This window comes from Mycobacterium sp. E183 (assembly GCF_001667735.1).
Taxonomy (GTDB): Bacteria; Actinomycetota; Actinomycetes; order Mycobacteriales; family Mycobacteriaceae; genus Mycobacterium.
Genome location: NZ_LZJN01000160.1, coordinates 1 through 57671, shown reverse-complemented (window position 1 = coordinate 57671; position 57671 = coordinate 1). Strand labels below are relative to the sequence as shown.

Below are 57671 nucleotides of genomic sequence, written 5' to 3'. Positions count from 1 at the left end.
GACGTGATGGCCGCGATCACCACCGCGCCGTGGTCGAGCTCGAACTCGCCTCGGTCGTCGGAGCGCACCCGAACCGGGTTGCTCACCCGGCCCTTGGCATGTGCCGCAGCCGATTCGAACTTCGGGGCGTCGTCGGCGTGGCCGTTCTCCAGCGCGCCGGGGTCGCTGGCCGGGAAGGACTCGTCGACGGCCTCGTCGAGCTTGGAGTACTCCTTCTTGTCGGGGTCGTCGCCGACGTAGTCGCCGATCTGTGCGCGGAACGTGGATTTCGCGTCGGACAACGCGATTCGGTCCTGCGGGCGCTTCGGTCCGGCGATCGAGGGCACCACGTCGGACAGGTTGAGTTCGAGGTACTCGGAGAAGGCCGGCTCGTGCTTCGGGTCGTGCCACATGCCCTGCTCTTTGGCGTACGCCTCGACCAGGGCGAGCTGCTCGTCGGAGCGGCCGGTGAACCGCAGATAGGAGATGGTCTCCTCGTCGATCGGGAAAATCGCGGCGGTGGAACCGAATTCGGGGCTCATGTTGCCCAGGGTGGCGCGGTTGGCCAGCGGCACCTCGGCCACCCCCTCGCCGTAGAACTCGACGAACTTGCCGACGACGCCGTGCTTGCGCAGCATCTCGGTGACGGTCAGCACCACGTCGGTGGCGGTGACGCCGGCCTGGATCTCACCGGTCAGCTTGAATCCGACGACTCGCGGGATCAGCATCGACACCGGCTGACCGAGCATCGCGGCCTCGGCCTCGATGCCGCCGACGCCCCAGCCCAGCACGCCCAGGCCGTTGACCATCGTGGTGTGCGAGTCGGTGCCCACGCAGGTGTCGGGGTAGGCGACCCCGTCGCGGTCCATCACCACGCTGGCCAGGTATTCGATGTTGACCTGGTGCACGATGCCGGTGCCCGGCGGCACCACCTTGAAGTCGCGGAAAGCGCCCTGGCCCCAGCGCAAGAACTGGTAACGCTCGCCGTTGCGCTGGTACTCGATCTCGACGTTGCGCTCGAAGGAGTCGGGGGTGCCGAACAGGTCGGCGATCACCGAGTGATCGATCACCAGGTCGGCGGGCGCCAGCGGGTTGACCTTCTCCGCCTTGCCGCCGAGGTCGCCGATCGCCTCGCGCATGGTCGCCAGGTCGACGATGCAGGGCACGCCGGTGAAGTCCTGCATCACGACCCGGGCGGGCGTGTACTGGATCTCAATGCTGGGTTCGGCCTTGGGATCCCAGTTCGCGATGGCCTCGATGTGGTCTTTGGTGATGTTGCTGCCGTCCTCGTTGCGCAGCAGGTTCTCGGCGAGGACTTTGAGGCTGTAGGGGAGTTTCTCGGTGTTGGGTACGGCGTCGAGACGATAGATCTGGTAACTCTTGTCGCCGACCTTGAGGGTGTCGCGCGCTCCGAACGAGTTCACAGAATCTTCTTTACTCACTTCAACTCCCAAGGATTTAGTTCTTCCGCCGACGGGCCGTGCCGGCGGTGCGGTGCTACTTTAACAGTACGCTTGTCCTGCATTACGGCGGGGCGCCCGTAGGTCCAGTCTTGTCGCGTAGGCCGACGGTTTAAACCCCTCGGGGCGGACTCTCTCGGAAGCGCCGTGACCGCGTGCCCGGGCGCGGCGCCGGGCGGATGCTCTCGAAACATAAACCTCGCACACCCTCGCCGGCGTGTCGTGTGCGTGGTTTATGTGTCGTGACCGCAAGGGCGGCGCGGCTTGCGGCGAGGCCGGCCCGCCCGCCGGGCGGGCGATCGCGAACCCGCGTCGCGTACGGTGCCGGTAGCACTAGTCAGGGAGGCGAAATGACCGGGCACGAATCCTTCGTCCTGCCGCTCTACATTCCGCAAGACGTCGACATGGCCGCGATCAAGGCGCAGGTTGCCGCCGACGGCGTCAGCGCGCCGGCCGCGGCGCTGCCCGAGCTGCTCGATGTGGTCAACCAGGCGCGCGCACACGGCATCAACCTCAAGATCGTGCTGCTCGACCACAACCCCCCGAACGACACCCCGCTGCGCGACATCTCGACCGTGGTCGGCGCCGACTACCACGACTCGACCGTCCTGACGCTCAGCCCGAGTTACGTAGGTAGCTACAGCACACAATTCCCGCGGGTCACGCTGGAGGCCGGCGAGGACATCGCCAAGACCGGCAACCCGGTGGTCTCGGCGCAGCATTTCGTGGGCGAGCTCGAGGGCCACGAATTCCCGTGGACGGGCCTCACCATCTTCCTGCTGCTCGCGGTCTTCGCGGCCGCCGTCGGCACCCGCCTCCTGCAGCTGCGCGCCAGGCGATCAGCAACTCCGTCGGATTCGGCGGGGGCGCAGGAAGTGACGCCGACGAACACGGCCTAGCCCCGCTTTCCGGCGCGACAGGTCCCGCCGGCCACTCCCTCATCGGCCGCTGCGGCAAACCCGGCAGGTCACCGTTCGGTCACATTAAACGCACGTCAAGAGTGCGATTTCTGTGGAGCGTTTGCACGCCCAATAGTGTGACGTACGGTGCAAATGATGCTGGTGTTGTCTTTGGCGCCTCTTGAGAGCCCTGTGGCCGGCGCCGCCCGTCGCGTTGAGCCGTAGGAGACCTGAGTCGAATGAGACGCACACGCCGGGGCTCCGCTGCGCAACCGGTCGCGAGGCTCGTCCGGCCGGTCGTGCCATCAGTCGTGAGCGTGGCCCTGCTGCTCTGTACGCCCGGGCTCGCCCAGGGTGACCCCGCCGCCGACAGCCTGGCCGGTCTGATCGCCAACGTCGCGAAGGCGAACCAGCGCCTGGAGAATCTGAGCGCCGAAATCCAGACGGAACAGGAGAGCGTCAACAAAGCCCTGGTGGACGTCGAGACCACCCGGGACAACGTCGCCGCGGCCCAACGCGACCTCGAGACCAGCCAGCAGGCGGTCAAAGACGCCAACACCGCGATCGCCGCGGCGCAACAGCGGTTCGACACGTTCGCCGCCGCCACCTACATGAATGGCCCGTCGAGCAGCTACCTGACCGCCACCAGCCCAGACGAGATCATCGCCACCGAGGCCGCCGCGAAGACCCTGTCCGCGAGCTCCCAAACGGTGATGACCAGGCTGCAGCAGGCGCGAACCGAACAGGTGAACAAGGAATCGGCGGCTCGGCTGGCCAAGCAGAAGGCCGACAAGGCCGCCGCCGACGCCAAAGGCAGCCAGGACGCCGCGGTGGCGGCGCTGACCGATTCCAAGCGCAAGTTCGACGAACAGCGCGAACAGGTCACCCGGCTGGCCGCCGAACGCGACGAGGCGCAGGCGAAACTCGAAGCCGCCCAACGGCAGTGGTCGACCGGCCCGGGCGGTCCCGCCACCCCGAGCTCGGGCGACCGGTGGGAGACCGGCTCGCCCGGGGCGCCGGCGCCGCACACCGGGGCCCGCCGCTGGGACGGCGCCTGGGACCCGACCCTGCCGATGATCCCGAGCGCCAACGTCCCCGGCGACCCGATCGCGGTCATCAACCAGGTGCTGGGGATCTCGGCCACCTCGACGCAGGTCACCGCCGGACTGGGCCGCAACTTCCTGCAGCAGCTCGGCATCCTCAAGCCCGACGACACAGGCATCACCAATGCCGCCCCCGGCGGGACTTCCGGGCGGATCCCGCGGGTGTACGGCCGGCAGGCCACCGAATACGTGATCCGGCGCGGCATGTCGCAGATCGGCGTGCCGTACTCCTGGGGCGGCGGCAACGCCGCCGGGCCCAGCAAGGGCATCGACTCGGGCGCCGGCATCACCGGCTTCGACTGCTCGGGCCTGGTCCTGTACTCGTTCGCCGGGGTGGGCATCAAGCTGCCGCACTACTCGGGCTCGCAGTACAACCTGGGCCGCAAGATCCCGTCCTCGCAGATGCGCCGCGGCGACGTCATCTTCTACGGCCCCGGCGGCAGCCAGCACGTCACGATCTACCTCGGCGACGGGCAAATGCTCGAGGCCCCCGATATCGGGCTGAAGGTCCGCGTCGCGCCGGTGCGCACCAGCGGCATGACGCCCTACGTGGTCCGCTACATCGAGTGGTGAACGAATGAAAATCGAACGGGGAGCCATGCGCCGCAAGCGGATTCGCCTGATCAACCTCGCCTGGATCACCACCGTGGTGACCGGGCTGATGTTGTCGGTCGCCGCCCCGGCGCCCGTCGCCGTGGCCGACCCCGGCGCCTGGGACCCCACCCTGCCGGCGACGATCAGCGCGGGCGCCCCGGGCGACCCGCTCGCCGTCGCCAACGCGTCGCTGCAGGCCACCGCCCAGGCGACCCAAACGACGATGGACCTGGGCAGGCAGTTCCTGGGCGGCCTCGGAATCAACATCCTGGGGGATCCCGCTCCCACTGCGGCAAGCCCCACCAACCCGGGCGGCAAGATCCCGCGGGTCTACGGCCGTCAGGCAATCGAGTACGTCATCAAGCGGATGGGCTCGCAGATGGGCGTGCCCTACTCGTGGGGCGGTGGCTCGCTGGACGGCCCGAGCAAGGGCGTCGGCGACGGCGCGAACATCACCGGTTTCGACTGCTCGGGCCTGATGCGGTACGGCTTCGCCGGCGTCGGCGTCCTGATTCCCCGGTTCTCCGGTGACCAGTACAACGCCGGCCGGCACATCCCACCCGACCAGGCGCGGCGCGGCGACCTGATCTTCTACGGCCCGAACGGCGGCCAGCACGTGACGATGTATCTGGGCAACGGCCAGATGCTGGAGGCGTCCAGCCTCGCCGGTCACGTCACCGTCAGCCCGGTTCGCAAGCCCGGCATGACGCCGTTCCTGACTAGGATCATCGAGTACTGATCCAGGTTCGTTGCTGGGCGGGTCGCCCGGCTGGATGCCGGGGGCGAACCACCAGCGTCGACGGAATCCGGCGGGCCTGGAATAGTTGGACGCGGGCACGTCGCGGCCCCACGACAGTGGTGGTGCAAGCAGTCGTGTCCGAATGAGCTGTGGAGGGTTATTGATGACAGCAGCAGGTGGGCCGCCTCAGGGCGCCAGCGGTTACTCGGGCCCGGGTGGTCCTGCCGGCTCGCCGGCCCATGAGGCGCCGTCGGGCGGTGGTAATGGCCTGGCCGCGGAGGTGCACACGCTGGAGCGGGCCATCTTCGAGGTCAAGCGGATCATCGTCGGCCAGGACCAGCTCGTCGAGCGGATGCTGGTCGGCCTGCTCTCCAAGGGCCACGTGTTGCTCGAAGGTGTCCCAGGTGTGGCCAAGACCCTGGCCGTCGAGACCTTCGCCAAGGTGGTGGGCGGCACGTTCGCCCGCATCCAGTTCACGCCCGACCTGGTGCCCACCGACATCATCGGTACCCGCATCTACCGGCAGGGCAAGGAGGAGTTCGACACCGAGCTCGGCCCGGTGGTGGTGAACTTCCTGCTCGCCGACGAGATCAACCGTGCGCCTGCCAAGGTGCAGTCGGCGTTGCTGGAGGTCATGCAGGAACGCCAAGTGTCGATCGGCGGCAAGAGGTTCCCGCTGCCCAACCCGTTCCTGGTGATGGCCACCCAGAACCCGATCGAGCACGAGGGCGTGTACCCGCTCCCCGAGGCCCAGCGGGACCGCTTCCTGTTCAAGATCAACGTCGGCTACCCGTCGCCCGAAGAAGAGCGGGAGATCATCTACCGGATGGGTGTGCGGCCGCCCGAGCCCAAGCAGATCCTCAACACCGGCGACTTGTTGCGGCTGCAGGACATCGCGGCTAACGGCTTCGTGCACCACGCGCTGGTCGACTACGTGGTGCGCGTCGTGACCGCCACCCGCCATCCCGAGCAGCTTGGCATGAACGACGTCAAGACGTGGATCTCGTTCGGTGCGTCCCCGCGCGCCTCGCTGGGCATCATCGCCGCGTCCCGCTCGCTGGCGCTGGTGCGTGGCCGCGACTACGTGATTCCGCAGGATGTCGTCGATGTCATTCCCGACGTGCTGCGGCACCGCCTGGTGCTCACCTACGACGCGCTCGCCGACGAGATCTCGTCGGAGATCGTCATCAACCGGATCCTGCAGACGGTCGCCCTGCCTCAGGTCAACGCCGTTCCGCAGCAGGGGCAGTCGGTGCCCCCTGTGATGCAGCCCGCCGGCGCGGCTAGCGGTCGGTGACCGACCCCAAGCAGCCGGCGGTGCCACACCCGCCCTCGATGCAGCGCGGGCAGATCGTCGACCCGAAGCTGGCGGCGGCGCTGCGGCAACTCGAGCTGACGGTCAAGCGCAAGCTCGACGGCGTCCTGCACGGTGACCATCTCGGGCTGATCCCGGGACCGGGCTCCGAGCCGGGCGAATCGCGCGAGTACCAGCCCGGTGACGACGTCCGGAGGATGGACTGGGCCGTCACGGCGCGCACCACGCACCCCCACGTCCGGCAGATGATCGCCGACCGTGAGCTGGAGACGTGGCTGGTGGTCGACATGTCGGCCAGCCTCGACTTCGGCACCGTGGGCTGCGAGAAGCGCGACCTGGCCGTGGCGGCAGCTGCCGCGATCACGTTCCTCAACAGCGGCGGCGGCAACCGGCTCGGGGCGCTGATCTCCAACGGCCAGACCACGACTCGGGTTCCGGCGCGCTCCGGGCGGCAGCACGAACAGACGCTGCTGCGCACCATCGCCACCACCCCGAGGGCGCCGGTCGGCGTGCGCGGGGATCTGGCGACGACCATCGACGCGCTGCGCCGTCCGGAACGCCGCCGCGGCATGGCGGTGATCATCAGCGACTTCCTGGGGCCGATCAACTGGATGCGCCCGCTGCGGGCGATCGCGGCCCGCCACGAGGTGCTGGCCGTCGAGGTGCTCGACCCCCGCGACGTCGAGCTGCCCGACATCGGCGACGTCGTGCTGCAGGACGCCGAATCCGGGGTCACCCGCGAGTTCACCATCGATCCCCAGCTGCGCGACGATTTTGCCAAGGCTGCCGCCGCGCACCGCGCCGAGGTGGCGCGCACCGTGCGCAGCTGCGGGGCGCCGATACTGACCCTGCGCACCGACCGCGATTGGATCGCCGACATCGTCCGCTTCGTCGAGTCCCGCCGGCGCGGGGCGATGGCGGGACGGCAGTGACGGGCACTTTGACCGAGGCGCACAGACACACCAAGACGGTTTTATGACACTGCCATTGCTCGGGCCGATATCGCTGTCCGGCTTCGCACACTCCTGGTTCTTCCTGTTCCTGTTGGTCGTGTTCGGGCTGGCCGCGATGTACATCCTCATGCAGCTGGCGCGGCAGCGAAGGATGCTGCGCTTCGCCAACATGGAGCTGCTGGAAAGCGTTGCGCCCCAACGTCCTTCGCGCTGGCGGCACGTGCCGGCGATCCTGCTGGTGGCGTCGCTGGTGCTGTTCACCATCGCGATGGCGGGGCCGACCAACGACGTCCGCATTCCCCGCAACCGGGCGGTGGTGATGCTGGTGATCGACGTGTCGCAGTCGATGCGCGCCACCGATGTGCAGCCCAACCGGATGGCGGCCGCGCAGGAGGCGGCCAAGCAGTTCGCCGACGAGCTGACCCCGGGCATCAACCTGGGGCTGATCGAGTACGCGGGCACAGCCACCGTGCTGGTGTCGCCGACGACCAACCGCGACGCGACGAAGAACGCGCTGGACAAGTTGCAGTTCGCCGACCGCACCGCCACCGGGGAGGGCATCTTCACCGCGTTGCAGGCGATCGCGACGGTCGGCGCGGTGATCGGCGGCGGCGACAAGCCGCCACCGGCGCGCATCGTGCTGTTCTCCGACGGCAAGGAGACGATGCCGACCAATCCGGACAACCCGAAGGGCGCCTTCACCGCCGCCCGCACCGCCAAGGACCAGGGCGTGCCCATCTCGACGATCTCGTTCGGCACCCCGTACGGCTTCGTCGAGATCAACGACCAGCGCCAGCCCGTTCCCGTCGACGACACGACGATGAAGAAGGTCGCCGAGCTCTCCGGCGGCAGTTGGTACAACGCCGCGAGCCTGGCGGAGCTGAAGGCGGTCTACGCGACGCTGCAGCAGCAGATCGGCTACGAGACCATCAAGGGCGACGCCAGCGTGGGCTGGGTTCGGCTCGGGGCGCTGGTGTTGGCGCTCGCCGCACTCGCGGCCCTGCTCATCAACCGCCGCCTGCCGACGTAATTAGGGTTCCAGCCCGCGAGCGTAAGCTGGCTGCGATTGCCGGCCCGGATTTTCGCAGTGTGGTTACATTCGCGAAGCGCGCCTCGCTGACCCGGCGGATTATTTCGTCGCGGTGATGTTCGGCGATGACTCTGACGACAATCCACCCGTGACGCTCGAGCATCTCCAGCCGGCGGACGTCCTTGACGTATTGATAGCGACTCGAGCGATGCTGATCGCCGTCATACTCGACAGCGACCTTGCTGTCGTCCCAGCCCATGTCCAAATACGCCACGACGCAGCCCCATTCGTTGAGCACAGGGATCTGTGTCTGCGGAGCCGGAAACCCGGCCACAATCAACAGCAGCCGCAACCAGGTCTCCTTGGGCGATTGCGCCCCACCGTCGACGAGTCCGAGGGCGAGGCGAGCAGCTTTCATTCCCCGGCGCCCCCGATACCGCTCGAGTAGGGGCTCGACGTCGGCCAGCTTCAGGTCGGTCGCCTGCACGAGGGCATCGATGGCGGCGACCGCGGTTTCCTTCGGATGGCGCTTCGCCAGGTCAAGGGCCGTACGGGCCGGCGTAGTGACACGCATCCCGTCGACGACCGTGATCTCGTCGGCTCCGACGCGCTCTTCCCAGACCCGCACTCCCGCGGCCCGTCGGCGGTTGCAATCGATGATCTCGGCAGGTCGCGCCGGGTCGATCCAGCGAGCACCATGGAGCGCGGCGGCCGAGAAGCCTGCCAGGATGCCTCGTCGCCGCGATCGCAGCCAGGACGCCTTGGCGCGCAACACAGCGGTCAATTCCGTATCTCTGGGCATGTAGACGTCCCGGTGCAGCGCAATGTACCGAGTTCGGAGCTCATGGCGAGTCACCAGCCGCGCGGCGCGGGCTTCACTGCCCACGAAAGGATCCGTCATGGCGAAAGTGTGCTGAGTCACACCGACAAGTCGAGGCGGTCGTAACGTGGTGGCGGATTTTCGTTCGATATCTCGCCACAGCGTTACGACCGCGGCCTGGTAGGAGGGACATTTCAGCCCGGGGCGATTTCGGGGCGACCACGGCAAGGCGCTAGGTTGGCGGGGTGACTGACACGGCCACCGAGAACACCACCGAAAGTGCCGCCACCGGCGGCAAACCCGCATTCGTATCCCGCTCAGTCCTGGTGACGGGCGGAAACCGGGGCATCGGACTGGCGATCGCGCAGCGGCTGGCCGCCGATGGCCACAAGGTGGCCGTCACCCACCGCGGATCCGGGGCGCCCGAGGGGTTGTTCGGCGTGGTGTGTGACGTGACCGACAACGAGGCCGTCGACCGGGCGTTCAAAGAGGTCGAGGAGCACCAGGGGCCCGTCGAGGTGCTGGTGTCCAATGCCGGCATCTCCAAAGACGCCTTCCTGATCCGGATGACCGAGGAGCGCTTCACCGAGGTCATCAACGCGAACCTCACCGGGGCGTTCCGGGTGGCCCAGCGGGCGTCGCGGAGCATGCAGCGCAAGCGGTTCGGCCGCATCATCTTCATCGGGTCGGTGTCGGGCATGTGGGGCATCGGAAACCAGGCCAACTACGCGGCCGCCAAGGCCGGCCTGATCGGCATGGCGCGTTCGATTTCCCGCGAGCTGTCCAAGGCCGGGGTGACCGCCAACGTGGTCGCCCCCGGCTACATCGACACCGAGATGACCCGCGCGCTCGACGAGCGGATCCAGGCGGGCGCACTGGAATTCATCCCGGCCAAGCGGGTCGGCACCGCCGAGGACGTCGCGGGGGCGGTCAGCTTCCTGGCGTCCGAGGATGCGGGCTACATCGCCGGCGCGGTCATCCCGGTTGACGGCGGCATGGGCATGGGCCACTGAATTCGGCCCCGACACATCGACATTAAGGACGGACATGGCAGGACTGCTCGAGGGCAAACGGGTTCTGGTCAGCGGGATCATCACCGACTCGTCGATCGCGTTTCACATCGCGAAGGTCGCCCAGGAGGCGGGGGCGCAGTTGGTGCTCACCGGGTTCGACCGGCTGCGGCTGATCCAGCGCATCGCGGACCGGTTGCCGGAGAAGGCCCCGCTGATCGAACTCGACGTGCAGAACGAGAAGCACCTGGACACGCTCGCCGAGCGGGTCACCGCCGAGATCGGTGAGGGCAACAAGCTCGACGGCGTGGTGCACTCGATCGGCTTCATGCCGCAGACCGGGATGGGCATCAACCCGTTCTTCGACGCGCCCTACGAGGACGTCTCCAAAGGCATCCACATCTCCGCCTACTCGTATGCCTCCCTGGCCAAGGCGCTGCTGCCGATCATGAACCCCGGCGGGTCCATCGTCGGCATGGACTTCGACCCGAGCCGGGCCATGCCGGCCTACAACTGGATGACGGTGGCCAAGAGCGCGCTCGAATCGGTCAACCGGTTCGTGGCCCGCGAGGCCGGCAAGTTCGGTGTTCGCTCGAATCTGGTTGCGGCGGGGCCGATCCGGACCCTGGCGATGTCCGCCATCGTCGGCGGTGCGCTGGGCGAGGAGGCGGGCGCCCAGATGCAGCTACTGGAAGAGGGCTGGGACCAGCGGGCGCCGATCGGCTGGAACATGAAGGACCCCACGCCCGTGGCGAAGACGGTGTGCGCCCTGCTTTCGGACTGGCTGCCGGCCACCACCGGCACCATCATCTTCGCCGACGGCGGCGCCAGCACCCAACTGCTTTAATCGCCAATGGAATTCGACGCCGTCCTGCTGCTGTCCTTCGGCGGGCCGGAGGGCCCCGAGCAGGTACGGCCGTTCCTGGAAAACGTCACCCGCGGCCGCAACGTGCCGCCCGAACGCCTCGACGACGTCGCCCAGCACTACCTGCATTTCGGCGGGGTGTCACCGATCAACGGCATCAACCGCGCCCTGATCGGCGAGCTGCGGGCGGAACTGGACCTGCCCATTTACTTCGGCAACCGCAACTGGGAACCCTACGTCGAAGACACCGTTGCGACCATGCGGGACAACGGGGTTCGCCGTGCCGCGGTGTTCACCACGTCGGCGTGGAGCGGCTACTCCAGCTGCACGCAGTACACCGAGGACATCGCCCGGGCGCGGCGGGCCGCCGGGCCGGACGCGCCCGAGCTGGTCAAGCTGCGCCCGTACTTCGACCACCCGCTGTTCGTCGAGATGTTCGCCGGCACCGTCGCGGCCGCAGCGCGGACGGTGCCCGAGGGCGCCCGCCTGGCGTTCACCGCGCATTCGGTGCCGGTGGCCGCCGACCAGCGCCTCGGCCCCAGGCTCTACAGTCGCCAAGTCGCCTACGCCGCAAGGCTGGTCGCCGCCGCGGCCAACTACGCCGACTTCGATCTCGCGTGGCAATCGCGGTCCGGGCCGCCGCAGGTGCCGTGGCTGGAGCCCAGCGTCGAGGACCATCTCGCGGCGCTGGCCGCCTCGGGCACGACGGCCGTCGTCGTCTGCCCGATCGGGTTCGTCGCCGACCACATCGAGGTGGTTTGGGATCTCGACGAGGAATTGCGATCCCAGGCCGAGGCGGCGGGTCTGGCGTTCGCCCGGGCCGCCACACCCAACGCAGATCGCCGATTCGCCCGGCTCGCAGCCGATTTGATCGACGAGCTGCGCACCGGCCGCGCCCCCACCAGGGTGACCGGCCCCGACCCGGTGCCCGGTTGTCTCGCCAGCGTCGACGGCGCGCCGTGCCGTCCGCCGCACTGCGCCGCGGCCGAAGCCGGCTAGTCAGCCCACGCGGAGTGCAGGATCGCGGTGACGGCGGCCATTCGCGCCGACCGCACGACGGCGGTCAACGGCCGCAGCGCGTCACTGGCGATGCGTGCCTCCGAAGACGATTGCGTGCCGAACGGTTCCGGAACGGCGACCACCGGCGCGGTGAACCGATCCGGCGAGTCGGGGGAGCGGCTCAGTCCGGCGCTGACCGCGATGATGGCGTCAACGTGGGCGGCGTTCTCCAGCACCCGCAACGCGCGGGACGGCGCATGGTCGGGAATCCGGTGTTGCCGTGCGGATTCCAGCAACTGCTCGACGAGTCCGCGCGGATCCTCGACGTCGGCCGCGGCCGATCCGAGGCCGATCGCGCCGAGCGCGTCGGCGGCCGATCGGACCGCGGACCGCAGCGTGTATTCGGCGTCCCCGAGCTCGTGGTGGTCGAGCACCGGCGCACCGGGCAGCGAGTACACGGTCCAGGACAGCGCGCACAATTCCGGGAAGTCCGCCGCGTCTTCGTCGTAGGAGAACTCGGGGACCAGCCCGACGGCGGTGGCGGAATCGTTGGGATTGGCGACGATGATCGCTTCGCCGGCGGCCAGGGCGTCGCGCTCGAACTGCGTCCCCGGGGCAAGCCCGCGCACATCGCCGGGCACGGGCAAAAGCACATTGATGGTTCCGAGCAGCCGCCCCGCGCCGTCCGCGGAGGGTGTCGATCGGCCGACCGCGGCGCGCAGCGTCTGCAGCAGCGTCACCGTCCCGGCGTCGTTCACATCCGGCCACGGCAGCCCGGTGTGGCCGGCGGCGACCGCATCATACGCGGTGACCGATTGCTTTGGAGCCCATACCGATAACGCGTCCAACACGTCGTCGGGCGCGGCCTTGCCCGCGAGCCAGGCATTGGCCCACAGGGACAGCGAGACACTGGGACACCACACGATTCCGCAGTGTAGTTGTTTTGCCCGGCAAAGGCGGATCACGCGTATTCTGACCGCATGCACGCTGCGGTGCTTTGGCTAATATTCGCGCTGGTGCTTGCCGGTGCGGAGGCGCTCACCGGCCATATGTTTTTGGTGATGCTCGGCGGCGGGGCGCTGGCGGCGGCAATCACAAGTTGGCTGACGGACTGGCCCGGCTGGGCGAACGGCACGGTGTTCCTCATCGTCTCCGTCCTGCTGTTGGTGCTGGTGCGCCCTGCGCTGCGGCGGCGGCTGACACCGGCGCACGCGCCGCGGCTGGGTATCGAGGCGCTGGAGGGCAAGAAGGCCCTGGTGCTCGAGCGGATCGGCCGCGACGAGGGTCAGGTGAAGCTCGACGGCGAGGTGTGGACGGCGCGTCCGCTCAACGAGGGCGATGTCTACGAACCGGGGGAGTCGGTGACCGTCCTGCAGATCGATGGCGCCACGGCGGTCGTCTTCAGGAGCAATCCATAACGGATGCGAGAGACGCTGTGAGAGAGAGGAACTCCCGTGCAAGGTGCGGTTGCTGGTTTGGTGTTGTTAGCCGTCCTGGTGATATTCGCCATAATCGTGGTGGCCAAGTCGGTCGCCCTGATACCGCAGGCCGAGGCCGCGGTGATCGAGCGGCTGGGGCGATATAGCCGGACGGTCAGCGGTCAGCTGACGCTGTTGGTCCCGTTCATCGACCGGGTGCGCGCCCGGGTGGACCTGCGTGAGCGGGTGGTGTCGTTCCCGCCGCAGCCGGTCATCACCGAGGACAACCTGACGCTGAACATCGACACCGTGGTCTACTTCCAGGTCACCGTCCCGCAGGCCGCCGTCTACGAGATCAGCAACTACATCGTCGGCGTCGAGCAGCTCACCACCACCACCCTGCGCAACGTGGTCGGCGGGATGACGCTCGAGCAGACGCTTACCTCCCGCGACATGATCAACGGCCAGCTGCGCGGCGTCCTCGACGAGGCGACCGGCCGCTGGGGCCTGCGGGTCGCGCGGGTCGAGCTGCGCAGCATCGACCCGCCGCCGTCGATCCAGGCCTCGATGGAAAAGCAGATGAAGGCCGACCGTGAGAAGCGGGCGATGATCCTGACCGCCGAAGGGAACCGGCAGGCCGCGATCACACAGGCCGAGGGCGCCAAGCAGGCGCAGATCCTGGCGGCTGAGGGCGCCAAACAGGCCGCGATCCTGGCCGCCGAGGCCGACCGGCAGTCCCGGATGCTGCGGGCCCAGGGTGAGCGCGCCGCGGCTTACCTGCGGGCGCAGGGGCAGGCCAAGGCCATCGAGAAGACCTTCGCCGCGATCAAGGCCGGCAGGCCCACCCCGGAGATGCTGGCCTACCAGTACCTGCAGACGCTGCCGGAGATGGCGCGCGGTGACGCCAACAAGGTCTGGGTGGTGCCCAGCGACTTCAGCGCGGCGTTGCAGGGATTCACCAAACTCCTGGGTACCCCCGGCGAGGACGGCGTGTTCAGATTCCAGCCGTCACCGGTCGAGGACGCACCCAAGCACAGCGCCGACGATGACGCCGACGTCGCCGACTGGTTCTCCACCGAAACCGATCCCGCGATCGCGCAGGCGGTGGCCAAGGCCGAGGCGAGCGCCCGCCAGCCGGTGGATGGCACTATGCCGGGGGCACCGCCGCAATTGACCCAATAGGATTGCTCCATGAGCGTTTTCACGTCGCCGAAGACGTACGTCGCGCTAGGCGCGTTCCATGCAGTCGACGCGGTGTTGTGCGGCGTCCAGGTGGCCCCGATCAAAAAGGTTCTGGATGACGTCGGGCTGCCGGAAAACGTTCGGCCCGTGCTGCCGGTGGTGAAGGCGGCCGCCGCGGTGGGCTTGCTGTCGGTCACCCGTTTCCCCGCGCTGGCGAGGCTAACCACCGCGATGTTGACGCTCTATTTCGTCTTGGCGCTCGGCGCGCACATCCGGGTCCGGGACAAGGTCGCCAACGCGCTTCCGGCGGCGGCGTTCCTGGTGACCTTCGCCGTGATGACGGCGAAGGGTCCCGACCGCGCCTAGTCGAGGCGCAGCTCGACCAACGGCAGCGGGGCGCCGGTGTCGGTGATCGACGCGCCGAGCGTGTCCTCCAGCACGGGCCGCATCCGCTCCCACGCTTTCGGGTGACGGCTGCGGTAGGCGGCCAGGGCGCGGTCCACCTCGTCCTGGGCCATCACGCGTGCCGTGGCTCGTCTTGGGGCACGACTGCCGGTGTAGACCCGCACCCGCGGATTGGCTTCAATGTTGCGGAACCACTGCGCTTTTCGGCCGAAGCCGGAGGCCACCACGTAGGAGCCCGGGGCGGGGTGGTCGACGACTTCGAGGACGGCGTAGCGCCGCGCGCCCGAGGTGCGACCGGTGTGTTCGAGCATCAGCATGCGGGAGCCGAACAGCGCGCCCGCGCGGGCCTTGAAGAGCCAGATCGGCGCGCGCACCAGTCGGTGCGACCGAAGCAGGCGTCCGGCGAGCTCGGAAAGTGAGGGCACCGCTACGCGTGGGGCGCCGGCGGCAACGGCGGCGCGGGGACGACGGCCGGCGCGGACGTCGGCAATGGCGGTGAGGTGTAGATGCACCCGCCTCCGCCCGCCGACTGTGACGACAGCGGCGGCGGGTATGGCGGCGGGGGAAGCTGAACCCGGACCGTCCACACCAACCCGGTGATCGCGAGGGTGGCGAGGACGCCGAGTACCAGGCCGGCCAGCCCGGCGACGATGGCGACGCCGGCGGGAAAGCGGCGGGTTCCGATGCTGTCCGAGGTCATGCGGCTCCCCACGGTCGTCGGATGTCGGTGACTTCAGACGCTACTGGCGAGACGGCTGCCGCCGCCACGATTCGCCGGATCGCGACGGCGGCAGGCCGGTCAGCTGTGCGGGGCAGCGGAGGGCGGCGGCGGTGGCGGGAAGGCCTCGCCCGGCGGCGGGACCAAGCCTCGCGGCGGCCCGGGCGGCGCGGGTGGCGGCGCGAACCCGAAACCCCCGGGCATGGGCCCACCCATCGGCGGCGGCGGTGGACCCTGATGCAGTCCCATCATCGGCGGCGGACCCGGCAGCGGCGGCGGACCGGGCGGGCCCGCGCTGATGATCCAGGCGAAGGCGATGGCCGCGATGGTGCCGACCGCGCCGATCAGCGCGCCCGCCACCCCGGCGCCGACCACGACACCGGTGGCGTAGCGGCGGGGTTCACGTGGTTGCCGGGGCGGCGGCGGATTGGTGTCGATCTCCTCGTTTGTGGTCATGGCTTCGGACGGTAGGGGCCGCATCTGAAGTGGACCTGAAGAAACTGCGGTCCCGTCCGTCACTCCTGTCACCAGCGAAGGGCAGCGGCGTTGTGCCCGCCTCGCAGCGACAAACGCGAAATGGCCCTGCCGAGGGCGGATTGTCGCTCAGAGGCGGGCACCTGGTCACATCCCGGCGTTCCTGATAAATCTGGGACTGCCGGGACGGAAGGGGCACCGCGGCGGCTTCAGGTTGGTTTCAGCACCGGCGCTCACAATGGAGTCATGACGAACTGCCCGCGCCCGGCCGCCGGCCACTTCAGCGTCGGCACGCCGCGGATTCTGGTGGTCGAGGACTCCGAGACGATCCGGGAGATGGTCAGCGAAGCGCTGACCGACATCGGCTATCACACCGAGGGTCGTTGTGACGGTGACGGTTTGGAGGAGGTGCTCGACGGGCTGCGGCCGGACCTGGTGGTGCTCGACGTCATGCTGCCGGGACGCGACGGATTCGACCTGATCGACGTCATCCGCGGCTGGGGCGACGTGGGGATCGTCTTGATCACGGCGCGGGACGGCCTGCAGGATCGGCTGCGCGGGTTGGACGGTGGGGCCGACGACTACGTGATCAAACCGTTCGAGCTGGCCGAACTGGTGTCGCGCGTCGGGGCGGTGTTGCGCCGGCGCGGACGGCTGCCGCAGGTTGTCCAGGTCGGGGATCTGATGCTGGACGCCGACGCCGGCGTGGCCGCGCGCGGTGGTAGCCGCCTCGACCTGACCGCAACCGAACTGCGGCTGTTGGCCTTCCTGGTGGAACAGCGCGGCCGCATCGTCAGCGCCGGCCAGATCCTGAACGGGGTCTGGGGGTACGACGCCTACGATCCGAACCTGGTGCAGGTGCATATCAGTGGATTGCGGCGCAAGCTCGAAGCCCACGGGCCGCGGATCCTGCACACCGTGCGCGGCATCGGCTACCGGTTGCAGCCGCGGCGATCATGACGGCCGCGTCCACGACTCGGACCCCGTCCCTGCAGCGCCGGGTGACGCTGGTGGTGGTGGCGTTGCTCGCCCTGCTGCTGGTGGTGCTCGGCGTGACCGTCGACCTCAGCCTGGGCGTCCTCGCCCGCAGAAACCTGCACGACCGGCTCCTCGCCGCGGCATCCCGGGCCGAGGCGCTGGACGTCGCACACACGTCACCCGACCTGCTGGCCGCCGAACTCAACGGCGGCGGCGTACGGGCACTGCTGGTCACCGCCGACGGCGCAACGTACGGCGACCGCGGCATCAGCCCCGATACCGTCGCGGGTCCCGTTGTCCCGCCGCCCTTTCCGCCCCCGCCGCCGTTCGCTCCGCCACCGCCGTTCGCGCCCGGCCCGAACTTCCCGCCGCCCGGCATTGCACCCTGGCCGCCGCCGCCCCCGCCGCCCCCGCCGGATGCCACCGCGACGGCCGTCGTGCGCCCGCTGCCGGATGGCTCCCGGGTGATCCTGGTCGCCGACACGACGCAAACCACCCAGGTGACGCACCAGCTGCGCCTGCTGATGATCGGGGCCGGCGTGGTGACGCTCCTGACCGCGGCGCTGTTGTTGGTGGCGGTCAGTCGGGTGGCGTTGCGCCCGTTGGACCGGCTGACGGCGCTGGCGAACGACATCAGGACGGGCGATCGCGGGCGACGGCTGCGCCCGGACCGGGCCGATACCGAATTGGGGCGCGCCGCAACCGCTTTCGACGGGATGCTGGACGCGTTGGAGGCTTCCGAAAACCGGGCCCAGCGGGCCGCGGACGCCGCCCAGCGGGCCGAGACCGCGACCCGGCGCTTCCTCGTCGACGCCGCCCACGAGTTGCGGACCCCGATCGCCGGGATTCAGGTCGCCGCCGAACAGCTCGTCAACAACGCCTCCGCCGCGGATCAGGGCGACGACGCGGCGCAGGGTCAGTACCGCCGGGCCAGCCTGTTGCTGTCCGACGCCCGCCGCGCCGGCCGGCTCGTCTCGGACATGCTCGATCTGAGCCGCATCGACGCGGGCCTGCCGTTGGACACCCGCGAGGTCGACCTGGCCGCGATCGCGGACGCCGAAGCCGACCGGGCCGCGATGCTCGCGCCGCAACTCGCGATCAGCCGCACCGGCGGGGCCGACCTCGCCGTCAACGCGGACCCCACCCGGCTCGCGCAGATCCTGTCCAATCTGCTCGACAACGCACGCCGCTACACACCGGCCGGAGGCGCCATCACGATCGACGTCCGGCGCGACGACGGCGCCGCCGCGGTGACTGTCACCGACAGCGGCCCAGGGATTCCCGACGAGGAGCGCGAGCGGATCTTCGAGCGCCTGGTGCGCCTGGACGCCGGCCGCGCCCGAGATCACGGCGGCGCAGGGCTCGGGCTGCCGATCGCCCGGGCGCTGGCCCGAGCCCACGGCGGAGAGCTGGTGTGCGTGCCGCGCGACGGCGGTGCCGAGTTCCGCCTCACCCTGCCGGTCGTCGCTGCCGTCGACCCGAGCGCCGAGCGGTGACCACCCCGGGTCGAGGCGGCCACCGCTCGGTGCCGCTAGCGCACGCCCGGCACTAGAACCCCGGCGGTGGCGGGCGGAAGGGGCCACCCGGAGCCCCCGGCGCCGGCGGTCCGCCCGGTGGTCCGGGCGGCGGCGGTGGTCCACCGGGCCCACCCGGTCCCGGCCCCCAGGGTTGTCCCGGCGGCGGGGGCGGGGGCGGATCCGCGCTGGCCACCGCGGCGCCGAAGCCGGCCGCGGTCGCCCCAAGGACGCCCGCCAGCAGTGAACCGGCGATGAGTTGTTTGATCTTCACTGGGCCCATCCTCTCCCTTTCTGTCGGCGATCGATCCCCGTCGGGTGCGCAATAGCGTCCCGCGCACCGCGACGTCCGCGACATTAGAAAGCGAGCCTGAAGCCAGCCTGAAGATCCTTGCGGTGGGCGAACTTTCAGCCGGCCGCGGACGACACCGCGGTCACGGTGGTCAGCCGCCACTTGTCCAGCCAGGGCTGGACGAGCTCGGCCACCGAGAACCTCGCCGGGGCCGAACATCCCGGCTTCGGCGGGTCGGGGACACCCCCGCGGATGAGGATGCCGACGGCGCGCACGGCGCCGTCGCCGTCGTTGAGGTAGACCGGCCCGCCGGAGTCGCCGCATTGGCCGGGCGCCAAGAACACGACCTTGCTCTTGGTGACTTCCGTGATCGGGCCGCAGGTGGCCTCGCCGGAACCCATGCCGAACTTGCAGAGTTCCTGGCCGATCTGCAGGTTGGTGGCGACGCCCGCGACCGGCAGGGAGGCCCCGATGGCCGCGCTCTGCGGGACGCTTTCGCCGTTGAGCAGGACCAGGCCGATGTCGTGCTGCTCCTTGTGCACACCCTCGTTGACCGTCTGGCTGAACGTGCCGACCGTCGCGTAGGGGAGGACGCCGCCCAGGTTCATCGTCACCTTGCCGGGCCCGCCCGGGCGGTTGCAGTGACCGGCCGTCAGCACCCCGGTCTCGCCGGCGGCGGTGTGCACCAAAAATCCCGCGGTGCAACCCATTCCGCCCGACCCGTCGGCGTACTCGACGAAGATGCCCGCGCCGGGGCCGATAGCGCTCGATGCGGGCAGGTCGATCGGTGCCAGGGCGGGCGGTGGGGCGAGGGAGCGGGCGCCGTCGTTCCTGGACAGCTGGGACACCGCGGCGACGAAGGCCATGGCGCAGAACAACGCCGCGATCGCCAGCAACGCGGAATGCATCCTGGAGCGTTGTGGCAGCGGATATTGCACGTGGGTTCCGGCCAACACCCCCCCTTGAGCGCGCGATGCCGGTAGGTCTCTGAGGCCCCAGCTTGCCAGCTTCGGCCCAGCGGCCGTGGCGATTAGCGAGATCTGGTCAGCGAACGGTGGCCGGCTGGGGGGAGGGCTCGTCGTCGACGGGACTGTCTGCCCGGCGATGGTGCCGGCGGAAATGGCGGATCTCGATGATCAAGCCCGTCAAACCCAGCGTCGCCGTGCACAGCGAGACGAGGTACAGCAGCGAGTTGGGGTGTCCGGCGAGGGCGTCTCCGAGGATCACCACGGCGGCGGTGCCGGGCAGCAGGCCGCCCAGCGTCGCCAGCGTGTACGGCAGCAGGCGCACCGTCGACGCACCGGCGGCGTAGTTGATCGCGGAGAACGGCACGGCGGGAATCAGCCGCAGCGACAGGATGGCCAGCCAACCCCGTTGGCGCAGGCGTTCGTCGACCGTGTCGATCGACCGGTGGCGCACCAGGCGGTTCAACCGCCACCCGGCCGCCCGCACCAGCAGCATCGCGATCACCGCGCTCGCGGTGCTGGCCCCGACGGCCAGCGCCACACCGAGCAGCGGGCCGAACAGCAGGCCGGCGGCCAGGGTGAAGGCCGTGCGGGGGACCGGTACCACGGTCGCCACGATGTGCGCGGCCAGGAACGCCAGCGGAAACCAGGGGCCGACCGACTGTGCCCAGTCGCGCATCTGCACGGGCGTGGGCAGCGGGAGCCACGACGCGGCGGCGATCAGCAGTGTGATACCGACCACTGTGGCGATTGCCCGGGGCCGCGACAGCAGACGCGCGGTTGCGCCCAGCGCGCCGGCGAGGTCGCGCAGAGTCCGGTTGATTCTGCAGGTGGCGGAAGCCGTCACGCCTGTAAAGGTTACGGGGCCCAGGTGAATAACTCGTTTCCCGAGGCTGGCGTTTCATCGGCGCGCCGCCGCGTTCGTCGCGCCGCGCGGTTTTCTGCCCACAGGCCCGATCAACTAGCCTCATTAGTAAGTCGCAGGCCCCATTTGCTGGGAAAAAGGGAGCAATCGGTGTCCATTGATGTACCCGAGCTCGCCGAACTAGAACAGGTTCGCGGGCGTTGGCGCAGCGCGGTCGCCGGCGTGCTATCGAAAAGCACCCGGAAGGACCCCGAGGAGCTCGGGGACCAGCCCGAGCGGCTGCTGGAAACCCCGACCTATGACGGCATCGCCATCCGGGCGCTGTACACCGCGCTGGACGAGCTGCCGGAACCGCCGCTGCCGGGCGAGTGGCCGTACCTGCGGGGCGCCGACGCGCTGCACGACGTCAAGTCCGGCTGGAAGGTGGCCGAGGCGTTCCCGGCCGACCGAGTCGCCGGGGTGGCGGCCAAGGACGTCAACGCGGCGGTGCTGGAGGCGCTGGGCAACGGGGCGAGCGCGCTGGTGCTGCGGGTGGGGGAGTCCGGCGTGACCGCCGACCAGCTCGAGGAAAGCCTGGCCGGGGTGTACCTGAGCATGGCGCCGGTCATCATCGATGCGGGCGCCGACTACTCGACCGCCGCCGACGCGATGTTGGCGTTGGCGGCCCGCGTGGAGGGGGATCAGCGCGGACTCCTGTCGATCGACCTGGGCGGCGACCCGCTCACCGCGGCGCTGAGTGACCGTCCCGCGCCGGCGCTCGACGAGGTCGTCACGGTCGCCAAGCGGGCGGCCCGAGAGCGCGGCGTGCGTGCGATCACCGTCGACGGTCCGGCCTTCCACAACCTGGGCGCCAACGCGACCTGGGAGCTGGCCGGCACCGTGGCCGCCGGGGTGGACTACCTGCGGCGGCTCACCGAATCGGGCGTGCCGATCGGCGAGGCGTTGCGGCAGATCAGCTTCCGGCTGGCCGCCGACGACGACCAGTTCGTCACGCTCGCCAAGATGCGGGCGGTGCGCCGCCTGTGGGCGCGGGTCGCCGAGGTCGTCGGCGACCCGGACGGCGGCGCCGTCACCGTGCACGCCGAGACGTCGCTGCCGATGATGACCCAGCGCGACCCGTGGGTGAACATGCTGCGCTGCACGCTGGCCGCGTTCGGCGCGGGCGTCGGCGGCGCCGACACCGTGCTGGTGCTGCCGTTCGACGTGGCGATCCCGGGCGGCTTCCCGGGCACGGCGAGAAGCTTCGCGCGCCGGATCGCCCGCAACACCCAGTTGCTGCTCCTGGAGGAGTCGCACGTCGGCCGGGTGCTGGACCCCGCCGGCGGGTCCTGGTTCGTCGAAGACCTCACCGCGCGGCTCGCCGAGCGGGCCTGGGAGCACTTCCAGGCCATCGAGGCCCACGGCGGTTTCGTCGACGCGCGCGACTACGTCGCCGGCCAGATCGCCGAAGTGGCCGCGCGACGCGCCGACGACATCGCGCATCGGCGCACCGCGATCACCGGTGTCAACGAGTTCCCGAATCTGACGGAGCCGGCTCTGCCGCAAGAAGATTCGCCAGGTTCGCCGCTGGCCGCCGGCAACCTGCGGCGGTATGCCGCCGCGTTCGAGGCGCTACGCGATCGCTCCGATGCGTTCCTGGCCCGCACCGGAGCGCGACCGCGGGTGCTGCTGCTGCCGCTGGGTCCGCTGGCCGAGCACAACATCCGCGCCACCTTCGCCGCCAACCTGCTGGCGTCGGGCGGCATCGAAGCCGTCAACCCCGGAACCGTCGACGCCACGGGCGTCGCAAAGGCCGTCGCCGACGCCGGGTCGCCCGGCGCGGCCGTTATCTGCGGCACCGACAAGCGCTACGGGGAGGGGGCCGCGGCGATCGTCGAGGCGGCGCGGGCCGCCGGGGTGGCGCGGGTCTACCTGGCCGGACCCGAAAAGGCCCTGGGCGACGCCGAGCACCGGCCCGACGAGTTCCTGACCGCGAAAATCAATGCGGTCGAAGCCCTTTCGAACCTGCTCACTCGACTGGGAGCGTAGCCGCAATGACCACAACCGCACCTGTGATCGGCAACTTCGCCGAAATCCCGCTGGACGGCGACCGGCCGGTGCCGCCGCCCACCGAGGCCGCCGTGCGCGAGCACGTCGCCGCAACGGCGGCCGCGCACTGGTACACGCCCGATCAGCTCGAATGGCACACGCCCGAAGACATCGCCGTCAAACCGGTGTACATCGGCGCCGACCGCGCCGCCGTCGTGGCGAGCGGATACCCGCTGAACAGCTTCCCGGGCGAACCGCCGTTCCTGCGCGGCCCGTACCCCACGATGTACGTCAATCAGCCGTGGACCATCCGCCAGTACGCGGGGTTCTCCACCGCGGCGGAGTCGAATGCGTTCTACCGCCGCAACCTGGCCGCCGGCCAGAAGGGCCTGTCGGTGGCCTTCGACCTGGCCACCCACCGCGGATACGACTCGGACCATCCCCGCGTCCAGGGCGACGTCGGAATGGCCGGCGTGGCAATCGATTCCATTCTCGACATGCGCCAGCTGTTCGACGGCATCGACCTGTCGATGGTGTCCGTGTCGATGACGATGAACGGTGCGGTGTTGCCGATCCTGGCGCTGTACGTGGTGGCGGCCGAGGAGCAGGGCGTGCCGCCGGAGAAGCTGGCCGGCACCATTCAGAACGACATCCTCAAAGAATTCATGGTGCGCAACACCTACATCTATCCGCCCAAGCCGTCGATGCGCATCATCTCCGACATCTTCGGCTACACCAGTGCCAAGATGCCGAAGTTCAACTCCATCTCGATCTCCGGCTACCACATCCAAGAGGCCGGCGCCACAGCCGATTTGGAACTCGCCTACACCCTGGCCGACGGCGTCGACTACATCAAGGCGGGCCTGGACGCCGACCTGGACATCGACAAGTTCGCGCCGCGCCTGTCGTTCTTCTGGGGCATCGGCATGAACTTCTTCATGGAGGTCGCCAAGCTGCGGGCCGGCCGGCTGCTGTGGAGCGAGCTGGTCGCCCAGTTCAACCCGAAGAACGCGAAATCGCTTTCGCTGCGCACGCATTCGCAGACGTCCGGCTGGTCGCTGACCGCACAGGACGCCTTCAACAACGTGGCGCGCACCTGCATCGAGGCGATGGCCGCCACCCAGGGCCACACCCAGTCCCTGCACACCAACGCCCTCGACGAGGCGCTGGCGCTGCCCACCGACTTCTCGGCGCGGATCGCGCGCAACACCCAGCTGCTGCTGCAGCAGGAGTCGGGCACCACGCGGCCCATCGACCCCTGGGGCGGTTCGTATTACGTGGAGTGGCTGACCCATCAGCTCGCGCAGAAGGCCCGCGCCCACATCGCCGAGGTCGCCGAGCACGGCGGCATGGCCCAGGCCATCAGCGACGGCATCCCGAAGCTGCGCATCGAGGAGGCGGCCGCGCGCACCCAGGCCCGCATCGACTCCGGGATGCAGCCGGTGATCGGCGTCAACAAATATCAGGTCGAGGAGGACCAGGAGGTCGAGGTCCTCAAGGTCGAGAACAGCCGCGTGCGCGCCGAGCAGCTGGCCAAGCTCAAGGAGCTGCGGGCCAGCCGCGACCAATCCGCCGTCGAGGCCGCGCTGGCCGACCTGTCCCGGGCGGCCGCGGCACACGGCCGCGCCGGCGAGGACGGGCTGGGTAATAATCTGCTGGCGCTGGCGATCAACGCCGCCCGGGCCAAGGCGACGGTCGGGGAGATCTCCGACGCGCTGGAAAAGGTATACGGCCGGCACCAGGCGGAGATCCGCACGATCGCCGGTGTTTACCGCGACGAAGCCGGAAAGGCCCCCAACATCGCAACCGCCACGGAACTGGTCGAGAAGTTCGCCGAGGCCGACGGCCGACGGCCGAGAATTCTCGTGGCGAAGATGGGTCAGGACGGTCACGACCGCGGTCAGAAGGTGATCGCGACGGCCTTTGCCGACCTGGGCTTCGACGTCGACGTCGGCTCGCTGTTCTCCACGCCCGAGGAGGTGGCCCGGCAGGCCGCCGACAACGACGTGCACGTCGTCGGTGTCTCGTCGCTGGCCGCCGGCCACCTGACGCTGGTGCCGGCGCTGCGCGACGCGCTCGCCGAGGTGGGACGGCCCGACATCATGATCGTGGTCGGTGGCGTCATCCCGCCCGGTGACTTCGACGAGCTGTACCAGGCCGGGGCCGCTGCCATCTTCCCGCCCGGGACGGTGATCGCCGACGCCGCGATCGGTCTGCTGCACAAGCTGGCCGAGCGGCTGGGTTACCCGCTCGACTAGATGGCCGGCCGCAAGAGCGATTCCGTCGACGACCTGGCCGACGCCGTTCGCCGTGGCGACAGGGCGGCGCTGCCACGGGCCATCACGCTGCTGGAGTCCACCCGCGCCGATCATCACGAGAAGGCGCAGCGGCTGCTGCTGGAGCTGACGCCCGACGCGGGCAACGCACATCGCGTCGGCATCACCGGAACACCCGGGGTGGGCAAGTCGACCACCATCGAGGCCCTCGGCATGCACCTGATCGAGCACGGCCACCGGGTGGCGGTATTGGCCGTCGACCCGTCGTCGACGCGCAGCGGCGGATCGATCCTCGGCGACAAGACCCGGATGGCGCGCCTGGCCGTGCACCCGGACGCGTACGTCCGCCCGTCGCCGACGTCCGGCACGCTGGGCGGCGTAGCAAAGGCCACCCGCGAGACGGTGGTGTTGTTGGAGGCCGCCGGTTTCGACGTGATCATCATCGAGACCGTCGGCGTCGGTCAGTCCGAGGTGACGGTGGCCAACATGGTCGACACGTTCGTCCTGCTGACACTGGCGCGCGGCGGCGATGAGCTGCAGGGCATCAAGAAGGGCGTGCTCGAGCTGGCCGACATCGTGGTGGTGAACAAGGCCGACGGCGAACACCTCGCCGAGGCGCGGGTGGCCGCCCGGGAACTGTCCTCGGCCATCAGGCTGATACACCCGCGCGAAACACTTTGGCGGCCACCGGTTCTCACCATGAGCGCGATGGAGGGGACCGGTCTGACGGAGCTGTGGGACACCATCGAACGCCATCGGCAGGTGCTCACCGAGGCCGGCGAGTTCGAGGCGCGCCGGCGCGCCCAGCAGGTCGACTGGACATGGCAGATGGTGCGCGACACCGTCTTGGACCGGGTGCTGGCCAACCCCAAGGTGCGCAAGATGCGCGCCGATGTCGAGCGCCAGGTCAAGGCGGGAGAACTGACCCCCGCGCTGGCCGCCGAGCAAATATTGACGGCAGCGTCAGACTAACGGATAGGTAAACAATCTAGATTTCGCTCCGGGAAGGTGTGAAATCCAAGTAAATTTGACATTGTGACGGTGGAAAACCGAGTCGATCGCCGCGCGGTCCCTGTCCACGATGACCTTGACGCAGGTCACCGTGTGTCCGGCGCGGCGGACTCACACTTCGGATGCGTCGTTCGCAGCTTTTCCACGATGTTTCCCGCCCGCCGGTTCGGCGGCGGCGCGCTGGCCGTGTACCTCGACGGTCAACCCGTCGTCGACGTGTGGACCGGCTGGTCCGATCGCGGTGGCCACCGGCCGTGGTCGGCCGACAGCGCACCGATGGTGTTCTCGGCGACCAAAGGCATGGCCGCCACCGTCATCCACCGCCTCGCCGACCGCGGGCTGATCGACTACGAGGCCCCCGTCGCCGAGTACTGGCCGGAGTTCGGCGCCAACGGCAAGGGCAACCTCACCGTGCGCGACGTGATGCGGCACGCCGCCGGCTTGTCGGGACTGCGGGGCGCCAGCAGTGAAGACTTGCTCGACCACGTCGTGATGGAGGAACGGCTGGCCGCGGCGTCGCCGGGGCGGCTGCTGGGCAAGTCGGCGTACCACGCGCTGACCTTCGGCTGGCTGATGTCCGGCCTCGCCCGGGGCGTGACCGGAAAGGGCATGCGAGCCCTGATCCGCGAGGAGCTCGCCGAGCCACTGGGTACCGACGGGTTGTACCTGGGTCGCCCGCCGGCCGGGGCGCCGACGCGGGTGGCCGAGATCATCGCGCCGCAGAACCTGGTGCGGAACCCGGTCCTCAGCTTTGTGACGCGCAAGGTCGCCAACGAGCTGTCCGGCGGCTTCCGGTCCATGTACTTCCCGGGCATGGTCGCCGCGGTCCAGGGCGACACCCCCTTGCTGGACGCGGAGATCCCCGCGGCCAACGGGGTGGCGACGGCCCGCGGGCTGGCACGGATGTACGGCGCCATCGCGAACGGCGGCGAGGTCGACGGCATCCGGTTCCTGTCCCGCGAGTTGGTCGCCGGCCTGACCGGTCGGCGGAGCCTGCGTCCGGACCGAAACCTGTTCATGCCGCTGGCTTTCCACTTGGGCTACCACAGCCTGCCCATCGGCAACGTGATGCCCGGCTTCGGCCACGTCGGGCTGGGCGGTTCGCTCGGCTGGACCGACCCGTCGAGCGGCGTGGCCTTCTCGCTGGTGCACAACCGGCTGCTGACCCCGTTCGTGGCGACCGACCACGCCGCGTTCGTCGGCATCTATGCGCTGATCCGCAAGGCCGCCGAAAGGGCGCGCAAGCGCGGGTTCACGCCGGTGACCGAATACGGTGCGCCTTTCTTCGAGCCGGGAGCCGTCGCGGGCTGAGCGGGTGCCCGCCGTGCGGGCTATGTCATTTCTACGTGTTCCGGGGAGGGTATGACTCCCCTTGGGCTTCAAGGATTCCCGCGACCACGCGCCGCACCCGGCGCGGCCACGGGGCGAGAGTTCGGCGGCGATGGGTCGAAGGCGGCCCGAAGCCCTGAGGAAGCCGGAATAATGGGCGATGCCCTGATGCCGCCTGCGCGCACCCCGCCGAAAGGTTCGATCCACGATGAAAATCGACACCACGTCACAAGCATGACCGAAGCCCTCGGGATCGCGATGGTGAAGAACGAGGCCGATGTTATCGAGGCTTTCGTCCGACACAATTTGTGCTTCATGGATGCGCTGGCCATCGTCGACAACGATTCGGTCGACGACACCCGCCAAATCCTCGTCGAGCTGCAACGAGAGGGATTGCCCATAATTCTGTTCGACGATCCGATTGTGGGTCATTTCCAGGCGGAAATCGTCACCGGGGTGTACCGCAGGGTAGTGCCTAAATTCAGGCCCCTTTTTGTGTTCCTATTGGACGCCGACGAATTCATCGTCGCACCATCGCGGGATGCGCTATACGGGCAATTGCGCGCGATGCGCCCCGGTACTCAGGCCCAATATCGCTGGCGCACCTATATTCCGGCTCCTTCGGGTCCGGACGGCAATGCCTCGGATCCCCTAAGGAGTATCACTTACCGGAGGGCGGAGGAGCGCGCGTGGTGGAAACCGATCATCGTCACCAAGCCGAAAATGGATAAGAAGTTACGGATCAAGCAAGGCAACCACGGCGCCACCTACCGCGGTCGGTCGCTGCGCAAGGTGAAGTTGACCGACGTCACGATCGCCCACTTCCCGGTCCGCAGCGTCGACCAGTTCACCAGCAAGATCTTGGTCGGCTGGATCGCCAATCTGGAGCGGAATCGGTATCGGCTGGATTTCGCGCATGGGATTCACTGGAAGGTGGTATACGACCGCATCATTCGCGGACCATCGTTCAGCGCGGAGGATTTGACCCGCGAAGCGCTCAATTACGCGGACTTCTCCGGCACAGAATTGGCGTGGCCGGACGATGTCGTCTGCGACCCCGTTACCCCGGGTTACCAGGCATTGACGGCGCAACCGGCCATCAATTGCACGCCGCTGCAAAAGGTCGTGAGGTCGATTGACCGAATATTCAACCCGGCGGCCGACGTCTCCGGTTTGGCGTCCGACCTGAAGTTCCTGGACGGCCCGCGCGAGACAAAATCTGCCCGACGGCGCGTGAAGCGCCCGTCGGGGAAGGGTCGGCGGTCGAAGACCGCGTTATATGCGGATATACCGCCTTTTCGTTATCTGGCAGAGCGCTATTGCCCCGTATCGGTCCTGGCGATCGGTCGGGAGTCCGGGGCGTACTTGAAGTATTTCGCTTCTCATGGAGCGGAACGGATCACGGGCGTGGATGCCAGTGACCGGCCACCGGCCCACCTCGGAGCCGATGAGTATGTGCGAGCCAATGTGATGGAGCCGGTGGACCTGGGGGCGACTTTCGATCTGGTGATGTGTGTGCAGCCTTCGCAGCGACTTTCAGAGGCGTCGGAGTCAGCGTTCTTCGGGAACATCGTTCGGCATGCGAGTGGGCGCATTGTCTTCTCGGGCGCCGCGGGCCGGTCGGGGGTGGGCTACTTCAACGGGCGGCCGATGTCACACTGGCTCGACTTGTTCGCTTCGGCCGGATGGTACCCGTGTCTCTTCGATTCCTTGGCGATGCAATCGCTTTCGACCTTTCCCTGGTTTCGCAGCGGCCTCGTGGTACTCACGCGCGACAGCGCGGACGTCGACCTGGCACGCGAACGCCTCACCGAGCTCGAGCGGGAATCGCCGAAGCGAACGAAGGAACGACCGGCCGTGATCGCCCACTCTTTTTCAAAGGAAGAGGGTAAGTTGTTGGCTCACCGGGATTCTCGGGCCGTCGCCGCCGCTAACGTCTGGCTCCGCGCATTGATCTCGCGGATGTGGGGATGACTCGACCGTGTGTTGGGCGCCGGGGCCGTGCATTCGGCCGGCGGATACGTCGGGACCGCCCATAGTGTGAACGTGCCGCGACCCACCATGAAATACTCCGAGGGTGAGCCCACTGGCGATTGAGGTTGTTGGCCTCACGAAGACATTCGAGGGCAATGCCCCCGCACTGGACGGCCTGAATTTCTCCGTTCCGGCTGGGACGGTGTGCGGGCTGCTCGGTCACAACGGCGCAGGCAAGACGACCACGATCAACATCCTGTCGACGTTGATCCGCCCCACTTCGGGAAGGGCCCTCGTCAGCGGGTACGACGTCGTTCGCCAGGCGGGCCAAGTGCGTGCCAGCATCGGGATGGCCGGTCAGTTCACCGGGATGGATCCGTACCTGACGGGACGGGAGAACCTGGTGCTGTTCGGCAGGCTGCGCGGCCTGCGCCGCCAGCAAGCGAAGGCCCGCGCGGACGAGCTTCTCGACCAATTCGACCTCGTCGGGGCCGCCGATCGGCGGGTATCCACCTATTCGGGCGGAATGTGGCGGCGCGTCGACCTCGCGAGTGCACTGGTGGTCTTGCCCAAAGTGCTGTTTCTCGACGAACCCACCACCGGACTGGACCCCCGCAGCCGCCGTGCCATGTGGTCGTTGGTGAGTTCCTTGGCGCTGCAAGGCGTGACCGTGCTGCTGACCACGCAGTATCTGGAAGAGGCCGACGTGCTGAGCGATTCCATCGTGGTGATCGACCACGGGAAGGTGATCGCCAGCGGCACCGCGGAGGACCTCAAGCGCAGGGTGGGCGCCAGCTACTGCCAGGTGACCCCCGCGAATCCGACGGACCTGCCGAAGGTCGCCGCAGCTTTGGCGGGGCTCGAGGGGATCGACGTCGACACCGACATGAATTTCGTGTCGGTCCCCGCGCCCGAGGGGGTCGCAACACTGGGTGAGGTGTTTCGACGGGTCGATGCGATCGGCGTCGAACTCATCGACATTTCGCTGCGCAAGCCTTCGCTGGACGAGGCCTTTATGCGCCTCACCGAGCGGCCCGTCGCCCGACCATGACAGCGATGGGTGCCCTGACCGAACGCGCTCTGCTCGCCGCCGCGCGAGACGGCGGCCTGATGTTCGAGATTTTTTCACCCGTCGGCTATCTGGCCGGCTTTTCGCTGGCCCTGCACGGCCTGGTCGACACTGGGCACGTCAGCTATTCGCAGTACCTGGTCCCCGCGGTCGCCATTCAGGCAGTGGTCTTGGTTGCCATGCTCACCGCTGACCGAGCAGCTCGCGATCACCTCCACGGGCTGGGGGAGCGGTTGAAGACCTTGCCGATCGCTGCGGCAGTTCCGGTGAGTGCCCGCATAGTGGCGACCCTGGTCCGGGCCGCGCTTGCCCTTGCGGTCGCCATCGCCGCGGGCTACGCATTCGGATTCCGGATGACCGGCGGACTCCTGTACGCGGTGGTCTTCGTCGTCATCGCGCTGCTGCTGGGCCTGGCCGTGGCACTCGGCGCCGATGCGCTCGGATCAATGACAAGCAGCCCCCAAGGGACTAGCCACGTGCTGTTTGTCCCCCAGCTCCTGTTGTTCATGCTGTCCACCGGGATCGCCCCCGAGAGCACGTTCCCTGGGTGGCTGCGCCCGTTTGTACGCAATCAGCCGCTGTCAGTGGTCGCCGAGACGTTGCGCGGGCTGGGCTCGGGTTACGTGACGCTCAGTAATTTGGCGGCCAGCCTGGCTTGGTGCATGGGGATGGTCCTGGTCTTCGGCGCGATCACGCTGCGGCTGCAGAGGCGGAGCTGATGATGACCGAAGCCCGGCTGCCAACCTCGCTGGTCACCCAGAGCTGGGTCCAAGCCGGTCGCCTTCTCACCGAGTGGAGGCGTGAGCGCGCGGTGCTGGTGGGGTCTCTGATCGTCCCGGTCTGCCTGTTACTCGTCTACGTCGTGGTGCTGGACGAGCGCGTGCACAAACTCACCGGGGTCGAGAGCGTTTACGCTTTGGTCCCGGTGTGTTCGGTGCTGTCCGGGGTGTTCGGCGCCCTCAGCACTTCGCTCGGAATTGCGATGGAGCGCGATTCTGGACTGCTGAGCCGGATGTGGGTGCTGCCGGTACACCGGGCAAGCGCACTCACCGGACGGTTGACGGCCGAGGCGGCGCGTGCCCTGATCGGAACCGCATTGATCACGGCGCTTGGAGTCGCGATGGGACTGCGGTTCACACACGGCTGGGCCACCGTCCTCGTGTACGTCCTGATTCCCCCTATCGTGGTGGTCGGGTTCACGACGCTGGTTATGGCAATTGCGATCCGCACCAACGGCGTCTCCCTCATGACGTGGCTGGCGGCCGGGACCCTCGCGCTGGCGTTCCTCAACCCAGGGACTACGCCAATCGCGTTGTACCCGGACTGGCTTCGGCCGTTTGTTCGCATGCAACCGATGTCGCCGCCGATCGAGGCGATGTGGGGACTGGCACACGGCGGTCCGCTGCTGTGGCCCCTCGCGTTGACTGCCATGTGGGCGATCGGACTGTTCGCGGTCTTTATCCCGGTCGCAGTCCGCGGTTACCGCAGCGCCGCCGAGTCGAGTGCTTAAGCTGTTCGCTTGACGCTCAATGCGCCAGGCCTCGGCTGAGGCGCGGGCCTCGCTGCTGTGTAGACCCTCGTCGCCCGCATTAGACGACGTTGGCATTTTTGCGCCGGCCTTCGTCCGTCCGGTGGTGGTCACCTCGGTGGGATTCGAGACCGACGATTGGGTGTCCAGGCATCGACTCAGCCATACGCGGCAGGGCCCGCTTCGCTATCGACATCTCGAGGACCGGGCAGGTGGCTACCACACCAAGGCGAAAGCGTGATTGTGTTCTCGGAGTAGCAGTCGAGTTCGTCTCTCTGGGACGGCGGGGCGAGCATGTAACCCCTCGAGACTGATAATCGCGGCAGCCAGGACCGGCCTTTCCTGCTTTCCGGACGGTGTCATCGAGATTTTCGAGCTGCAGGCTGTTCCCCTGTCTGAGCACGCATCAAGCTCTGGGCTCGTGATGCCGAAAGCGACTGCAAGGCCTGCAAGTAACGTACTATCGCCCTACCACCTCGTCATGGAGACGATCGTGATTCAAGCACCATGTGACGGGTAGTGATCTGCACGCGAGGCAAAGGGGAGCCCTTTATGCATGCGCCGCCAACTGCGACGATGGAATGCCGATTGTGCGGCGAGCCCGCCGCGATTGAGTTCCTCAATCTGGGTGAGCAGCCGCTCGCAAACAAATATCCCACCGCGGCCGAGTTTGCTGCAGAAGATTTTTTCCCCTTGCAGGTCTTTTTCTGTCCATCGTGCAAGAACGTCCAACTCGGCCGCGGTGGGATATTTGTTTGCGAGCGGCTGCTCACCCAGATTGAGGAACTCAATCGCGGCGGGCTCGCCGCACAATCGGCATTCCATCGTCGCAATTGGCGTCGGCCCGTTTTGTCGTTGACGTGGGCTCAAACGACGGAATTCTTCTCAGACCGCTGCAGCAGCTGGGGGTCAAAGCGCTCGGCGTCGAGCCTTCTATCAACGTATCGAAGATCGCTAATGATCAGGGCTTGGAGACACTTACGTCCTTCTTCGACCTTCCGACCGCCGAGCGGATCGAAGAGTCGTACGGGAGAGCGGATGTCATCGTCGCCAGCAGCGTCTTCACCCACCTCGAGAATCCGGCCGGGTTCATCGAGGCGGTGAAACGACTCTTGACGGAAGACGGCACCTTCATCGTCGAGGTTGAATATATTGGCGCTATTCTCACTACTACGCAATTCGAGCGTTTCTATTTGGATCGAATTTTCTATTATTCTCTCACATCGCTCGCGAAGTTGTTCGCCGGGCACGACATGTTTATCTCCGACGTGCGAGAGATAGCGCCGCACGGCGGCTCTTTGCAAGTATTCGTGCAACGAGCGGGCCAGCAATCCTCCTCCGACGCGACACGCCAGCTCCTTGCGCGTGAGGAAAAGGATCTGACGATCGACACCCTGCGTGAGTTCCGGCGCAATGTCGATCTTCAAGTATCCGCTTTCAAGGCTCGACTGGAGGAGTACAGACAAGCCGGTTTGCGAGTTGCCGGTTACGGTTCGCCAGCGCGCGTGGCAACGATATGCAACTACGGTCGAATCGGCCCCAGTGAAATACCGTTCACGGTCGATGACAGCCCGTTGAAGCAGAACAAATTCACCCCCGGCACACATATCCCGATCGTTCCCAAAAGCTATCTGGATGAACACAAGCCTGATGTGCTGGTTGTCTTCGCATATGAGTATTTCGACGACATCAAGAAGAAGACTGACGGAGCCTACCGCTACCTGAAGCCCATTCCGCCCACAGAGCTGGTGTAACAGAAAGATATTTCGCATGGCCGAACATTTCATTCTCCGCCGCGATACCGAGGCGATCGTCCGGGGGATTGGGGACGATGCTCATATGCTTTCGGGAAAGACTGTCCTGTTGAGTGGAGGCGCGGGCTTCCTTGGCAAGCACTTTCTGAGAGTATTCAAACGGCTCAACGACACGATCTTGGAACGGCCCGTCCGGGTCCTCTCAGTCGATAACTTCATCACGGGCGATCCGAGCACCTCGGAACGGGACGAGAATATCGCCGAGGTGTGGGCAGACGTGACTTATCCGCTGCCCGTGCGCGAAGACATCCACTACATCATGCATGCGGCTGGGCTGGCATCGCCCGTCTATTACATGAAGTATCCGCTGGAAACCATCGAAAGCGCGGTCTCGGGCATCAAGAACCTCCTGGAGCTGGGTCGTCGTAACCCGTCTCTGGAGGGCTTCTTGTTTTTTAGTTCCAGCGAAATCTACGGCGACCCCGATCCGCGATTTGTCCCAACTCCCGAGACTTACCACGGCCACGTATCAAGCGTTGGCCCCCGGGCATGCTATGACGAGTCGAAACGATTGGCGGAAACGATCGCCACGATCTACCACCAGAAGTATGACTTGCCGGTAACAATCGTGCGGCCGTTCAACGTGTTTGGTCCCGGGATGAAGCACAACGATCGGCGCGTCGTCCCTATGTTCACTTATCGGGCCCTGACCGGGGAGCCGATTCCCGTGCACGGAGACGGGCTTCAGACACGAACATTTTGCTACACGACGGACGCGATCACCGGATTCTTGAAGGTGCTTCTGAGGGGCCGCGCCGGTGAGCCCTACAACATCGGGAATTCCGCAAACGAAATCTCCATGCTCGAACTGGCCGAGTTATACGCAAAACTCGTTCCGGGTGCGACATTTCAACATATCGACTATCCGGACACCTACCCGGCGGGAGAACCCCAGCGGCGCTGCCCGGATCTCTCCAAGGCGACCGAGGAGCTCGAGTATCAGCCCGAGGTCGACGTTCAGGACGGGCTGGCACGGTTCATCGACTGGGCCAAAGACCAGGAGTCTTACCGGAAGGGTGTATGCGACTCGCTGTAATCGGTCGGGGAAAGTGGGGCATCAACCTTGTCCGCACATTGTCGACGATGCGCGATGTCCAGCTTATCGATGAATCGAAGGACTTTGACATCATCGTTAGCCAACGACCGGTCGGAGTCCTGATCGCGACACCCTCCTCGACACATGCGGAGGTTGCGATCCCGTTTATCGAAGCGGGCGTGCCAACGTTCATCGAAAAACCATTGGCGACAACGGTGAACGATGCCGTCCGCGTCCGCGAAGCGGCGTTAGCTTCTGATGTGCCCGTTGTAGTTGGGCACGTGCAGCTGTACAACCCGGCTTTTCAGGCTGCGAAAAATCTCCTGGCTGATGTCGGACCAATCCAGGCGGTGTCCTGGGAGGGGATGAATGATCATCCACGAACCGATTCGTCGGTGCTTTGGGACTGGCTTCCTCACGGTATCTCGATGGCCCGGTCGCTCTTCGGTGCTAATCCGGGTTTCGTCCAGGCTCGAGGCATCGGCGCAGCGCCGGGGTTCCAGGCCGTAATCGCAAGATTTGAGATCTCGGGCGTCCCGTTCGTTGCTAGCGCCAGTTGGATGTCGCCGCGCAAGCGTCATCGCATGACGATTCTTGGCAAAGAGGGCTCGCTAACCTTCGACGACACTGCGGTGCGCAAGCTTTGGGTCAGTGCCTGCGGGCGTACGTCGTTCCCCGAATATGGTGGAGAACTTCCGTTGACGCGCGAGCTCGGAGCGTTCATCGACGCACTGCGCGCCGGGAAGCCGGATGCAGCTCAGCTCGAAACTGAAGTCGCGATCGTGCGGGCGATCGCCGCCGCCGAAGAATCTGCTTGCAATGCTGGTCAGTTGGTCGCGATCGACGACTTTCGGTCGTAATTGTCATGCGGACATCCCTGGGATAGTGGGCTGAGAACATCTTGTGAACTTTTCGAGAGATGAGTGCAAACAGGAGCGTCTAGGAATCACTTGGCATTCCGACGCGCGAATCGCGTATGAACCTCAAGCGCATACGGCAATATGGGCCTCGACGGTTCAGCGCATGGAGGGGGGCGATGGTGAAGATTTCGGTATTTGGGTCGGGCTACGTCGGCCTCGTCACGGGGGCCTGCCTTGCAGACAGCGGCAACGATGTCCTCTGCGTCGATATCGATAAGGCCAAGATCGACCTGCTCCTCGCCGGAGGAGTACCGATCTATGAGCCTGGCTTAGAGGAGCTGATCGCCGGGGACCGAGAGAACGGGTTCATTGACTTCACCACCGACAAGCGACGCGGCGTCGAGCACGGAGACGTTATTTTCATCGCCGTCCCCACTCCGATGTCCGAGAGCGGTGCTGCCGACCTAACCCACGTCTACTCTGTCGCTGCGGACATCGGGACGCACATGGACCGCTATAAGGTTGTCATCGACAAGTCGACAGTTCCGGTCGGCACCGCCGACGTGGTTCGATCGATCATCAGCAAGAAGACCGAGCATGATTTCGACGTTGTCTCCAACCCGGAATTCTTGAAGCAGGGCAAGGCGATTGCTGACTTTATGCACCCCGACCGGATCGTGGTGGGAACGGACTCGCAGCGAGCGCTCGACATCATGCGTGAGCTTTATGGGCCCTTCTTACGCACCTTTCACCCGCTGATCGCCATCGACGTCAGAAGCGCCGAGATGTCGAAATACGCGGCGAACTGCTTCCTCGCGACGAAGATTTCCTTCATCAACGAGATCTCGAACCTTTGCGATAAGGCCGGCGCGGACATTTCGGCGGTGCGCGAGGCCATCGGGGCAGACAACCGCATCGGCTACGAATTCTTGTTCCCCGGGATCGGTTACGGCGGGTCCTGTTTACCCAAAGATGTTCGTGCTCTGCTCAATACCGCCAACCTCTTGGGCTCGTACATGCACCTGCTGAACGCTGTCGAGCACGTAAACGAAGAACAGAAGTCCGTGCTCGTGTCCAAGATCGTCACCCGTTTTGCGGCCGAGTCGCCGACAAGGGATTTGCAAGGTCTGCGAATCGCGTTGTGGGGTCTCAGCTTCAAACCGCAAACGGACGACGTGCGTGCCGCTCCCTCCCTGGTCGTCGCCCGGCGGCTCGTCGAATTAGGAGCCACCGTAAGAGCTTTCGATCCCGAAGCAACAAAGCAGGCGAAGATGTCGCTCGGTAGTTTGATCGGATACGCCGGCAATATGTATGACGCCGTTGAGGGCGCGGATGCGTTGCTACTGCTCACCGAGTGGAAACAGTTTCAACGGCCGTCTTGGCAGCGCATCAAGTCGGCTATGCGCCAGCACGTCGTGTTCGATGGCCGGAACATCTACGATCCTGAGCGTTTGCGGGCCGAGGGCTTCGAGTACTACGGCGTGGGCAGGATTACACCAAATTCACGACTAAGGAGAACGATTAAGTGAGAGCCATCGATACTCCGCGGAGTCTTCGTAGCGCGCTCGTGAGGCCCGAATGGTGACAACGACGCCCCCGATCATCTTCATCATCTTCAACCGACCGGACAGCACCAGGCAGGTTCTTGAGACGATCCGGGCCGCAAGGCCGAGCACGCTTCTCGTCGTTGCGGACGGACCCCGCACGGATGTGCCGGGAGAGCCTGAGAAGTGTGCAGCGGCGCGCGCGGTGATCGACGAGGTGGACTGGGAGTGCGAAATCCGGACCAATTACTCGGAGATCAATCTGGGCTGCCGGCTTCGTTGCTCGTCCGGGATCAGCTGGGCCTTCGAAATAGTCGAGAAGGCGATAATCATCGAGGACGACTGCATGCCCTCCCCCTCGTTCTTCACGTATTGCGCTGAGCTTCTCGATCGCTACGAAAATGATGATCGCGTCATGATGATCTCCGGCGACAACCATCTTTTTGGACGCGCCGAGACGGCGGATAGCTACTACTTCACGAGATTTGCGCACTTGTGGGGGTGGGCCACTTGGCGGCGCGCATGGGCGAAGTACGACATCAACATGACAAACTGGCCGGAGATCAGAGATCGGGGACTTTTCGACCAGTACTTTCGGAAGCCGAACGAGCGCTTCTACTGGGAGTCTGTCCTCCAAGCCGCATACGATGGCAAAGTCGATACGTGGGACTTCCAGTGGATCTACAGCATATGGTCCAACTCGGCTCTTTGCGTCGCTCCGGCCCGAAACCTGGTCCGGAACATCGGGTTTCACGCGGGAGCAACGCATACTACAAAAGATACTGCATACTCGTCCTTGCGCGCTGAAGAGCTGGATCTGCCTCTAAATCACCCAGCGACAGTTCTGGCAAGCTATGACAAGGATGAGCTGGAAGCGAGGGTGAGGGTTGGTCATGACAAGGGCTTACCGTACCCGTTGAACAAGTACGCCACCTCCGCCGTCCATAGACTCGCGCGGCTGCGTAAGTCTCTGGTAGAACGGTGATTTCAACTGTGACGGCGGTAACGGTCGCATCTGCACCGAATGCAACCATCCGTTTCGGCTCTTATATTAGCTTCGGGCCAACGTATACCGACTGACGCTTCCGACTTTCAGTTCCACCCTGGGACCGTTGGCTTGTCGATCCATGGCGTGCCATCGCACTCCAATGCTGCGATGTCCGCGTCCACCATGATCCGCGCCAGTTCGGCGGTGTGTATCGACGCCTTCCAGCCGAGCGTCTGGGACGCTTTGTTGGTGTCGCCGATTAGCGAGTCCACTTCTGTGGGGCGCAGATAGCGCTCGTCAAATTTCACGTGCTTTTGCCAGTCGAGGCCAGCGTGGTCGAAGGCAGTCTGGGCGAACTCGCGCACGCTATAACCGCGCCCGGTCGCGAGAACAAAGTCTTCGGGTTCGTGAGCCTGGAGCATGCGCCACATTCCTTCGACGTATTCGGGCGCGTACCCCCAGTCGCGGACGGCATCGAGGTTACCCAAATAAACGTCCGACTCGATGCCGGCTTTGATGCGCGCTACTGATCGCGTGATCTTTCGAGTTACAAAAGTCTCGCCGCGTCGTGGCGACTCGTGATTGAACAAGATGCCATTCACGGCGAACAGCCCGTACGCTTCTCGATAATTGCGCGTCGCCCAGTACGCGTAGACTTTTGCCGCGCCGTATGGGGAGCGCGGATAAAACGGAGTCTGCTCGTTTTGGGGTGGCGGCGAGGCGCCGAACATCTCCGAAGACGACGCCTGGTAAAAGCGGCAATGCACCCGGGAAAGGCGGACGGCTTCAAGCAACCGGATCGATCCCATGCCGGTGGTGTCGCCGGTGTACACCGGTTCGTCGAAACTGACCCGCACATGTGACTGCGCGGCAAGGTTATACACCTCGTCGGGTTCGATGGTGCTTAGTAGGGTAACCAAGCGCGTTCCATCGAGCAGGTCGCCGTAGTGCAGGAACAACCGTGCACCTGGATGGTGTGGATCAACATAAAGATGATCGATGCGTCGCCTGTTGAATGTCGATGTTCGACGAACCAGCCCGTGGACTTCGTATCCCTTCCTCAGCAGCAGCTCGGCGAGGTACGACCCATCCTGTCCGGTAATTCCAGTTATGAACGCTCGCTTCACAGAAGTCCTGCTCTAAAGTGAATGCTGGTCATCGCATCCAGGTACCCTAACATCGCGGCCGTGTTACTCCTTGCTGTGTAATATCTCGGAGCATCGCGTCTCTTCATCGTAGTTGGTGGGCGCAAGAGGGGTTGAGCAACAGGCTTGCTAGTCGGTTACATAACACACCGATCTGCGCGCGCATCTCATGATGCGGGTGCGTGTCAAAGTTGCAACCGAGCACCTCTGCATCTTCAGCTGTATGGCGTTCCCAGCTCGGACCTATCAGTCATGGCTCAGTCATATACAGCGATGCGAGCTCTTTGCAGGTGGATGGGCGGCGTGGGGGATGGATCGCAGTGCAGGCCGTTCTGCGACTATCTGGATCCGCTTGTGTACCGCATTTCGTGCGAACGAGTAGGCGGATACGGCCGATGCACCACGAAATCGCCTGTCAGCGGCCACATTCAAGCTTGCTGCGCGGAAAAGTCCGCCGTCGCGGTGCAAAGGAGGGTTTGATGTACTGATGGCGACCGCTTCCGAAGTCCTCGTGGCGGCCAATCGGAGGCGTGGCCACTTGCGGCACACCCGCGGCCGGGGGCGGCGCCCCCGAACGCGCTGGTAACCGCGTGCACCCCGTGCTATCGGATTCGTTGTCGAGGAGGACCAGGTGACTGAGATTACCAAGGAATGCCGGTTGTGCGGGTCATCCGGCCCCCATGAAATTATTGCGGTTCGAGAGATGTACTACGGTACGCGAGAGCCCTTCCAATACTACAGCTGCGTTGCATGCGACACATTACAGATAGTAGATATACTCGAGGGCGAAGAGCTTATGCGCCATTATCCATCGGATTATTGCACTTATAAAGTTCCGGCCAAGTCAAGGGTGGCTCGATGGATGACCAACCAACATGATCGCTTTATGCTGCATACTGGTGGTCGCTTGGTTGGGGCCCTTATCGCGGCATTTGTTTCCGAAAATATTGCCCCTTATGTCATCGGGGATGCTGTCAATGCAGTTAGAATGCTCAGCCAGTTACGGCTAGCCCCTGACGCGCGAATTCTCGATGTGGGCTGCGGCGGGGGTGCTCTGCTTGACCGTTTGGCCAGCGTTGGATTTAAAAACTTGTATGGTGTTGATCCTTTCATCGCGGCCGATACGGAGACGGCACACGGTGTGCCACTCATGAAGCGATATTTAGGTGAAATGTCTGACGAATTTGATCTCATAATGTTCAATCATTCGCTGGAACATGTGCCAGACCCAGTGGCGACGCTGCAAGCGGCGCGCGAGAAGCTCGCTGCTCATGGCGTTTGCTTGGTTCGCTTGCCGACGCCCTCATCGGAAGCTTGGGCCACTTACAGGGAGAACTGGGTAGGTATCGATCCACCCCGGCATATCGTTATACCTTCGCGGCAGGGTATGGCGGTCGCCGCCGACAGAGTTGGGCTACGCGTCGAAAAGACGATCGATGATTCGGCTGGCTTTCAGTTCATGGCAAGCGAAGCCTATCGGCGTGACGTAGCACTGACCGACCCCGCAATCCGTAAGACATTCGGATGGAAGGAATTGTGGAATTGGGAAAAACGCGCCGAACGGCTCAACCGCGAGGGCCGCGGTGACCAGGCCGGGTTTTTCTTGCGAGCTAAGTGAGGAACGCAGATGACGGGAGATGGCCCACAAAGAGTCGGGGTGAAAACCAGGTGAGCCGGATGCTCGTTGACAGCGAGAGTCCCATCCACGTGCCGGTGCGGTGGTTGAACCTCGCCAAAGGCAGGTAGGAGGGAGTGTGAGGGCGCTGATCTGCGGCGTTTCCGGCCAGGATGGCGCCTACTTGGCGAGGCTGCTGCTCGACAAGGGTTACGAGGTGTTCGGCACTTCCCGCGATAAGCAAGTTGCTGGATTCGCGAACTTGGCGCGCCTCGGCGTCCGCGACCGGGTGCGCTTGGAGTCCATGTCGGTCAATGATTTTCGCAGTGTGATGGACATTTTGCGGAGAACCGATCCTCAGGAGATTTACAATCTCGCCGGACAAAGTTCGGTCGGCATGTCGTTTGAGCAGCCCGCAGCCACCTTCGAGGGGATTGCTCTCGGTACGAGCAATTTGCTTGAAGCGATACGTCTGCGTCGTCAACCTGTGCGCTACTTCAGCGCCGGCTCGAGCGAATGTTTCGGGGACACCCACGGGCGCGCGGCGAATGAACAGACTCCCTACCGTCCGTCTAGCCCATACGCAGTGGCGAAGGCTTCGGCGCAGTGGTTGGTTACTAATTACAGAGAGGCGTACGGGTTACATGTGAGCACCGGCATATTGTTCAATCATGAATCTCCATTGCGTCCTGAGCGCTTTGTGACTAAGAAGATCGTGGCCGCAGCTGTCCGCATCGCCAAGGGCGACCATTCGCGTCTCACGCTCGGTGACATTCGCATCAAGCGAGACTGGGGATGGGCACCCGAATACGCAGACGCGATGTGGCGAATGCTGCAGGAGCCTAACGGTTCTGATTTCGTGATCGCTACGGGTGAGAGTCACAGCATCGAAGAATTTGCCGAAACTGCATTCAGGGAGGTGGGCCTCGATTGGCGCGAGCACACGGATTTTTCGGACGCACTAAAGCGGCCCTCGGATCTGGCGGAAGCTTTTGGCGATGCTTCCAGGGCACGCGAGGTACTCGGTTGGTCGCCCACGTACCGAATGCGCGAGGTTGTCCAGACGATGGTGGAGGCGGAGATGGCCGGGGGTGAGTGCGCGTGAGAGTGATGTTCGATCATCAAATCTTCGCTCTTCAACGGTACGGCGGCATTTCCCGTTATTTTTTCGAATTGGCTAGCCGACTCCCAGCCCATGGCGTTTCGGAAGTTGCCGTCATTGCGCCGCTGCATGTTAACGGCTATCTGGCGGGAGACGCTGCGCGGGGATTGACGCGAGGGAAGTATGTGCCATATCCAACTCCCCTTGCGGGTGTGGTTCCGAGTGTTGTCGGGCTGGCGGACCGGCTTTCTGCTCCGCTCGCGTGGCGGGGAGCGGTCCCAGACGTCCTGCACGAGACCTACTTCGCCAACAAGCCAGTCGGCCGAGGCCGGCGCCGTGTATTGACTGTCTACGATATGCATCACGAGCTGTTCCCTGACGAGTTACCCGCCGCGCGACGGTGGAGCGCTGCTAAGCGTGCTGCCGTAGATCGTGCCGACCACATAATCTGCATTTCTGAAAACACGCGCCGGGATCTAGTGCGTCTTTATGGCACCGACCCGTCGCGCACCAGCGTCGTGCACCTGGGCTATTCAATGACTGCGGAAGCGGAGGCCGCGACTGTAAATAGCGACGGGGTTAGGCCCTCGTTGCTGTACGTGGGGAACCGCTTGGGTTACAAGAACTTCAGCGCACTTCTGCAGGCCTACAGTAGCTCTCCCATACTGCGCGAATTTGAATTAATCGCTTTCGGCGGGCACCCGTTGCTGCCTGCCGAACGGAGAGAGATCAGGCGGTTGGGGATCACTGGCGGGGTGCGGTTCGAGTCCGGGTCTGACCGTGAGCTGGCGGCCCGCTACCAGGCGGCTTCCGCGTTCGTCTTCCCGTCGAAATATGAGGGTTTTGGACTTCCTCCGCTGGAGGCGATGAGCCATGGCTGCCCCGTTGTGTGCAGTAATGCGGGCTCAATTCCAGAAGTGGTCGGCGACGCTGGGGTCTATTTCGATCCGAACAACCCCGACGAACTGCGTACAGCGCTCGAACGTGTCGCGACGACACTGGAATTACAAGCGGATCTGCGCGCCCGTGGATTCGCGCGGCTTGCCGCGTTCTCCTGGGACCGGTGCGCGGCGGCAACCGCACAGATCTACCGCGAGATCGTCTGACAGCGACTGTGCCGAGTCGCGCCTAGCCTGCGATGGCCGCCGGCTCCGACGGCGTCCACGGCAGTGACCATTTGCCGATGTGGCGTGTGCGTGGCGCGGCTCGACCACGGTTGATCGGCGGCTGGGGAGGTAGGGAGCAAATCCAGAATACGGTCTGACGCGCAAACGCCACCGAACTGCGTTTGCCACGCAAAGCGCGCGAAGCTGGGCCATGGTGGGATAGCATCGCGCCCGACGCGCACAAGAGTTGGAGGGCATCGATTCGCTATGAGATTCGCCCATCAGGCCAAACGGGCCGAACGAGTTTTCGAGCCCGGAGAAGACGTCGAAAACTCCGGCCCCTCCCACACCGGAACCCGCCCAGTCGTCCTTTTCGTGCTGGGCCCGCAACGCTCCGGTACTTCCGCAATCACACGCGTCCTCTCGTTGTGCGGTGCCAGGCTGCCGACCGGGATGTTGGGCGCCGATGTCGGCAATCCGCGCGGAAACTGGGAACCACGCAAAGTCATCGCCATCAACGAATCAATCCTGCGCGGTCAGGACAGCGCCTGGTTCGACCCGTCGCTGCGCCTACAGGAAGACGGCTCGTGGAAGCCCGACAAGAGGGCCGCCCACGTCGCAAAGATCGTCGCATATCTCAGGACATTGCCCACCGCGCCGCTCGTAGTTATCAAAGATCCTCGGATAACGACGCTGTCGGACTTGTGGTTTGAGGCTTCGCGTCTGGCCGGTTTTGATACTGCGGCCGTGATCGCGGTACGCCACCCAGAGGAGGTGATCTCGTCGATCTCGGCTTCGTGGGGCATACCGCCGGAACTGTCAAGCGCGTTGTGGCTGAAATATAACCTGCTGGCCGAACGGCACACGCGTGGTGCTCCGCGTGTCTTCGTCGAATACACCAACCTGCTCGACAACTGGCGGCGCGAGATGAAGCGGATCTCCGCGGCGTTGCCAGCCGATCTCTCTACCCACGATGCGGATGCAATCGATGACTTTCTTACCCCTGATCTTCGCCGCCAGAAGAATCGCGGGGCGGTGATAGACCGTTTCGGAACGGACTGGATTTCTACGCTCTATGACGCGCAGTGCATGGCCGCGCGCGACGAGTGCCCAGACGAGCGGACGCTGAACCGAGTCTTCGAGTCCTATCGATCGAGTGAAAAAGACTTTCGATCTGCGGCCGTGGGCTACGACACGCTTTCCAGTGGTGCGCGCTCGCGCATATTTCGGCCGGCCGTCATGGAATTGATGATGGAACTTGTAGCGCTGGTGCACCGGCGAAGAGACACCTGGGCTTAAACAGCCGCTGCTGTTGTTCCGTAGCTCCGGCGGGCTCCATCCAACCATCGGTAGTCAACCGGTTCGAACTCTGTGTGGAGGCTGTGTAATTCTCGCCGACGGCGAATCTCAGTGGAGACGAAAAGCGCTCTCTGACGCACCTATCGCCCCAGGTTCTTGCGGTCAAAATCAGTCCACATGCCTAGAACGAGCGAACCTCTCGACGACATCGGCTGTGGTGGAGATACTTTCGGCCGGCTTTGTCATGCGCGCAGCGAGCTCGCGGGCCCGGACGGCATAGTCCGGCGCGAGAATCTCGCGTAGGTCCCTGACTAACGATTCGCGGGTGGTGGTCGAAAACCGCCGCGAGGCACCCACTTTCAGTCGTTTGAACTGGGCTCCCCAGATCGGCTGGTCGGGCATTGTCCAAAGAATCAGCGTCGGCACCCCGGCCCGAAGGCTTGCGGCCGTAGTACCGGCGCCCCCGTGATGGACCACCGCGCGGCAGGAGGGAAAGGTCGCCGCGTAGTTGACTGCGCCGACCACCTTGACGTGGTCGAAATGGGGGACGTCGCTGAAGTCGGTCCAGCCCGAGCAAATCAGCGCTCGTTCCCCCAACTCGGCGCAGGCGTCGCTGATCATCTGGACGGTGGCCGCGGGAGATTCAACTGCGAAACTGCCGAACCCGAAGCAAATCGGCGGCGTGCCCGAGGCGATCCACGATGCGACCTCGTCATCGGCCTCGGTGGTCAATTCCATTGTGAGCGGGCCAACAAACGGTCGACGGCCATCCCACTTCGCCCACTCGGCAGCCAGGCCTGGGAAACAAATCTCGTCGTAGGCCTGGATTTCCAGCGAGCCACGATCGGCGATCTGCCGCCAGGAGGTTCCTTTCGCCTTCGGCAGGCCTAGTTGACGGCGCTGCGCATCGTCGAGCTTCTTAGTCAGTAGGTGCCAAGACATGAAGCCCATCGCCTGCATCCCGAACTTAACCAGTGGCGGCGGCAGAGGCCTGATGAGTTGTCCGTTGGGGCGGATCGGGAAGAAGTGCAGCGTGGCGAAGGGAATGTCGTAGTACTCCGCGACGTTGAAGGCGGCCTGCTCGAAATTGAGGCCGGTCAGTAGCAGGTCGGCCCCGGCCGCGAGTGACAGCAATGTCGTATTCATGTGTGCCCACATGTCGGCGACTGGATCCCAGAGTCCGTGCCATGCCTCGCGCACATCGTTGACCTTCCAGAAGTTGTGGAAGATCAACGTCCAAAACTCGCGGTTGGCGTCCAGGCCCTCCTGAAGCCCGTCCACCGTTTCGATCCCGTATGGGACCGCCGTAAGACCGTTTGTTTCGGCCAACTCAACCAGGTTGGGCGGGACAGCGATGCGGACGTTGTGCCCCCTGCGCAGCAGTTCGCGACCGACAGCGACCGAGGGCTCGATGTCGCCGCGAGTCCCAAAGCTCGCCAAGGCAAATTCCATACAAGTCCCCGCCTTTTCGCTTCCGTGTGCTCGAAGTCTGCGCCATCATGACATCCACGGCGTCTCGGGCGCAGCTTATTGAGCGGTGTCGGCAACGCTTTCCCGCGGCCCCTCGGAGCGCCCTCCACGGGATGACCACCGGTCGCAAGGCCAGGCTCAGCGCCTTGAACCCGATTAGGCCTTAAAGCTGCGCTGACTGAGATACGTTACTGACATGAATCGGCCCCATCGGAAAAGGCTACGTGGGGGCTGCAGATGACACAGTGCTTCTGCGTGCAGGCGGACGTAGGTTTGAGCGCACGAGTCCAGGGGAGGAGTCTCGTATGAACCGGATCAAGGCCGTGCAGCGGGCGCTCGATGGACGACCGACCCGCGTCTACCTCGAGATCGGGGTGTCCCGCGGGTCGGCGTTTCGCCGCATCACCGCTCAGGAGAAGATAGCGGTCGACCCCGCATTTAACCTTTCGGCACGTACCCGGCGGCGCGCCGACGCAAAGGCGAGCGCCACGCACTACTTCGAGAAGACCAGCGACGCCTTCTTCGCGGAGGAGGCAGAGTTCCTCAAGCAGCGTCGTATCGACGTCGCCCTGATCGACGGCCTACATACCTATGGGCAGGTGGTGCAGGACGTCGAAAACACCTTGCGCTATCTGCGCGACGATGGCGTCATCTTCCTGCACGATTGCAACCCGACGCGGGCATCGGTCGCCTGCCCTGCCGATTCGTACGCCGATTTCCGTAAGCAGAACCGCTGGTGGGAGATTGACTGGAGTGGCGACGTCTGGAAGGCCGTCGTTTACCTGCGAAGCACCCGGCAAGACCTGCGGCTCGTCGTGCTGGACTGCGACTGGGGTGTGGGAATAGTGCGAAAGGGAACGCCCGAATCACGATTGTCCTACTCGCCGGCACAGATCGAGGCGCTTGATTACGCGGATCTTGCGGCCGACCGTCAGGGTTTGCTCAATCTCAGGCCACCCGGATATCTCGACGAATTTCTCTCCTCAGAGCGCCGTATCTCGTCCACTTCCTGACTAAGCGGCATGCTTAGCTCGAAGCGGTTCGTCGCCTCGACTGGCCCGGGCCGGTGCTACGATCTGCTCCGTGTCTCGTGAGGCCACTGTGCGGATCGGCGTCCTTGGAGCTGCCCGTATCGCACCATTGGCGCTCATCAACCCGGCCCGCGAGAACGCCGAAGTAGAGGTTGCCGCCGTCGCCGCGCGGGATGCCTCGCGTGCCGAGGCCTTTGCAGCCAAACACGGCGTCGGCCGGGTGCATGACAGCTACGACGCGCTGATTGCCGATCCAGATGTGGACGCCGTCTACAACCCGCTGCCAAACGGCTTGCATGGCAAGTGGACCCGCGCTGCGCTTGCCGCGGGGAAACACGTGCTATGCGAAAAGCCGTTCACTGCCAACGCGGCCGAGGCCCGTGAGATAGCCGAACTGGCGGCGCAGTCCGATCGGGTTGTGATGGAGGCTTTCCACTACCGCTACCACCCGTTGTGCCTACGCGTCGAAGAGGTCATCGCGTCGGGGGAGTTGGGCAACCTCAAGCGGGTGGAAGCGGCCCTGTGCTTTCCCCTGCCGAAGTTCTCCGACATCCGTTACGACTACGCCCTTGCCGGTGGCGCGACAATGGATGCCGGATGCTACGCCGTGGACATGGTTCGAACCTTTGGCGGTTCGACGCCGGAAGTCGTTTCGGCGCAGGCCAAACTGCGCGACCCCAAAGTGGATCGGGCCATGACGGCCCAGTTGCGGTTCGAAGGCGGCCACACGGGGCAGGTGCGCTGCTCGATGTGGTCGACCGCTCTCCTGCAGATGAGCGCCAAGGTGATTGGTGACCGTGGTGAGCTGCGTGTGCTCAATCCGGTGATGCCCCATGCTTTTCATCGGTTATCGGTCCGGTCAGTCGACCGCGGCAAACGGGCCGAGCGCTTCCCGCGCCGTCCGTCGTACGCATACCAACTCGACGCTTTCGCCGCGGCCGTGCTACGGGGTGAGCCTCTGAAGACGACGCCGGATGCCGCTGTCGAGAACATGACCGTCATTGACGCGATCTATCGCGCGGCCGGACTTCCGCTGCGGCAGCCCACGAAATAGCCCCGAAGACTTAGAGCCCCGCCGTAGTTCTGCCGGATCAGGTGGGGAAGTGCGTCTGGTTGACGTGCGCGGCCACCCGCAAGGCGTTGGCCGCGATGGTCAGACTCGGATTGAACCCGGCGCTGGAAGGGAAGTACGAGCTGTCCGCCACGTACAGGTTCTCCAATTCATGCGCCCGATTCTGTGGGTCCAACACACTGGACGCGGGATCGGTCCCAAAGCGGCATGTGCCGCAGACGTGGGCCACGGCCTTATTGTCCTCGGCACCCCGCAGCGTGATTTTGCGGAACGGATCCAATACGTCTTGCAACTGTCTCAAAAACACTGCGCGACGGTCGATCTCATTGGGATGCAGACGATACTGAAGGCGCAGGCGCTGTCGACCGTCCGCATTCGGCCGATCGGACACTAGAACGCGGTTGTCCAAGTACGGCAGGTCCTCCATGATCGTCGCGAGCACCAGTCCGCCGCTGAAGAACCGCTCATATACCCGACGCACGGCCGGCTTCATCGAACGCAAGGCCCTCGCCCGCCACCCGGGACTGCTGGTCAGCATTTCCATGGGCGGCATCGGGCCGAAGGACTGTACGGTGCCGTACTTCTGGCCCTCCCAGAAGTAAAAATCATTTAGTCCGATCTCTTTGTTGGCGCCCGCCATTCTGACGCCCGGCTGCGGCCAGATTTCGACCAAGTCGACAAGGTGACGCATCAGGTTGCGCCCGACGAGATCTGAGCCGTTGGCTAATCCGCGGGGCCAGTCGCCCGAACGGGAGTTGAGCAGCAGCACCGGCGTCACTAGTGCGCCGGCGGCTAGCACCACCACCTTGGCCTTCAAACCCACTCTGCCTGAGGGGCTCTCGCAAATCACCTGGTCGACACTTGTGCGGCTCGCTTCGAGCCGCACGACCCGACACTCCGCGAGCAGTTGGGCTCCATGCTCGGCGACGGCAGGGAGCACACAATTGCGGCCCGCATCGTTCTTGCAAGGCTGGCCGCACAGGTAGCTCTGGCAGGTCGAACAACCTTCGCTGTAATCACAGGCCATCGGCAGGTGGTAGGGGTGCAGGCCCCGACCGGTCAGGTAGTCGACCAGAGGCCGGTTCTCTGCCGAAAAAGGTGGCGCGGCAGGCAAACCCACCTCCGCGGCCTCCGGGCGCAGTGGGTCCGGCTGGCCGCGCACCCGTAGAAGCTTTTCGGCCGCGGCGTACCAGGGACTCATCTCGTCGTAGGTGACCGGCCACGCGTCTGGCACGGTGGACTCGCCCGGGTTGCGGAAATGCTGACGCGGGGTGAAGTCCTGAGCGAAGAACCGCTCGCAGACCATGCCGTAGAGGGATGACGATCCTCCCGTCCCGCTGCCCAAAAAGGGCACAAAGCGCCGTGGGGAACGGCCACTGATGTCTTCGACTTCGTCGGTCGAGCGACCCGATCGGGCCAAGGCTTCGTAGTAGGTCTTCGCGGAGCGGCACGCCAGCGGTTCGGCGACCTCGGTCATCGAAGCGCGGATCGTCCCGGGCGCCCCCGGGAGCGTCGACCGCCCCTTCTCGACGAACAGCACCCTGCGCCCTGAACGGGCAAGCGAGTAGCCCAGGGTGCCGCCGCCCATGCCGGTGCCGATGACGATGACGTCCCAGATGCCGCGTTCCGCCTCGCGCGCGGTGAGCTCCCCGTCGGCCAATCGACTCCTCAGCGGATGATTGCGTAGTCTGCTGCCCTGTCTGGGCGACAGTATCATTTGCGAGGAAGCTCAGGCGGAGGTATTCACCCCCGCAGCGGCGCGACGACCGACGATTGACAGCGGGTGTCGGCCTGATACCCAACGTAACTCGCGGATCTTTTGCAAACCATCATGCGTAGCCTGTGCGACTGCGCAACACTGGACGGGCAATCGGGATAGGTAGGAGACGCATGAAACTGAGCCAGGCGTTCGATCCGCGCATGAACGCCCTCAATGTGTGGCGACTCGTGATGGCCAGCGCCGTCGTCCTGCAGCACTGCTGGCCGCTGACCGGCCATAAGGCTCCCGGATTACACGGCCTCTACGACGTGGCGGTTGACGGCTTCTTCGTCCTCTCCGGATTTCTCATCACCGCGAGTTGGCACCGCAACCCGCGTCCTCGCGAATACTTCGTCGCCCGCGGCCTCCGCATCTTTCCGGGATTGTGGGTCTGCCTGCTTTTCATCGCGTTCGTCATCGCCCCGATCGGAGTGGCCGTTCAGGGTGGGTCGCCGAAAAAACTGCTGATGTCCACTGCGCCAATCGAATACGTGCTGAACAACGCCGTACTGAACGTGTATCACGGCAGCATCGCGGGGACCCCTGATGGAGTTCCATGGCCCCACGTGTGGGACGGCACCCTGTGGACTCTGATATTCGAGCTGTTCTGCTACATCGGGGTCGCCGCCGCCGGCATTACCGGGTTGCTGCGCCGCCGTTGGGCCGTACCGCTCGCGTTCGTACTGGCGGTTTCACTGGCGGCGGTGGTGTCCTACCCGGGCTTCGCAGTGCAGACCATCCCGCAGATGATCGGACGCTTCGCTGTGGTGTTCATCGCCGGAATGCTCATATACCAGTTCCGTGAGGTGTTACCGGCCCGATGGTCGCTCGTCATCGTCTGCTTGGTTATCGCCATCGGCTCCGCCCTGCTCGTAACGAACTATCGGGTGGTAGGCGCCATTCCGTTGGCGTACGCGGTCATCGTCTCAGGCGCCCTGATCCATAACCCGCGCCTCAGGCTGCGGACTGATCTCTCGTATGGGATCTATATCTACGGGTGGCCGGTGCAGCAGTTCCTGGTCATGTGTGGCCTCACCTTCTTGAACCCGTTCGCGTTCTTCGCCATCGCGGGTGCCGCGACCCTGCCGCTCGCCGCCTTGAGTTGGTTCGGCGTCGAGAAGCGCGCGATGGCCTTGAAGTCCCGATTCGCCAAGAAGCGGCCGGATCTGCCCGCGGCCACCGTTCAGCAGGAGGCGACGTCTGGGTAGGCGAGTTGGTGGCCGTCGTGACGACCGGCGCCACAACGGCTCAGCCGGTCATCGAGCGCGGGCTCCGGTGCCGCGCGGCAACAGCGAAATGCGAACCCCCGACCGGTTTACCGCGCTCTCGGCGGGTGTTTGGACAGGGTGTAAAGCATCCTGCGTTTAACCCAACACCTGCTGATGGGGTTGCGGCTGACGACCGTTATTCGACGAATCTGAGACTGCAGCGGGAGCTGGCGGCTTGCTGACCCAATCTGCGGTCTCATCGACGAATGCGCTCTTCTTCTGCAAGATGATTTGGTACTGGGCGTGCAGTACTTTGTATTCGCCTGCATGGTATTTCAAGAATTGATGGATCGCCCACGCAGTGTTGGCCCGCGCTCGCGGGTAGGCCGGCCACATAACATCGTCGAAGATTATTACGCCGTCCTGCTTGAGCAAACGCCATGCGTTGAGCCCATCGACGATTGCGTCATCGGAGAAGTGAGATCCATCGACATAGATCAAGTCAAACTCTTGCCGTTCGGCGATCAATTGCGGCAGAACAGTCAGTGACGATCCTTTGCGCTTCGTTACCCGGCCCGCACCAAAGGAAACGTTGCTGTCAAACCTCGCTTCCAGGTCCCGCAAGTCGGGGGTCGCGTTGTAGTGCCATTCGTCACTACCCGCCCAGGTATCAACCGCGGTCAGCTGGCCTTGCGCAAAGTACGTCAGGAAGAACAGGCTCGATCGGCCTTCCCAGGACCCGATTTCGAGAATACGCACCGCATCGGTACGCTCGAAAACTTTCGGAAAGGTGACACACCAAGGCACAATGTTCATGTCGAACCAGCGCTCTTGAAATTGTCCCTGGGCTGCTTTTGCCTCGAATTCCGCGCTGACCTCAGCGACGTTCTTTGCCGTGCGCGACGGCACCCCGGACTTCGCCAGCCGACAGCGCAGAGCGTCGACAACGTAATGCCGCGCCATAGCAGGGCGCATTCCACCGAGCCACCAAAAAAATAGGATCGTCAGGGTTCGGGGCGTCCAACGCACTCTCGGTCTGGTCGTCAGGCTGGTCATGTTTTCCTTGGTCGTGTCTGAAAAAGGTCGATGCGGTCGTGTCTCGCAGCTCGAATTGGCGACTTCAATCGTACCTGTGTGGGCGAGATCGCTGATCGGCGTTGTTGAATCCTAACAGGCGGCCCCGCAGCGGCGCGGCGCTTTGCTCGGGTGATGTGCTCGCGCCGAACGCACCACGTCGCGCTCACGCAACGTGCCTCGAACGGGCGTAGGCCTCTACGATGTCGGCGGCCTTAGCGACGCTTTCTGCGGGGGTGGTCATCCGAGCGGCCAGCTCGCGGGCCCTGGTCGCATAATCAGGAGCGAGGATGGTGCGCAGGTCCGCGACGAGTGATTCGCGCGTAGTACTTGAAAAACGGCGGGACGTGCCCACTTTCAAACGCTTGACCGCAGCGCCCCACAACTTCTGATTGACGTCCATCGACAGGATCAGAGTGGGTACTCCGGCGCGCAGACTTGCCGCCGCGGTGCCAGAGCCGCCGTGATGGACGACCGCCCGACAGGCGGGAAAGACGGCGGCGTAGTTGACCCCGCCGACCACCTTGACGTGCTCGCCATGCTCGACGTTGCTGAAGTCACTCCAACCGGCGCAGATCAACGCACGTTCGCCCAATTGAGCGCAGGCCGAGCTGATCATCTCTATCGCGTCGGCGGGCGATTCCACCGGCATGCTGCCAAATCCGAAGCAGATAGGGGGAGTGCCCGCGGCAATCCACGATGCGACCTCCTCGTCGGCGCCGGTGGTCAACGCCATCGTCAGCGCACCGACGAAGGGCCGTTTGCCGTCCCATTTAGCCCACTCCTCGGCCAGGCCGGGGAAGCACGCCTCGTCGTAGCCTTGGATTTCCAGCGCTCCGCTTTGGGCGATTCGCTGCGCAGCGGGTCTCTTCGCTTTCGATAGCCCGAGCTCGCGGCGTTGCGCCTGCTCGATCCTCCTGTTGAGGAGCCAGCCAAGCCAGTCGAACGCCGTCATCGCGGAACGGGCCAGTGCCGGCGGCAGCGGTAACAACTCGCCGTTGGCCCGCACGGGTACGTGGTGCAGGGTCGCCAACGGAACGTTGAGGTATTCCGCGACGTTGACCGCGGCCTCCTGATAGCTAAGGCCGACAAACAGTAGGTCAGCGCCGTCCGCAACCGAGGACAGCGTCTTGCTCATCTGAGTCCACGATTCGTCGCTGAGCTCCCACATTTCGTGCCAAAGCTTTCGGAGGTGCCCGATCTTCCAAAAGGCCCCGAAGAACGATGTCCAAAAGTTGCGATACACGTCCAACCAGGTCCGCGTGTCCAGCCCGTAGGCGACCGCCGAAACCCCTGCGTCCTCGACAAAACCGACCGAGTCTGGCGGCACAGCCATCCGGACATCATGCCCTCGGCGCACTAGCTCACGGCCGACGACCAGCGATGGCTCAATATCGCCTCGAGTCCCGTAACATGCCAACACAAATTTCATCGCCGCCCACTCAAGTCCTAGAGTTCTGCCCGCGGTGGAGCCGCTAGTGCAGCCAGAGAGCTTGGTACAGATGGCGAGTCGATCGCGCGGCCCCCCGGTGCTCCGTCACTTGCGCCAGAAGACACCACATTGATCGATCGTGACAATCTCGGCGGAGATTCCATGATCAGCGCGGTAATCGCTGACGGCCTTGCGGCATCCCTCGAGATTGTAGTCGTCGATGATGCAGAAACCTCCGGGCGACAATCGTGGGTAAAGCGCATCGAGTGCTTGGATCGTCGACTCGTAAAGGTCTCCATCGAGTCTCAACACGGCGATCTGGTCGATGGGCGCGTCTTGCAGCGTGTCCTTGAACCAGCCGGGAAGGAAGCGGACCTGATCGTCTAGCAGGTTGTAGCGTTCAAAGTTGGCCTTGACCTCTTCTTGGGACACCGCCAGAACCGGAGCGGCGTGATGGAGCCCAAGCGCGAAACGCGGGAGCCTGTCCGCTTTGTAGTTCTCCGTGTCCGGAGGGGGCACACCCTGAAATGAATCGGCCAACCAGACGTGGCGCGTCTTGTCCCCATAGGCCGCTAGAACGGCGCGCATGAGAATCGACGCCCCACCCCGCCAGACTCCACACTCGACAAGGTCACCGGGGACATCCTCGGTCAGGACGGTCTCGACGCATTGCTGCAGACTGGTCAGACGCTTCATCCCGATCATGGTTTCGGCGTCGGCCGGCCAGTCCATCCCGAAGTCGCGCGCGTGCTGATCGAATGGGCGTTTGCGGACCAGCATCAGGCTGCGGTTCTTGAGGAAGGGAAGCCACGTCAACCATCCCACGCTGGCGCGCATCCGGAGTGGCCACCCGACCGGCACGAGTTGGTCCATGCCATATCTGGTGAGATCACGCCGGATCTGATCTAGGTAGAGAGATCGGACGTCGCTCTCGGTCACGGTCAAAACCGCCCCCTGTCTCGCATGCCAGTAAAGTGCCCGGTGGTGAGCCTAGACGCCCGCCGACGCCGTCAGAGCGCGTTTGGGGTTTTCTAGCTCGGGTCGCCGGGGTTCGCTTGGACACACCAGCGAGTTCGCGCCTTCGCAGGCATTTCGTCAGTGGCCTCGTTAGCTGAGGGAACTCCAATACTTGCCAGGCGCGTGGACAGAGTACCTCAATTGGTGGGCGGGTCTCGACGAGCGAGCTAGTGCCTCCGGTCCAGTTCGGTCTCAGGCCCCGGCCGTAGGCGGCGATCAGTGGCGCCCCGCGTGTTCGCCTGCGGCCCCCGACGCATGGGCCGGATCGCTTACCGCCGAAGGCACCTCGGCCTGTTCGCCGATCCAATCCAGCAGGGCGTGCAGCCCGTCATCGAGTGACCACTTCGGCCGCCAATTGAGTTCGTCGCTCGCAGGCTGGATGTCGCAGCTCGCGGCGCGGATGTCGCCGTCCCGGAATTTCGGCACGACTATTGGCTCCGGGGCGTCGAAGACTGCGGCGATCTTGCGGGCCAACTCATGGATGGTTATGCCGTTGCCGGAGCCGATGTCCAGGCAGCGCGTTTCATGCGCCGGTTGCTGTACGGTGGCGAACAGGGCGTCCACGACATCGTCGATGTAGACGAGATCGCGCACGATTCGACCATCTTCGTACACCTCGGAGGCGCGTTTCTCGCGCGACAATCGCGCAAAGAACGGGACGACGCCCGTATACGGATTGGTCAACGACTGGCCTGGCCCATACGCATTCTGTAGCCGCAGCACACTGAGATTGGTGTCATGCGCAGCGGTCCAGGCCGCTAGGAGATTTTCTTGGGCCAGCTTGGTGGCTCCGTAGATGTTGGTAGGGCGGGGCTCGGTCTGGCCGGCACGGTTGGGAACCGGCGTCGCGGGCTCACCAGTGGGTCCAACGGGATCCCAGATCCCGGCCAGCAGTTGAGCGTGGCTGCGAGGCCGCGGATAGAAGATGTCCGTGCCGGATCGCCAGGCCCCTTCGCCGTAGACGGCGCGCGACGACGCCAACACGAGCTGGTCGGGCACCAGATCCGCGCGGCTCAGAGCGTCAAGAAGCTGGGTCGTGCCCACAACGTTCACCGAGCCGTGGCGGGTCGCCTGGGACAGCGACTGCGCCGTTCCCGTCTCCGCCGCCAGGTGGACAATTTGTGAAGGTCGGAACAACCGAAGTACCGCGTCCCAGTCGGGCGCGTGGGTGACGTCTCCAGTGAAGAGACGCACGGACGGCGCCAACTTCAGGGCCGGCCGCGGACCGTGCACCTGTGGCAGAAGGACGTCCATTACCGCGACTTCGTAACCGGCCTCGACGAGACGGCGCGACAGCAGGGTGCCGATAAATCCTGCTCCACCGGTGATGAGCACAGACGCTGACAAGAGTCGACGCCTCCTGTTCAAGTGCAGACGAAGGGCTTTGCGCAACGCGTTGCCGAGGATAAAACCAGTCGATCATTGCGGCGGGCTCTGCAGACCCCCGTCGAATAGCGATTTACCCGGGGAGCCGCCAGACCCGACCCCGGCAATTACACCAGATGGACCTTCGGCGCGTACAAGATCCACCGACCACCGTTTTCGTGGAACTGCCGTTCCTTGGCCATGATCTCCTCGGCGTGGTTCCAGGCAAACAACAACGCGTAGTCGGGGTACGGAGCGGAGAACCATTCAGGTGGACATACCGGAATTTTGGTCCCCGGTGTGAGACGGCCCTGCTTCTCCGGCGTCGAATCACACACCATAGGAAGCAATTCCGGGCCGATGCCGCAGTAGTTCATCACGGTGGCGCTCCTGGAGGTGGCCCCGTAGCCGACCACCCGGCGGCCGTCGGAGCGGATGTCCCGGAGGAGGGTCACGAGATCCGTCCGGACGCGATCGACCGCAGCGGCGAACTCGTCAAAAGTGGCTTCGTCCGCGAGTCCCTCGGCCTCTTCGCGCGCCAGGAATTCCGCGACGGCGGCCGATGGCTTCGAATTGCCTGGGCGGGCCACCGTGTACCGGATGGAACCGCCGTGCAAGGGAAGGTGTTCGACGTCGATCAGCTCGAAGCCGAACTGAGCAGCCAACGCCTGCACCGAACGAACCGAGAACAGGTAGATGTGCTCGTCATAGATTTGATCGAAGTAGACGCAGCTCACGATGTCGCCGAGGTAGCGATCCTCGAACACGAACAGCCCGTCCGACGCAAGCAGATTGTCGACGCCGAGAAAGATCGAGTCGAGGTAAGAGATGTGACTGATTGCGTTTGCCGAATAGATCACCCGGGCTGCGCCATGCTTCCTGCGAATGTCGGTCGCTGTTGACTCGTTGAAGAATTCCTTCAACACGTTGACACCCTGAGTGCGCGCCACGTCGGCAGCCGAAGCAGCCGGATCCACTCCCAGGTGGCGGACGCCGGCCTCGCTCAGCGTCTTCAGCATGACGCCGTCGTTGCTGCCGATTTCGACGACGAAGTCGTCCTTACCGTCCAGGCAGGTCCGCATGATCTGCCGCGCGACTTCCTGCGCGTGTTTGCGGATCAGTGACGATCCGGAAGCGCGATAGGGATATTCGGCATGAAACATCTGGTCCGGGGGGACCTCGTCGAGCTGCTGCACCATCGTGCACGACCCGCAGAGCCCAATCGCGAGCCGAAAGAAAGGCACCTCGGCGGCATCCTCCGGCCACGCGAACGCGTTCGAGACCGGCTGGGAACCGAGGTCGAGCACCTCGCGAACAACGCCTCTGCACAATCGGCAACTATGTTCGGTCAAGCCTGGCCCCTATCCCGCATGTCAGCACCAGCACTGAGAGGTTCCCCAACATTAAATCGGCACTGCACTGATCATGGCATCCCATCCGTGCCCCAGCAAACACGACGGCAGACGGCGCATCGCGATACACCTTGTAACGGCAGCCCGCCGGCGCGGAAGCACGTGTGGGCGGTACCCGCGAATGACCTCCTGAAACCCACCGGATCCGTCAATAACTTGCGGGTGGTGCGGGGACGTACCGAAACTTACAGTCTCGGCAATAAGCAACGTCCTCCCGAGGCGGCTTATGGATCGGCCCCGCCCGTCGCTGGCAACGGGAGAGCGAACGGCTAGTCCGTCACCCAGATCATTCAGCGCCCTTGCACCGCGTCTTCCAACAGTCGGGCGGCGGCGGCGACGCTGTCCGCGGGTTTGGTCATCCGCTTGGCGAGGTCTCGGGCTCGGGTGGCGCATTCGGAGGAGAGGGTCAGACGCAGGTCGGCGACGAGCGACTCTCGAGTGGTGACAGAGAAACGACGGGCGGTACCGACTTTGAGGTGTTTGACCTGGTTTCCCCAATATGGTTGATCGGCTGAACTCCAGAGAATCAG

Annotated in this window: 50 protein-coding genes and 4 pseudogenes (1 of these 54 running past the window's edge); 35 read left to right on the top strand and 19 right to left on the bottom strand. The window is 65.1% G+C overall.

Features of this window, described 5'->3' with window-relative positions; genetic code table 11:
* A protein-coding gene (locus A5691_RS18885) for an aconitate hydratase (RefSeq protein WP_197694415.1) crosses the window boundary here: on the bottom strand, nt 1–1421 show its 5' portion. It extends 1396 nt beyond the left edge of the window; 1421 of the gene's 2817 nt are visible here — the first part of the coding sequence; it begins with the start codon at nt 1419–1421; the stop codon falls past the left edge of the window.
* Between the two features lie 368 nt (nt 1422–1789).
* Between A5691_RS18885 and A5691_RS18880 the strand changes: the two genes are divergently transcribed.
* The 6 genes from A5691_RS18880 (at nt 1790) to A5691_RS18855 (ending at nt 8072) form a co-directional block, all read left to right on the top strand.
* The gene (locus A5691_RS18880; RefSeq protein WP_067780605.1) at nt 1790–2338 is read left to right on the top strand and encodes a DUF6676 family protein; all 549 of its coding nucleotides are present in this window, start codon (nt 1790–1792) and stop codon (nt 2336–2338) included.
* A gap of 239 nt (nt 2339–2577) precedes the next feature.
* Nucleotides 2578–4014, top strand: coding sequence for an NlpC/P60 family peptidoglycan endopeptidase RipA (gene ripA / locus A5691_RS18875; RefSeq protein ID WP_067754043.1), 1437 nt, complete (start codon nt 2578–2580; stop codon nt 4012–4014).
* Between the two features lie 25 nt (nt 4015–4039).
* Nucleotides 4040–4774 (top strand): NlpC/P60 family peptidoglycan endopeptidase RipB, encoded by a 735-nt coding sequence (gene ripB / locus A5691_RS18870; protein ID WP_067754115.1) that lies wholly within the window; start codon nt 4040–4042, stop codon nt 4772–4774.
* Between the two features lie 163 nt (nt 4775–4937).
* The gene (locus A5691_RS18865) at nt 4938–6071 is read left to right on the top strand and encodes a MoxR family ATPase (protein ID WP_067754041.1); all 1134 of its coding nucleotides are present in this window, start codon (nt 4938–4940) and stop codon (nt 6069–6071) included.
* The gene (locus tag A5691_RS18860; RefSeq protein WP_067754038.1) at nt 6068–7021 is read left to right on the top strand and encodes a DUF58 domain-containing protein; all 954 of its coding nucleotides are present in this window, start codon (nt 6068–6070) and stop codon (nt 7019–7021) included. Before A5691_RS18865 ends, A5691_RS18860 begins: the two co-directional genes overlap by 4 nt.
* A 43-nt stretch (nt 7022–7064) precedes the next feature.
* Complete coding sequence (locus A5691_RS18855) at nt 7065–8072, top strand: VWA domain-containing protein (protein WP_067754035.1); 1008 nt, start codon at nt 7065–7067, stop codon at nt 8070–8072.
* Here A5691_RS18855 and A5691_RS18850 read toward each other — a convergent pair.
* On the bottom strand, nt 8050–8973 hold the full coding sequence (locus A5691_RS18850; protein ID WP_156675616.1) for a type IV toxin-antitoxin system AbiEi family antitoxin: 924 nt from the start codon (nt 8971–8973) through the stop codon (nt 8050–8052). The genes A5691_RS18855 and A5691_RS18850 overlap by 23 nt on opposite strands.
* A gap of 164 nt (nt 8974–9137) precedes the next feature.
* On the opposite strand from A5691_RS18850, the gene fabG1 reads away from it, so the two are divergent.
* The 3 genes from fabG1 to A5691_RS18835 are packed head-to-tail and all read left to right on the top strand — an operon-like array spanning nt 9138 to nt 11766.
* Nucleotides 9138–9905: a 3-oxoacyl-ACP reductase FabG1 gene (gene fabG1 / locus A5691_RS18845; protein WP_067754029.1), complete on the top strand. Its 768-nt coding sequence runs from the start codon at nt 9138–9140 to the stop codon at nt 9903–9905.
* A 34-nt stretch (nt 9906–9939) separates the two neighbouring features.
* Nucleotides 9940–10749: an NADH-dependent enoyl-ACP reductase InhA gene (inhA, locus tag A5691_RS18840; protein WP_067311115.1), complete on the top strand. Its 810-nt coding sequence runs from the start codon at nt 9940–9942 to the stop codon at nt 10747–10749.
* Between the two features lie 6 nt (nt 10750–10755).
* Entirely contained in the window at nt 10756–11766 is a 1011-nt protein-coding gene (locus tag A5691_RS18835; RefSeq protein ID WP_068016918.1) for a ferrochelatase, read from the top strand.
* Here A5691_RS18835 and A5691_RS18830 read toward each other — a convergent pair.
* A complete protein-coding gene (locus tag A5691_RS18830; RefSeq protein ID WP_067780162.1) occupies nt 11763–12689 on the bottom strand; it encodes a hypothetical protein in 927 nt (308 codons plus the stop codon). The genes A5691_RS18835 and A5691_RS18830 overlap by 4 nt on opposite strands.
* A 57-nt stretch (nt 12690–12746) precedes the next feature.
* On the opposite strand from A5691_RS18830, the gene A5691_RS18825 reads away from it, so the two are divergent.
* The 3 genes from A5691_RS18825 to A5691_RS18815 are packed head-to-tail and all read left to right on the top strand — an operon-like array spanning nt 12747 to nt 14732.
* Nucleotides 12747–13184: an NfeD family protein gene (locus A5691_RS18825; protein ID WP_067754020.1), complete on the top strand. Its 438-nt coding sequence runs from the start codon at nt 12747–12749 to the stop codon at nt 13182–13184.
* 36 nt (nt 13185–13220) lie between these two features.
* Nucleotides 13221–14366: an SPFH domain-containing protein gene (locus A5691_RS18820; RefSeq protein ID WP_067754017.1), complete on the top strand. Its 1146-nt coding sequence runs from the start codon at nt 13221–13223 to the stop codon at nt 14364–14366.
* Between the two features lie 9 nt (nt 14367–14375).
* Entirely contained in the window at nt 14376–14732 is a 357-nt protein-coding gene (locus A5691_RS18815) for a DoxX family protein (protein ID WP_067754014.1), read from the top strand.
* On the opposite strand, the gene A5691_RS18810 is transcribed toward A5691_RS18815, so the two are convergent.
* From A5691_RS18810 to A5691_RS18800, 3 genes are all read right to left on the bottom strand, one after another.
* Nucleotides 14729–15196, bottom strand: a complete 468-nt coding sequence (locus A5691_RS18810) for a nitroreductase family deazaflavin-dependent oxidoreductase (protein WP_068016915.1) — start codon at nt 15194–15196, stop codon at nt 14729–14731. The two genes, A5691_RS18815 and A5691_RS18810, sit on opposite strands and share 4 nt — an antisense overlap.
* A 2-nt stretch (nt 15197–15198) precedes the next feature.
* On the bottom strand, nt 15199–15471 hold the full coding sequence (locus A5691_RS18805; RefSeq protein ID WP_067754008.1) for a hypothetical protein: 273 nt from the start codon (nt 15469–15471) through the stop codon (nt 15199–15201).
* A gap of 99 nt (nt 15472–15570) precedes the next feature.
* A complete protein-coding gene (locus A5691_RS18800) occupies nt 15571–15945 on the bottom strand; it encodes a hypothetical protein (protein ID WP_068016912.1) in 375 nt (124 codons plus the stop codon).
* Nucleotides 15946–16209: 264 nt separating this feature from the next.
* On the opposite strand from A5691_RS18800, the gene A5691_RS18795 reads away from it, so the two are divergent.
* Nucleotides 16210–16923 (top strand): response regulator transcription factor, encoded by a 714-nt coding sequence (locus A5691_RS18795; protein WP_067753993.1) that lies wholly within the window; start codon nt 16210–16212, stop codon nt 16921–16923.
* Entirely contained in the window at nt 16920–18437 is a 1518-nt protein-coding gene (locus A5691_RS18790; protein WP_068016909.1) for a HAMP domain-containing sensor histidine kinase, read from the top strand. Before A5691_RS18795 ends, A5691_RS18790 begins: the two co-directional genes overlap by 4 nt.
* Nucleotides 18438–18489: 52 nt before the next feature.
* Here the strand turns inward: A5691_RS18790 and A5691_RS28085 are convergent, their stop codons facing one another.
* From A5691_RS28085 to A5691_RS18780, 3 genes are all read right to left on the bottom strand, one after another.
* Entirely contained in the window at nt 18490–18729 is a 240-nt protein-coding gene (locus tag A5691_RS28085; protein ID WP_156675615.1) for a hypothetical protein, read from the bottom strand.
* A 134-nt stretch (nt 18730–18863) separates the two neighbouring features.
* Entirely contained in the window at nt 18864–19655 is a 792-nt protein-coding gene (locus A5691_RS18785; RefSeq protein WP_082950415.1) for an endopeptidase, read from the bottom strand.
* Nucleotides 19656–19791: 136 nt separating this feature from the next.
* Nucleotides 19792–20559, bottom strand: coding sequence for a TVP38/TMEM64 family protein (locus tag A5691_RS18780; RefSeq protein ID WP_067785533.1), 768 nt, complete (start codon nt 20557–20559; stop codon nt 19792–19794).
* A gap of 168 nt (nt 20560–20727) precedes the next feature.
* On the opposite strand from A5691_RS18780, the gene mutA reads away from it, so the two are divergent.
* The 9 genes and pseudogenes from mutA to A5691_RS29170 all read left to right on the top strand — a co-directional run.
* Entirely contained in the window at nt 20728–22605 is a 1878-nt protein-coding gene (mutA, locus tag A5691_RS18775; RefSeq protein ID WP_067785536.1) for a methylmalonyl-CoA mutase small subunit, read from the top strand.
* Between the two features lie 5 nt (nt 22606–22610).
* Nucleotides 22611–24863: a methylmalonyl-CoA mutase gene (scpA, locus tag A5691_RS18770; RefSeq protein WP_068016903.1), complete on the top strand. Its 2253-nt coding sequence runs from the start codon at nt 22611–22613 to the stop codon at nt 24861–24863.
* Nucleotides 24864–25864, top strand: a pseudogene (gene meaB / locus A5691_RS18765) (methylmalonyl Co-A mutase-associated GTPase MeaB). It abuts the gene before it with no gap.
* A 52-nt stretch (nt 25865–25916) separates the two neighbouring features.
* Nucleotides 25917–27203, top strand: coding sequence for a serine hydrolase domain-containing protein (locus tag A5691_RS18760; protein WP_068016897.1), 1287 nt, complete (start codon nt 25917–25919; stop codon nt 27201–27203).
* 171 nt (nt 27204–27374) lie between these two features.
* Nucleotides 27375–29195: a glycosyltransferase family 2 protein gene (locus A5691_RS18755; protein ID WP_197694414.1), complete on the top strand. Its 1821-nt coding sequence runs from the start codon at nt 27375–27377 to the stop codon at nt 29193–29195.
* A gap of 103 nt (nt 29196–29298) precedes the next feature.
* The gene (locus A5691_RS18750; protein ID WP_068016892.1) at nt 29299–30246 is read left to right on the top strand and encodes a daunorubicin/doxorubicin resistance ABC transporter ATP-binding protein DrrA; all 948 of its coding nucleotides are present in this window, start codon (nt 29299–29301) and stop codon (nt 30244–30246) included.
* Nucleotides 30243–30983, top strand: a complete 741-nt coding sequence (locus A5691_RS18745; protein ID WP_068016889.1) for an ABC transporter permease — start codon at nt 30243–30245, stop codon at nt 30981–30983. Before A5691_RS18750 ends, A5691_RS18745 begins: the two co-directional genes overlap by 4 nt.
* Before the next feature lie 2 nt (nt 30984–30985).
* Complete coding sequence (locus A5691_RS18740) at nt 30986–31774, top strand: ABC transporter permease (protein ID WP_156675620.1); 789 nt, start codon at nt 30986–30988, stop codon at nt 31772–31774.
* A 570-nt stretch (nt 31775–32344) separates the two neighbouring features.
* A pseudogene (locus A5691_RS29170) lies at nt 32345–32467 on the top strand (hypothetical protein); the annotation flags it as partial.
* A 63-nt stretch (nt 32468–32530) separates the two neighbouring features.
* Here the strand turns inward: A5691_RS29170 and A5691_RS29165 are convergent.
* Nucleotides 32531–32617: pseudogene (locus A5691_RS29165) on the bottom strand (hypothetical protein); the annotation flags it as partial.
* 35 nt (nt 32618–32652) lie between these two features.
* Between A5691_RS29165 and A5691_RS18735 the strand changes: the two are divergent.
* The 5 genes from A5691_RS18735 (at nt 32653) to A5691_RS18715 (ending at nt 38031) form a co-directional block, all read left to right on the top strand.
* Nucleotides 32653–33546 carry a class I SAM-dependent methyltransferase gene (locus A5691_RS18735; protein ID WP_197694412.1) on the top strand — a complete coding sequence of 298 codons (894 nt, stop codon included), beginning with the start codon at nt 32653–32655 and terminating at the stop codon, nt 33544–33546.
* A gap of 16 nt (nt 33547–33562) precedes the next feature.
* Nucleotides 33563–34642, top strand: a complete 1080-nt coding sequence (locus A5691_RS18730; RefSeq protein WP_068016887.1) for an NAD-dependent epimerase/dehydratase family protein — start codon at nt 33563–33565, stop codon at nt 34640–34642.
* Nucleotides 34643–34689: 47 nt separating this feature from the next.
* Complete coding sequence (locus A5691_RS18725; protein ID WP_068016885.1) at nt 34690–35502, top strand: Gfo/Idh/MocA family protein; 813 nt, start codon at nt 34690–34692, stop codon at nt 35500–35502.
* Nucleotides 35503–35678: 176 nt separating this feature from the next.
* A complete protein-coding gene (locus A5691_RS18720; protein WP_197694411.1) occupies nt 35679–37031 on the top strand; it encodes a UDP-glucose/GDP-mannose dehydrogenase family protein in 1353 nt (450 codons plus the stop codon).
* Between the two features lie 52 nt (nt 37032–37083).
* On the top strand, nt 37084–38031 hold the full coding sequence (locus tag A5691_RS18715) for a methyltransferase type 11 (RefSeq protein ID WP_231982306.1): 948 nt from the start codon (nt 37084–37086) through the stop codon (nt 38029–38031).
* Between the two features lie 107 nt (nt 38032–38138).
* Here the strand turns inward: A5691_RS18715 and gmd are convergent, their stop codons facing one another.
* A complete protein-coding gene (gmd, locus tag A5691_RS18710; RefSeq protein ID WP_068016882.1) occupies nt 38139–39161 on the bottom strand; it encodes a GDP-mannose 4,6-dehydratase in 1023 nt (340 codons plus the stop codon).
* 649 nt (nt 39162–39810) lie between these two features.
* Between gmd and A5691_RS27495 the strand changes: the two genes are divergently transcribed.
* From A5691_RS27495 to A5691_RS18695, 4 genes are all read left to right on the top strand, one after another.
* Nucleotides 39811–40797: a class I SAM-dependent methyltransferase gene (locus tag A5691_RS27495; RefSeq protein ID WP_231980998.1), complete on the top strand. Its 987-nt coding sequence runs from the start codon at nt 39811–39813 to the stop codon at nt 40795–40797.
* A gap of 136 nt (nt 40798–40933) precedes the next feature.
* Complete coding sequence (locus A5691_RS18705; protein WP_082950405.1) at nt 40934–41899, top strand: GDP-mannose 4,6-dehydratase; 966 nt, start codon at nt 40934–40936, stop codon at nt 41897–41899.
* Between the two features lie 5 nt (nt 41900–41904).
* A complete protein-coding gene (locus tag A5691_RS18700; RefSeq protein ID WP_231981003.1) occupies nt 41905–43002 on the top strand; it encodes a glycosyltransferase family 1 protein in 1098 nt (365 codons plus the stop codon).
* A gap of 267 nt (nt 43003–43269) precedes the next feature.
* The gene (locus tag A5691_RS18695; RefSeq protein WP_068016871.1) at nt 43270–44301 is read left to right on the top strand and encodes a sulfotransferase family protein; all 1032 of its coding nucleotides are present in this window, start codon (nt 43270–43272) and stop codon (nt 44299–44301) included.
* Between the two features lie 168 nt (nt 44302–44469).
* On the opposite strand, the gene A5691_RS18690 is transcribed toward A5691_RS18695, so the two are convergent.
* Nucleotides 44470–45753 (bottom strand): glycosyltransferase, encoded by a 1284-nt coding sequence (locus A5691_RS18690; RefSeq protein WP_068016868.1) that lies wholly within the window; start codon nt 45751–45753, stop codon nt 44470–44472.
* Nucleotides 45754–46076: 323 nt separating this feature from the next.
* Here A5691_RS18690 and A5691_RS18685 point away from each other — a divergent pair, with 323 nt between their 5' ends.
* Entirely contained in the window at nt 46077–46784 is a 708-nt protein-coding gene (locus A5691_RS18685) for a class I SAM-dependent methyltransferase (RefSeq protein WP_082950404.1), read from the top strand.
* A 61-nt stretch (nt 46785–46845) separates the two neighbouring features.
* Nucleotides 46846–47856, top strand: a complete 1011-nt coding sequence (locus A5691_RS18680) for a Gfo/Idh/MocA family protein (protein WP_068016864.1) — start codon at nt 46846–46848, stop codon at nt 47854–47856.
* 37 nt (nt 47857–47893) lie between these two features.
* Here A5691_RS18680 and A5691_RS18675 read toward each other — a convergent pair whose 3' ends face one another.
* Nucleotides 47894–49534: a GMC oxidoreductase gene (locus tag A5691_RS18675; protein ID WP_068016860.1), complete on the bottom strand. Its 1641-nt coding sequence runs from the start codon at nt 49532–49534 to the stop codon at nt 47894–47896.
* A gap of 230 nt (nt 49535–49764) precedes the next feature.
* Here A5691_RS18675 and A5691_RS18670 point away from each other — a divergent pair, with 230 nt between their 5' ends.
* A complete protein-coding gene (locus tag A5691_RS18670) occupies nt 49765–50841 on the top strand; it encodes an acyltransferase (protein WP_068016856.1) in 1077 nt (358 codons plus the stop codon).
* 156 nt (nt 50842–50997) lie between these two features.
* Here the strand turns inward: A5691_RS18670 and A5691_RS18665 are convergent, their stop codons facing one another.
* The 6 genes and pseudogenes from A5691_RS18665 to A5691_RS28735 all read right to left on the bottom strand — a co-directional run.
* The gene (locus A5691_RS18665) at nt 50998–51897 is read right to left on the bottom strand and encodes a class I SAM-dependent methyltransferase (protein WP_082950402.1); all 900 of its coding nucleotides are present in this window, start codon (nt 51895–51897) and stop codon (nt 50998–51000) included.
* 184 nt (nt 51898–52081) lie between these two features.
* Entirely contained in the window at nt 52082–53347 is a 1266-nt protein-coding gene (locus tag A5691_RS18660; RefSeq protein ID WP_068016851.1) for a glycosyltransferase, read from the bottom strand.
* A gap of 105 nt (nt 53348–53452) precedes the next feature.
* Nucleotides 53453–54286, bottom strand: a complete 834-nt coding sequence (locus A5691_RS18655; RefSeq protein WP_068016847.1) for a TylF/MycF/NovP-related O-methyltransferase — start codon at nt 54284–54286, stop codon at nt 53453–53455.
* Nucleotides 54287–54580: 294 nt separating this feature from the next.
* Nucleotides 54581–55699 (bottom strand): NAD(P)-dependent oxidoreductase, encoded by a 1119-nt coding sequence (locus tag A5691_RS18650; protein ID WP_068016844.1) that lies wholly within the window; start codon nt 55697–55699, stop codon nt 54581–54583.
* Nucleotides 55700–55857: 158 nt separating this feature from the next.
* Nucleotides 55858–57060, bottom strand: coding sequence for a class I SAM-dependent methyltransferase (locus A5691_RS18645; RefSeq protein WP_255392555.1), 1203 nt, complete (start codon nt 57058–57060; stop codon nt 55858–55860).
* Nucleotides 57061–57431: 371 nt separating this feature from the next.
* Nucleotides 57432–57671, bottom strand: a pseudogene (locus A5691_RS28735) (hypothetical protein); the annotation flags it as partial.

Coding starts and splice junctions, on each gene's coding strand:
- A5691_RS18880 (WP_067780605.1), top strand. CDS start 1,790: ATGACCGGGCACGAATCCTTCGTCCTGCCGCTCTACATTCCGCAAGAC.
- A5691_RS18785 (WP_082950415.1), bottom strand. CDS start 19,655: ATGCATTCCGCGTTGCTGGCGATCGCGGCGTTGTTCTGCGCCATGGCC.
- A5691_RS18795 (WP_067753993.1), top strand. CDS start 16,210: ATGACGAACTGCCCGCGCCCGGCCGCCGGCCACTTCAGCGTCGGCACG.
- A5691_RS18855 (WP_067754035.1), top strand. CDS start 7,065: ATGACACTGCCATTGCTCGGGCCGATATCGCTGTCCGGCTTCGCACAC.
- A5691_RS18690 (WP_068016868.1), bottom strand. CDS start 45,753: ATGGAATTTGCCTTGGCGAGCTTTGGGACTCGCGGCGACATCGAGCCC.
- A5691_RS18670 (WP_068016856.1), top strand. CDS start 49,765: ATGAAACTGAGCCAGGCGTTCGATCCGCGCATGAACGCCCTCAATGTG.
- A5691_RS18720 (WP_197694411.1), top strand. CDS start 35,679: ATGGTGAAGATTTCGGTATTTGGGTCGGGCTACGTCGGCCTCGTCACG.
- A5691_RS18660 (WP_068016851.1), bottom strand. CDS start 53,347: ATGAAATTTGTGTTGGCATGTTACGGGACTCGAGGCGATATTGAGCCA.
- A5691_RS18665 (WP_082950402.1), bottom strand. CDS start 51,897: ATGACCAGCCTGACGACCAGACCGAGAGTGCGTTGGACGCCCCGAACC.
- A5691_RS18850 (WP_156675616.1), bottom strand. CDS start 8,973: ATGACGGATCCTTTCGTGGGCAGTGAAGCCCGCGCCGCGCGGCTGGTG.
- A5691_RS18835 (WP_068016918.1), top strand. CDS start 10,756: ATGGAATTCGACGCCGTCCTGCTGCTGTCCTTCGGCGGGCCGGAGGGC.
- A5691_RS18815 (WP_067754014.1), top strand. CDS start 14,376: ATGAGCGTTTTCACGTCGCCGAAGACGTACGTCGCGCTAGGCGCGTTC.
- A5691_RS18700 (WP_231981003.1), top strand. CDS start 41,905: ATGTTCGATCATCAAATCTTCGCTCTTCAACGGTACGGCGGCATTTCC.
- scpA (WP_068016903.1), top strand. CDS start 22,611: ATGACCACAACCGCACCTGTGATCGGCAACTTCGCCGAAATCCCGCTG.
- A5691_RS18825 (WP_067754020.1), top strand. CDS start 12,747: ATGCACGCTGCGGTGCTTTGGCTAATATTCGCGCTGGTGCTTGCCGGT.
- A5691_RS18865 (WP_067754041.1), top strand. CDS start 4,938: ATGACAGCAGCAGGTGGGCCGCCTCAGGGCGCCAGCGGTTACTCGGGC.
- A5691_RS18745 (WP_068016889.1), top strand. CDS start 30,243: ATGACAGCGATGGGTGCCCTGACCGAACGCGCTCTGCTCGCCGCCGCG.
- ripA (WP_067754043.1), top strand. CDS start 2,578: ATGAGACGCACACGCCGGGGCTCCGCTGCGCAACCGGTCGCGAGGCTC.
- inhA (WP_067311115.1), top strand. CDS start 9,940: ATGGCAGGACTGCTCGAGGGCAAACGGGTTCTGGTCAGCGGGATCATC.
- A5691_RS18790 (WP_068016909.1), top strand. CDS start 16,920: ATGACGGCCGCGTCCACGACTCGGACCCCGTCCCTGCAGCGCCGGGTG.
- A5691_RS18755 (WP_197694414.1), top strand. CDS start 27,375: ATGGGCGATGCCCTGATGCCGCCTGCGCGCACCCCGCCGAAAGGTTCG.
- A5691_RS18695 (WP_068016871.1), top strand. CDS start 43,270: ATGAGATTCGCCCATCAGGCCAAACGGGCCGAACGAGTTTTCGAGCCC.
- A5691_RS18800 (WP_068016912.1), bottom strand. CDS start 15,945: ATGACCACAAACGAGGAGATCGACACCAATCCGCCGCCGCCCCGGCAA.
- ripB (WP_067754115.1), top strand. CDS start 4,040: ATGCGCCGCAAGCGGATTCGCCTGATCAACCTCGCCTGGATCACCACC.
- A5691_RS18730 (WP_068016887.1), top strand. CDS start 33,563: ATGGCCGAACATTTCATTCTCCGCCGCGATACCGAGGCGATCGTCCGG.
- A5691_RS18740 (WP_156675620.1), top strand. CDS start 30,986: ATGACCGAAGCCCGGCTGCCAACCTCGCTGGTCACCCAGAGCTGGGTC.
- A5691_RS18725 (WP_068016885.1), top strand. CDS start 34,690: ATGCGCGATGTCCAGCTTATCGATGAATCGAAGGACTTTGACATCATC.
- A5691_RS18805 (WP_067754008.1), bottom strand. CDS start 15,471: ATGACCTCGGACAGCATCGGAACCCGCCGCTTTCCCGCCGGCGTCGCC.
- A5691_RS18685 (WP_082950404.1), top strand. CDS start 46,077: ATGAACCGGATCAAGGCCGTGCAGCGGGCGCTCGATGGACGACCGACC.